We start from the raw sequence: 57,034 nt of genomic DNA, 5'->3' as shown, positions 1-57,034 counted from the left end.
GGTGCGCGAGAGGGTCGAGGCGAACATCGCTCTCAGCGACATCGTCAAAGCCTCCGACGAGGACGTGACCTGGCTGTACGACACCGAGGACGTCGAGGACGTGGTCGCCTCCTGGCGCGATCTGGGCCCGGGACTGACGGTCTTGACCCGCGGCGGCGAGAGCGCTGTCGGATTCACCGACGGCGGTCGCGTGCAGGTCTCCCCCGTCGTCACCGAGGCGGTCGACACCGTCGGCGCCGGGGACACCTTCGCCGCCGGCATCCTCGACGCGCTCGCCGACAAGTCACTGCTGGGCGCCGACCGCCGCGAAGGACTGGCGTGGCTGCCCTCCGACGACGTCGCCGCCGTGCTGCGGCGCGCCTCGAGACTCGCCGCGATCACCGTCTCGCGGCCCGGCGCGGACCCGCCGTGGAGCCACGAGCTGAGCTGAGCTCCACCGGCGCTCGGCCGCCCATCTCCAGGGGCCGCCCGGCTCCATCTGCCTCATCGGCCCCATAGCAACCGCACGACCCGATTCGATCGCCCGACCAGCTCGATCGTACGAACAGACTGAGGGAGGCCTCTCCATGTCCCAGACCACGCCGGCCAGCGACCAGGACGACTACCGCATCGAGCACGACACCATGGGTGAGGTCCGGGTGCCCGCCTCGGCCCTGTACCGCGCGCAGACCCAGCGCGCCGTCCAGAACTTCCCGATCTCCGGGCAGGGGCTGGAGACCGCGCACATCCACGCCCTCGCCCAGGTGAAGAAGGCGGCGGCGCGCGCGAACAAGGACCTGGGAGTCCTCGCGGCGGACATCGCCGACGCGATCGTGGCCGCCGCGGACGAGGTCATCGCCGGCGATCACGACGGCCAGTTCCCCGTGGACACCTACCAGACCGGCTCCGGCACCAGCTCGAACATGAACATGAACGAGGTGCTGGCGACACTGGCCAGCGACGGCGGGCCCGACGTCCACCCCAACGATCACGTCAATGCCTCGCAGTCCTCCAACGACGTGTTCCCCACGTCCGTGCACGTGGCGGTCACCGAAGGCGTCGCCAAGCAGCTGCTGCCTGCGCTGGACCACCTCGCCGAGTCGCTGGAGACCAAGGCCGAGGCATGGAAGGCGGTCGTGAAGTCCGGCCGCACCCACCTGATGGACGCCACCCCGGTCACCCTCGGCCAGGAGTTCGGAGGGTATGCCGCCGCGATCCGCTACGGCATCGAGCGCGTCGAGGCGGCGCTGCCCCGCACCGCCGAGGTCCCCCAGGGCGGCACCGCCGTGGGCACCGGGATCAACACCCCCGCGGGCTTCCCCCAGAAGGTCATCGCCAACCTCGCCGAGCAGACCGGGCTGCCGCTGACCGAGGCCCGCAACCACTTCGAGGCGCAGTCGGCCCGCGACGGCCTGGTGGAGATGTCCGGTGCGCTGCGCACCATCGCCGTGTCGCTGACCAAGATCTGCAATGACCTGCGCTGGATGGGTTCGGGCCCCAACACCGGGCTCGGCGAGATCGCGCTGCCCGACCTCCAGCCCGGCTCCTCGATCATGCCGGGGAAGGTCAACCCGGTGATCCCCGAGGCCGTGCTGATGGTCTGCGCCCGCATCGTCGGCAACGATGCGGCGATCGCCTGGGGCGGCGCTCAGGGCTCCTTCGAGCTGAACGTGCAGATCCCGCTGATGGGCACCAGCCTGCTGGAGTCGATCCGTCTGCTCTCCAACGCCTCGCGCGTGCTGGCGGACAAGACCGTCGACGGGCTCGTCGCCAACGAGGAGAAGGCCCGGTTCTACGCCGAGGCCTCCCCCTCCATCGTGACGCCGCTGAACAAGCTGATCGGCTACGAAAGCGCCGCGAAGATCGCCAAGCACGCCGTGGCGGAGCGGGTCTCCGTGCGCGAGGCGACGATCGCGCTGGGCTTCGTCGAGCGCGGCGAGCTCACCGAGGAGCAGCTCGACGCGGCCCTCGACGTGCTCTCGATGACGGCGCCGCAGGCCTGACGCGCGTGCTCGGGCGAGCGCTGGGCACGGGCTCAGTACCCGAGCCCAGCGCCCGACTCATCCTGCTCGCCGTTCGATGCGGTCGGCGACCGGGAGACGGTGGTCGCCGCGCCCCAGCACCGCACAGAGCATCACCTCCGTCGCCTTCCACTCGAGGAAGACCTGTTCCCATGTCAGCCTCGTGACGGTGTAGCCCTTCGCACGAAGGAACAGATCTCGATGACGGTCCGCCTGGTAGCTGGCGGGATCATCGTGAAAGCTCCGGCTGTCGCATTCGATCACCCAGCTGTGACCGACCAGCAGATCCATCCGCCGCTCGTCACCGGCGCCGTCGACGAAGCGCACCTGGGGCCGCACCTCGATGCGTCGCTCCTCCAGCCACCAGCGCACTGCTGTCTCCGTCCCGGACTCGGCGTCACCGCGGATGCGCGAGAGAGGGCGGCGCGGGCGGGTCGGCAATCTCGCCACGAGAGCCTGCGCTGCGGCAAGCGTGAGCTTCCTCTGATGCACAGCGGACTCGAACAGGATCGCCGCCTTCACGGTGGGCAGACATCGTGCGGCATGCTCCAGCACCAGCTCGATCGACGGCACAGGATCATCGTCCGGCCAGGCGGACATCCCTCGCCCGTGGAGGATCAGCGGCTCCGGCGCTCCCCGCCGGATCACCTGGCCCTCCTCTCGCCGGACCGGGGAGAGCCGGATCGGTTCGAGCAGCTCGGCACGTCGATCGGCCCGCGGTCGGTATACGTGCACGCCGGTGTGGAGCGGCGTCCAGAGGCCATGGAATGCTGCGGCATCGATGCAGGTGGGGCGCAGACCGTGCTCGAGGAGAACGACCAGGGACTCCGGGGCCTCTGGGGTGACGTACCACGGTTGGACGCTGCGCAGCGCTCCGCGACGACGCCACCGCGCGACATCCTCCGTGCCGACCCCGTCCTCGCCACGGAGCTGGTCTCGGTGCCGGACGCCCCTGATCTGCATGCCCCCAAGAAGACGTCACCCGTCGCACTCGGACAAGCACTGTCGCCCGATTGTGGATGACCGTCCCGACGAGCCTGCGAGCAGAACCGTGCGGGGTGGCCTCGGCTCTGCTCTGCGCGGGCCTGCACGGGATGGGCCGGGCGGCCGCGGACCGTCCCCGCTCTGCACGGGCCCGCACGGGAAGGGCCGGGTCAGATTGGAGCCAGCATGTGCACAGCTAGGCGCTATATGGGCCTAGCTGTGCACATGCTGGCTCCAATCGTGGCTCAGCCCAGCCGGACCCTGTAGCACGATCTCCCGCGCACCCCGGCCGCGGGCGAGCGCACTCCGGCTCGGCCAGGCGCACCCGGGCCCAGCCAGGTGCGCCCGGCCACCGTCAGAGCACCGGTTCGTCGAGGACGTGCGTGACCAGCTCGGCGACCTTCGAGCGCTCGGAGCGCTGGAGGGTGATGTGCCCGAACAGCTCCTTCTCCTTGAGCGCCTCGACGACCGAGGCGATCCCGTCGTACCGGCCGATGCGAAGGTTGTCGCGCTGGGCGATGTCGTGAGTGAGGACCACGCGGGAGTTCTGCCCGATGCGCGAGAGCATCGTCAGCAGCACGTTGCGCTCCAGCGACTGGGCCTCGTCCACGATCACGAAGGCATCGTGCAGGGAGCGGCCGCGGATGTGGGTCAGCGGCATGACCTCGAGCATGCCGCGGGAGAGCACCTCGTCGATGACGTTCTGGGAGACCATCGACCCGAGGGTGTCGAAGACGGCCTGTCCCCACGGCCCCATCTTCTCGGACTGGTCACCGGGCAGATAGCCGAGCTCCTGCCCGCCCACCGCGAACAGCGGACGGAACACCATGATCTTGCGCTGGGTGCGGCGCTCGAGCACCGCTTCCAGCCCTGCGCACAGCGCGAGGGCACTCTTGCCGGTGCCGGCACGGCCACCGAGCGAGACGATGCCGACGGACTCGTCCTGGAGCAGGTCGATCGCCACCCGCTGCTCGGCGGAGCGGCCACCGACGCCGAAGACCGTCTGGTCGCCCTGGACCAGTCGCGCCTTCTTGTCCCGGGTGATGCGGCCCAGGGCCGAGCCCCGCGGGCTGGTGATCGTGAGCCCGGTATGGACCGGCTGGTGAGCCACCTCGGGGATCTCCACGGTCTTGCCGGCATAGAGATCGCTCATGGTCTGCTCGTCGACGCCGGCCGAGACCATGCCGGTGTAGCCGCGGTCGCGGGCGAGCTCGGCCCGGTACTCCTCGGCGTGGATCCCGGAGGCCGAGGCCTTGATGCGCATCGGCAGGTCCTTGGAGACCAGCACGACGTGCTTGCCCTCCAGCTGCAGGTTCTTCGCCACCGCGAGGATGCGGGTGTCGTTGTCGCCCAGGCGGAATCCGTCGGGCAGCGACGCCGAGTTCATGTGGTTCAGCTCGACGTGCACATGGCCGCCGGCCTTGCCGATCGGCAGCGGCTGGGCGAGGTTGCCGTGCAGCTCGCGCAGGTCGTCGAGCAGGCGCAGCGCCTGCCGGGCGAAGTACCCGAGGTCGGGGTGGTGCCGCTTGGACTCCAGCTCCGTGACCACGACGATCGGCAGCACGATGTCGTGCTCGGCGAAGCGGTGCAGGGACAGCGGGTCGGACAGCAGCACCGAGGTGTCCAGCACGTAGGTGATCACGCCGGTCTCGATGTCGGCCAGGACCTGCTGAGCGACGCCGGGCTGCAGGGAGGGCACGACGGGCGAGCCGTCCCGGTTCGGGGACTCGATCACCTCCCGCCCGGAACTCGAGCCATCCGGTGCCAGGCCTCCGTCGGCCGGCGCCGTCTCACGGGCGATGGTGGTCTCATCCATAGGAGCCTCCCGAAATCTCGCGGATGCCAGGACACTAACCGCGCCGGCACCCGGCGCCGGGCGAGTCCCGCCGTCGGCGGGCTCGACGTTCACCCGATCGTCATCCGGAGTTCTGACGAGCTCCGGTACGGCCAGTCTGCCACCGCCACGGCGGCATCGACGGGATTGATCATCACGCGCCGTAGCGCCGCTCGCGTCGGCAGAAATCGCGCAGGGCGCGCAGCAGGTCCACGCGCCGGAACCCCGGCCAGTAGGTCTCGCAGAACCAGTACTCCGAGTGGACCGACTGCCACAGCAGGAAGCCCGACAGCCGCTGCTCGCCGGAGGTGCGGATGATCAGATCCGGGTCCGGCTGGCCTCGCGTGTAGAGGTGATCGGCGATCGAGCCGACGCTGACCTCCGCGGCGATCTGCTCGGGGGTCTTCCCCTGCCCGCCGAGGTCGAGGACCAGCTCGCGCACGGCATCGACGATCTCCTCGCGACCTCCGTAGCCGATGGCGACGTTCACCGTCAGCGGCGAATCCGGGGCTGCGCGCTCCTGGGTGCGGGCGATGCCGGCACGGACGTCCTCGGGCAGCGCCTCGGCGTTGCCGGTCAGCCTGACGCAGTAGCCGGCCTCCACGATCTCCTCGACCGTGGAGGCGATGATCTCGTAGAGGGCCACCAGTTCCTCGGGCGGCCGGCGCATGTTGTCCGTCGAGAGCATCCACACCGTGACCAGCGGGATGCGCAGATCCTCGCACCAGGAGAGGAACTCGACGATCTTGGCGGCCCCGACGCGATGACCGTGCTCGGTGGTCTCACCGGCCGCCTTCGCCCAGCGCCGGTTGCCGTCGACGATGACGCCGAGGTGCTGGGGCAGCTGGTAGGCCTCCAGCTCCTTGGTCAGCCGCCTCTCGTAGACGCGGTAGAGAAGGCCGTCGTCGTCCACAGCAGCCTCCCTTTCCGTCGATCCGCGCGAGGTCCCCCGCCAGAATGGCATGGCCGCACCGCATGGCGTACCCGATCGCGCGCCCGGAGGGGATCGACCGGGCTCGCGGCCCCCTGCCATTATCGGTGACATCCACACGCGGTCCCTGCAATCCACAGGGATCATCACCGGATCGACACAGGGTGCCGCAGCACTAAGTTACGCACCCGTAGGTTAGGCTCTCCGTCATGACCAACGGCCTTCGCCGCGAGCATTCCTCGCAGCCCTCGAACGATGTCCCGCCCGCCGGGCAGCCACCCCGGGCCGAGGCGCGCGCTCGGCGGCGCGAGGACCGCGCCGCGCAGGAAGCCGTCGAGGCGGTCTCCGAGACCGCCGGGGACCAGGGCCCGGGGGAGGACACCGGGGACGATGCCGACATCCCCACCGCCGCGGAGCACACCTTCGCGCCCCGGAGCCTGACCCGGTCCATGGCTGCGCGTGCCACGCGGCTCGGCGTGCAGCTGCCCAAGCCACGCCTGCGCGGGATGCTGCACCTGATCGCGTTCCCGGCTTCGCTGGTGGCCGGTCTGCTGCTGGTCGCTCTCGGCGAGACGACGGCGATCCGGCTCTCGTGCGCCGTGTTCGTGCTGACGGCCGGCATGCTGTTCGGGGTCAGCGCCACCTACCATCGCGGCAGCTGGTCCTCGGAGCGCGCCATCATGCTGCGGCGGTTTGACCACGCGAACATCTTCCTGATCATCGCCGGGACCTACACGCCGATCGCCGTGGCCCTGCTGCAGCCGCGCCAGGCGCTGACCCTGCTGGCCATCGCCTGGGGCGGCGCGGCGGTGGGCGTCTGCTTCCGCCTGTTCTGGACCGGTGCCCCGCGCTGGCTGTACGTGCCGGCGTACGTCGCGCTGGGCTGGATCGCGATCTTCTACATGCCGCAGCTCTACGCCGGTGGCGGCTGGGCCGTGGTGGTGCTGCTGGTCGCCGGGGGCCTGGCCTACACCTCGGGCGCAGTGGTCTACGGCCTGAAACGACCGAATCCCTCACCGGCCTGGTTCGGCTTCCACGAGATCTTCCACGCGGGCACCCTGGCGGGCTTCGGCTGCCACTTCGCCGCGGTCGCCGTCTCCATCGCCTGATCACGCGGCGGACCCCGCCGGTCAGGAGAGCCGCAGTCTCCCGGCGCTCGCCGACGGCACGCGGGCGGGCCTCGCGTCGCGTGCGGGCGGCGCGTCACGGGCCGGCCTCGCGTCGTGTCCAGCCCTCGCGTCAGGTGCCAGCTCCGCGCTGCCCGTGCGGGCGCCGGGCCGCTGCCGGCCGACGAGCCCGGGTCTCAGCGCTGGTCGCGCTGGTCGTCGCTTCCGCGCCTGGGATCCCCGTCGGCCGACGGGCCGGACTGCGGCGGGCCGCCCCTGTCCTCGGGGCCGCCCTGGCCCTCCGGACCGCCCTGATCCTCCCGGCCGGCGGCGTCTGAATCCTCGCGAGCGCGCTCGCCCTTCGCGGACTGTTCCGCCGCTTTGGCCTCCATCCGCTCCTGGACCCGTGCGCGGGCCTGGACACGGCGCGTGCGCCGCGACATGTCCAGCACCAGCAGCACGACCACGACGGCGAGCAGGAACACCACGAGGAACCCGGGCAGCCCCGGGGAGACCGTCACGGCGTTGAGATCCTCCCCGTCCGAGGGGGCGGGATCGGCGAGAAGGCGCCCCACCGTCCCGGAGACGCCGGCGCCGAGGGCGGGGATGAGCCCCGTGCCCGTCATGGCCGGGCCTCGAGGGAGTCGGGACGCAGTCCGGCGAAGAGGTCGTTCTCGGGCAGTTTCACGCCGATGCGGGAGATGTGCAGTTCGTAGTCCTCGGTCCCCCACACGGCGAGTTCGACCTCGTGCGGAATGCGGAAGAACGGGCCGTCGGGGTCGACCTGGGTGGCGTGGGCACGCAGTGCGTCATCGCGCACTCCCAGGTACTCGCGCACGTCGATCCGGGTCGTCAGGAGCCGGTCGGTGCTCTCGTCGAGCCGCTGCAGCATCTGTTCGAGCTCCTCGTTGGGAGTGCCCTCGGCGCGCAGATGACGGTTGATCGCCGAGAACCGCTGCCGGTGGAAGCCGTTGATGTAGTAGAGCTTCGCGACCTCCCAGGGCTCGCCGAGCTCGGGCGCGAAATCGGGATCCGCGGCGAGGTCGAAGGCCGCCAGGCTCACGCGATTGACCTGGATGTGGTCGGGGTGGGGGTAGCCGCCGTTCTCGTCGTAGGTGGTCATCACATGCGGGCGCAGTCGGCGCACGGCCTCGACCAGCGGTCTGGCCGCCTCCTCCGGGGAGAGCGTGGCGAAGCTGCCGGCGGGCAGCGGCGGCAGCGGGTCGCCCTCGGGCAGTCCGGAATCGATGAAGCCCAGCCACTCGTGATCCACGCCCAGGATCCGCTGCGCCTCAGCCATCTCGCGGCGGCGGACCGCCGGCAGGTCGCTCATCAGTGAGGCATCGTCGCGCAGCTTGGGATTCAGCACGTCACCGCGTTCGCCGCCCGTGCAGGTGATGACGGTGACCTGCGCACCCTCTCGCACGTAGCGAGCGGTCGTCGCGGCGCCCTTGGAGGACTCGTCGTCCGGGTGCGCGTGGACGGCCACCATCCGCAGGGTCTCATCAGGGGCGGGAAGCTGGACGGACACGGCACTCCTCGGAAGCGGCGGGATGGGAACGGCCCCGGACGGGCCCGGTGCGGGCACCGGATCGCGTGGGGCACCAGCGCCCGATCGTACGCCACCCCGACTGAAGGATCCCAGTGCCCGGCACGGTCGCACGGGAACGGGACGGGAGCTCTCCGGCGGCGCCGCGACCGTCGGCCGGGGCCCGCCCGAGGGGCCGCGCGAGAGCCTGCGGGCGCGACCGGGAGCAGGACCTGCGGGACCGTCTGAGAAACGGCCCCGCCGGGGTCTGGAAGACTGAGGGCATGAATGGTTCCACGCATCGTCCGGCGGATCGCTACGGCGGCCCGATCGTCACGAAGCGCACGGCACGAGTGCTCCTGGCCGCGGCCGCAGCCGTGTTCCTGGCCGTCGTCGTCTACGTCGGCATGCAGGTCGCCAGCAACCCGATCAAGTCCGAGGTGCTCGCCTACGAGCATCTCGACGACGACCTCATCGGGGTCGACTACGTGGTCACGATGCGTCCGGGAACCGAGGCCGTCTGCCAGATCCAGGCCCTGAACAAGGGGCGCGCGCAGGTCGGCTTCGTCGAGACCACCATCGCGGCGCAGTCCGAGAGGCGCAGCGCCCACCACGTGGAGATCGCCACCCAGGGCGAGGCGGTCTCCGCGGAAGTGGTGGGCTGCGAACCGGCCTGATCCGTGAGCCGTCGAGGGAGACCCCGGGTTCTCCGATCGCGAAACAGCGCACAGGGTCCCGGAACTCGGAATCTCGCGGTGTAAGGTATTCCGATACCGGCGACGCGCCGGTCATCATCATCCGCACACGGGGCGCATGAGGTCATGTGCCCCGTGATTCGCGTACGGGGGCCCTTTCCCGCGGTCCCGCATGCGCACACCGAAGACGACAGGAGTGAACCCATGAGCAGCCAGCCGAATGGCGCCTGGCTCACCCAGGACGCGTACGACCGCCTCGCCAAGGAGCTCGCTGAGCTGGAGGGGCCGGGCCGCACGGAGATCGCCGAGCGCATCGCCGCCGCCCGCGACGAGGGCGACCTCAAGGAGAACGGTGGGTACCACGCCGCCCGCGAGGAGCAGGGGAAGATGGAGGCTCGCATCGCCGACCTCCAGCGTCTGCTCAAGAACGCCGTGGTGGGCGAGTCCCCCAAGGACGACGGTGTGGTCGAGCCGGGCATGGTCGTCACGATCACGCTGGCCGGCAAGAACCGCACGTTCCTGCTGGGCAATCGCGAGATCGCCGAGGACTCCGACCTCGAGGTCTACTCCACCGAGTCGCCGCTGGGCAGCGCGATCCACAGCTCCAAGGTGGGCGACACGGTCGATTACACCGCACCGAACGGCAAGTCGTTCCCGGTCGACATCCTCGAGGCCAAGCCCTACCGTCCGTGACCCGCGGGCGCTCTCCGAGCGCCGCGCCACCGACACCTCCCCGCGAGGCCCGCAGACCGGTCCCCGACCGACGAGCCGTCTCGCACGAGCAAGGACCCCTCTCCGGCGATGGCCGGAGACGGGTCCTTGCTGTGTCTGCCGCGCTGTGCCCGCCTCTGAGAGGTGATCAGCGCTCCGGGTGGGGCTCGGCGCTCCGAGAAGGTCCGACGGCGATCCGCCGCCTGTCGCGGGCAGGGCCCCGGACGATCCGCCGCCCGCCGGCGGACGGCCCGGTCAGCTCGACGGCGCCGGCTCCTCCCCCGCCGATCCCGTGGCGCTGTCCGGGCGGGCTCCTCCGGAGGAGACCTCCGCGGTGGATCCCTCCCGGGACGACTTCGCCGGGGACCGCTTCTGGGCATCGTCCTGGGAGCGGGTGCTCCGCTGGGCGCCCTTGCCGCCGGCCAGCGCCGCGAAATGGTCCGCCGCCGCGTCGTCGTGGCCCAGCTCCGGGCTGGGATCGCGGCCGACGACGTACAGCAGGGTCGCATTGACGAAGGCGATCAGCGGGATCGCGAACAGAGCACCGGGGATCCCGGCGATCATGGCGCCGGCGGCCACGCCCAGGAACACCGCGAGCGGATGCAGCTCGACCGCCTTGCCCATGAGGAAGGGCTGGAGGACGTTGCCCTCGATCTGCTGGACGGCCACCACGATGCCCAGCATGATCAGCGCGAAGATCCAGTTCTGCAGCACCAGCACCAGCAGCACCGCGATGATCCCGGAGGCGATCGCACCGACCAGCGGGATGAAGGAGAACAGGAACACGAGCAGCCAGATCGGCACCGCGTAGGAGCCCAGTCCCAGGAAGACCATCCCGATCGCGATGCCGACCGCGTCGGCCGCCGCCACCAGGATCTGGGTGCGCACGTATGCCGACAGGGCCTTCCAGCCGCGGCGGAAGGCCTCGTGGGTGTCCTCACGGGCGGCCGGCGGCAGCAGCCCCACGACCCAGCGCCAGATCGTCGACCCGCTGGAGAGCAGGAAGAACAGCGTGAACAGGCAGATCACGATGCCGGTGGCGAGGTTGCCGATCACCGCAGCGGTGCTCAGCGCCGAGTTCAGCAGGGCATCCGCGTTCTCCTGCAGCTGCGTGAGGCCCTCGTTGATGGCGCTGTCGATCATGGGGGCGTCGATCTGGAACGTCGTCGTCGCCCAGTCCATGACGGACTGGAAGCCGGTGACGGCCTTGTCCTGGATGTCCGAGAACTGGGCGATCAGCTGACGCCCGGCGAGGGTGAACATGCCGGCGACCAGCAGCAGCAGACCGATCAGTGCGATGCCGCTGGCCGCGGCCCGGCCCAGGAACGTGTAGCGCGTCAGGACCCTCACGATCGGCATCAGCATCACGGCCAGCAGCACGGCGATGAGCACCGGGATCACGAGGGTGGTGATCTTCAGCAGAGCCCAGAGGATCAGGGCTGAGGCCGCGACGATCACGATCACCCGCCAGGACCAGGACGCCAGCCGGCGCACACCGATGGGGATCTCCTCGACCTCCGGTGCGAGACCGGGGGCACGAGGGGTCGGGCGCAGCTTCGACATGGGGCTCCTTCCGTCAGAGCCGGTTCGACTCCGGGTCACTCTAGCGGGCGGCTCGAGCCCGCGGTACCTGATCAGGGCCGACGAAGGTCGACGTGCCGGTGACCGAGGGACGGAGCACCGCCGACCGTTCGCTCGATACCGTGATCACATGCACTCCGTCCCGCCCTCCTCCCCGTCACCGAGCACCGGCCCCGCCGCTCCCGTGGCCGAGAGCGCCGCCGTCCCGCCGCAGTCGGCGCTGTCTATCCGTGGCCTGCGGAAGTCCTTCTCCGGCACCGAGGTCGTCCACGGGATCTCCCTGGACGTGCCCCGCGGCTCGTTCTACGGGATGGTCGGCCCCAACGGCGCCGGCAAGACCACCACGCTGTCGATGGCCACCGGCCTGCTGCGGCCCAGCGGCGGCACCGCCCATGTGCTCGGCACCGACATGTGGGCGGAGCCGGAGAAGGCCAAGGCCCGGCTCGGCGTGCTCGCCGACGGCCTGCGCACCTTCGACCGGCTCACGGGACGCGAGCTGCTCACCTACGTCGGCCTGATCCGCGGCATGGACCCCGAGGTCGTCGAGGAGCGCACCCAGTCCTTGCTGACGGCCCTCGATCTCGCGGGCGAGGACGGCAAGCTCGTGGTCGACTACTCCGCGGGCATGACCAAGAAGATCCTGCTGGCCGGTGCCCTCCTGCACGCCCCGCGGCTGCTGGTGCTGGATGAGCCGCTGGAGGCGGTGGACCCGGTCTCCGCGCAGGTGATCCGGAAGATCCTCACCGCCTATGTCGAGGGCGGAGGCACCGTGGTCCTCTCCAGCCACGTGATGGAGCTGGTCGAGGGGCTGTGCAGCCACGTCGCGATCATCGCGCACGGGGAGCTGATGGCCGACGGCACGCTGGACGAGGTCCGCCGCGGCGGCAGCCTCGTCCAGACGTTCATCGATCTCGTCGGCGGGGCCGACGTCGAGGAGGGGAGCCTGTCGTGGTTGGAGTCCTGAGCAGCGAGCACGCTGCGACCGCCTCCGCGGCCGGGATCCACCACGGCTCCGTCTCCCAGCGCTCCCTGCTGCGCCTGCTGCTGGGGCTGAAGTGGACCCTGTGGAAGCGGTCCTACCGCAAGAACGTCGGCAAGATCATCGGCACCTGCTTCGGCGTCCTGTACGCGCTCGGCGGCATGGCCGCCCTGGTGGCACTGTTCCTCAGTGCGACGCTGTGGGCGGGAGAGGGCTCCACCTTCCCCATGATCATCCGGGGTCTGGGCGCGCTCACGGTCCTGGTGTGGCTGGCGATCCCCGTGCTCGCCTTCGGGCTGGACGACACGCTGGATCCGCGCGCCTTCGCCCTGCTCCCCCGCAGCGCCAAGCAGCTCCAGCCCGGGCTCTTCGCCGCCGCCGCGCTCAGCCTGCCCAGCGCGTTCACGCTCCTGGCCGTCCTGATCGCGACGGCGTTCGAGATCCTGTGGCTCATCCTGTTCGGTCAGGGGGCGCTGTGGATCGCCGCGGCCATGGTCGCTCTGATCCCGGCGAACCTCGCCGCGGTCGCCCTGTGCCTGCTGCTGCCGCGCGCCTGGTTCGCGCACTCTGCGAGCAGGGCCTCCTCGCGCAGCGGCCGCGAGGTCGGCGGGATCATCGGCATGGTCATCATGTTCGCCGCCATCTACGGCGGCTCCCTGCTGCTGCAGAGGGTCGAGGATCTCGACGCGGAGAGGCTGAGGCAGCTGCTGCCCACCGTCGTCGAGGTCGCTGCCTGGACCCCGTTCGGGGCGCTGTTCGCGGTGCCGATGGATCTCGCCGAGGGCCGGGTGCTGCCGGCGTTGGCCCGGGCGCTGATCGGCGCCGTCGCGATCGCGGCGACATGGCTGTGGTGGCGACGTTCGATCGATGCGTCCCTCACCTCCGCCCTCAGCGGTGATGCCTCCTCCGGTGCCACCAAGGTCTCTCCCCTGGTGCCCCGCTTCGTCCGGCCCGGCGCGTTCGGCGCGGTGATGGGCAAGTCGCTGCGCTATTGGCGGCGCGACACCCGGTATCTCGCCGCGATCGGGATGTACCCGCTGATGCTCCTGTTCTTCGCCGCGATGGGGCTCGCCGTTCCCGACTCACGACCGATGATGCTGGCCATCCTGATCATGATGTGCGGGCTGACGGGTATCACCCTGTCCAACGAGATCGGGTTCGACGGTCCCTCCGGCTGGGTCAACATCACCGCCGGGCTCCCGGCCCGCGCGAACCAGCTGGGCCGCGTGGCCGCCATGGCGGTGCTGATGGTGCCCGTGATCGTCGTGGTCACCGTCGCCGTGCCGCTGCTGTTCGGGATGGGGCACCTGGTCCCGCTGACGGTGCTGGGCTCCCTGGGCACCGCGATCACCGGCTGGGGCGTATCCCTCGCGGTCGGGGTGATCATGCCCTACCCGGCCTCTCCTCCCGGCACGAACCCGATGAAGGACAAGTCCGCCTCGAGCACCAATGCGATGCTGTCGATGACGATCTCGATGATCGCGGTGGCGGTCCCCCAGATCCCGGCGGTCGGGGTCGCTGTCTGGGGACTCATCGTGGGGAGCCCCGCGATCCAGCTCGTCGCGGGTGTGCTGTCGCTCCTGCTGGGCGTGGTCGCGTTCCTGGTGGGACTGCGGATCGGCACCGTCCGGCTGGAGAGCCGCTACCCCGACGTGTTCCAGAAGGTGCGCGACTTCCTGTAGGGCCTCGCGTGAGGGCGGGTCAGAGATCCCGTTCCATCACCAGCGCATCGATCTGCCGGCCGCGGATGCGGTAGTACCCCCGGCGGCGGTCGATGGTCCGGTATCCGGCCGTGGTGTAGAACGTCCGGGCGCGTGAGTTGTCCTCGCGGACCTCGAGCAGCATCCGCGTCGCCCCCGCCCGTCGCGCCTGGTCCTCGCACCAGGCCAGCAGGGCGCGGCCGATGCCGACGCCCTCGATCCGGGTGCCGATGGTGTGCAGGTCGGCGACGTCCCCGGCGAGCATGATCCCGGCGTAACCGAGCAGGTCACCGGTCGCGTCGGGGCCCCGCGCGGCGATGACGTAACGGCGGTCGCGGTGCTCGATCTCCGCGGCGAGCTGGAACACGGTCCAGGCCTCGTCGGGGAAGAGCTCGAGCTCGGCGAAGGCGATCTCCTCGACGTCGTGAAGGCCAGCGGGACGCAGTGCCCAGCGGAACGTATCCCCCTGCTCCGGCTGGCCCAGCTGGTCGCGCTGGTCCGGACGGCCCGTCGGCTCCGGCTGGTCCGACGGGTCCTCCCGCGGCAGGTCGGCCGTCATCTCACAGCCCGAGAGCGCTCTTGCGCGCGGTGGGCTTGGCGGCGTCGGGCTCGCGCAGGTACATGGGATCGGTATCGGCGAGGTCCTCTCCCTGTCCGATCAGGCGGGAGGCGGCGCGGATCAGGTACCCGGCGTCGGCGTCGACCAGCGGCGAGGTGGCCGGCAGCAGTTCCGGGTACAGCGCGGCCCCGGAGCCGACGAGCAGGTCGCAGGCGGAGAGGTCCGCGGCAACTGCGGCCGGGGCGTCGACCGCGGGATCCGCGGTGCGGGTCAGGGCTCCGTCGGCGTCCTGCCGGTAGCGGGCGTGGTAGACCTCGCGGCGGCGGGCGTCCAGGGCGACGGCGACGGTCAGCGAAGCAGAGGCCGCGGGGGCGTACTCGGCGAGCGCCTGTTCGGCGAGGGCGTCAAGGGAGCTGAGCCCGTACAGCGGGATGCCGAGGATGTCGGCGATGCTGCGGGCGGCGACCAGGCCGACGCGCAGGCCCGTGAACGGGCCGGGGCCGCGGCCGACGACGATCCCGGTCAGCTCGGCTCGGGTGGCGCCCGCTTCGCGCATCGTCTCGTCGATGAGGGCCAGGAGCACCTCGTCGTGATGACGGGCCCGCTGGTCGGAGCGCACAGCGAGGACCTCGGGCGCGGGGGTGCCGTCGAAGGGCGATGCCTCCGCTCCCGCGCCGGTCGCGTCCCGGCCGGCACCGAAGGAGGCGCGGGCCACGGCGACGCTGACGGCCCCGGACGTATCGATTCCCAGTAGCATCAGCGGTCCTCCCCCGGTGTCGGTGCGGTGCGGTCTGCAGCCTCCAGGCCCAGAACGGCCCTGAGCTGCTCGGTCGCGGCGCGGTCCCAGCGCGGCCCTCGCGGGGTCAGGCGCAGGGTGCGCGGCTCGTCGGGATCATCGGGGTCCTCGACGTGGTCGGGCCGCTCGAGCTCGATCAGGAGCGTCGAGTCGACCAGGTGCTCGACGCGGTCGCGGCCCCATTCGACGACCGTGACGGACTGGTCGAGGTCGGCCTCCAGGTCGAGGTCGTCGATGTCGCCTCCCCCGCCGAGCCGGTAGGCGTCCACATGCACCAGCGCCGGCCCACCGGTGAGGCTGGGGTGGACGCGCTCGATGACGAACGTCGGCGAGGCGACGGGACCGCGCACCCCGAGGCCCTGTCCCAGTCCCTGGGTGAAGGTGGTCTTGCCGGCGCCCAGCGGACCGTCCAGGATCAGCAGGTCGCCGGCCCGCAGCGCCCCGGCGAGGGCGGCGGCGGCGGCGCGTGTGCCGTCGGCGTCGGTGGTGCGGATCGTCAGGGGGCTCATGCGCGGGTCTCCCGCATCACGCGGCCGGAGACGGAGGTGAGGATCTCGTAGGGGATGGTGCCGGCGGCCAGTGCCCAGTCATCGGCGGTGCTCGCGGTCGGCGCGGTGGCCTCACCGCCGGCGTCCCCGAACAGGAAGACCTCGTCCCCGGCGACGGCGTCGCTGTCGGGGCCCAGGTCGATGATGATCTGGTCCATGCTGATGCGGCCGACCTGCGGGGCGATGTGGTCCCCGGAGCCGGTGCGCACGAGCACGTCGCAGCGGTCGCTGCCGGCGCGGTGCAGGCCGTCGGCGTACCCGATCGGGACCAGGCCCAGCCGGGTGCGACGGCTGGTGCTGCGGATCCTCCCGTACCCCAGGCTGTGCCCCTCGGGGACCTCCTTGACGATGGCCAGTCGGCTGGTCAGGGTCATCGCGGGCCGCAGCGGGACGTCGGTGGGCACCGGCGGGTAGCCGTACAGGGCGATGCCGGGACGGACCAGGTCGCGGTGGAGGTCCGGGCGGGACAGCAGCGCCGCCGAGTTGGCGATGTGCTGCAGGGGGATCGGGCCGATCTCGTCGGCCAGGGCCTCGCACGCGGAGTCGAACAGGTCGACCTGCTGGTCCGTGGCCGGATCCGCGGGGTCGTCCGCGCTGGTGAGGTGGGTCCAGGCGGCGACGACCTGGACGAAGTCGTCCTGCTGCATGGCGGCGCCGATCTCGCGCACCTGCCAGGGCAGGATGCCGTTGCGCCCCATGCCGGTGTCGATCTTCAGGTGCACGCGGGCGCGGCGCTCGGCCTGGCGGGCGGCAGCGGCGACCAGCTCGAGCATCTCCGGGGATCCGACGGACACGTCGATGCCGGCGGTGAGGACGTCGGGCAGCACCTCGGCGGCGGTGTGCGGTTCGTACAGCCAGGTGAGGATGTGCACGTCGAGGCCGGCGCGGGAGAGGGCCAGTGCACTGGCGGGATGGGCGACGCCCAGCCAGGTCGCCCCGCCCTCGAGCGCCGCGCGCGCCGCCGTCAGCATGCCGTGACCGTAGCCGTCGGCCTTCACCACGGCCATCAGGGCTGTGTGCTCCTCGAGCTGGCCGGTCAGGGCGCGGGTGTTCTCGGTGATGGCCGCGGGGTCGATCACGACACGGTTGGGCACGTGCCGAGGGTCCTCGGCGGGCATCGGGATGGTCATCGAACTCCTTCGATCACGGCAGGGCGCCCGCCAGGATAGCCCCGAGTGCAGCGGGGAGGTGGTCGGCGACGTCGAGGGCGACCAGGGGCTGGAGGCCGTCCCGGGACGCGAGGCGCCCCGCGCGACCATGGAGCATCGCGCCGAGGGCTGCGGCATCCGGTCCGGGCAGACCGGCGGCCAGCAGAGTTCCGATCACGCCGGCCAGGACGTCTCCGGTGCCGGCGGTGGCGAGCTGGGAGGTGGCGTCGTCCTGGGCGCGCAAGGGGCCGCCGTCCCCCGGGGCGACCAGGGTCACGGCGCCCTTGAGCAGCACGGTCGCGCCGGTCGCGCCGGCGAGCGCGGCCGCGAGCTCGGGGCCGGGGAGGTCGGTGCCGATCCCGAGACGATCGGCGAGCCGTTCGGCCTCGCCGCGGTGCGGGGTGAGGACCACGTCGGACCCGAAGCGGTGCTCGGCGGTCATGGCGGCGAGGCCGCCCGCGTCGATCACGCCGCGTTCCAGCCCGCCTGCTCCCCCGTCGCCGTCCCGGTCCTTCCCGTGCTCGCCGGCGTGGTCGATGTCACGGGAGAGCACGTCGAGGCCGGCGCGGGCCCGGGGGTCCTCGCCCCCGATCCCGGAACCGACGACGAGGGCGTCGGTGCGGCCGATCTCCTCGAGGTCCACGGTGTCGGTGGGCTGGCCGACGACCTCCGGCCGGATCTGGAGGACGAGGTCCAGGACGCTCTGCGGCGCCACGCAGCGCACCATTCCCGCCCCGGCGCGGGCGGCGCCGGAACAGGTCAGCACGGCGGCACCGGGGAACCGGGGGCTGCCGGCGACGACGGCGACCACGCCGCGGGAGTACTTGGTGGCGTCCCGCTCCGGGCGGGGCCACAACGCGCGCAGGTCGCTGTCCTCGAGGCGTGCGGCGGCGGGCCGGGCGGGCAGATGCTCGCCGAGGCCGAGGTCGACGCTGTGGAGGGTCCCTGTCAGGTGCGCGGCGCCGGGCAGCAGCAGACCGGCCTTGACGGCGCCGAAGGTGACGGTCTCGCTCGCTGCGAGGGCGCCGGGCGCCGCCTGGCCGCTGGTGGCGTCGACGAAGCTGGGCACGTCCACGGCGATCACCGGGACCTGCTCGGCGCGCACGGCCTCCAGCAGGGGTTCGAGAGCGGCGGGGATCTCGGGGCGCCCGCCGATCCCGAGGATCGCGTCCAGGACGAGACCGGCGCCCGCGATCACCTGGCGGAGATCGCCGGCGGAGCTCTCGGGCAGGGAGTGGATGGTGCCGCCGGCGTCCCGGAGCGCTGCGGCGCCCTCGGCGTGGACGCCGTCGGAGGTGGCGATCGCATCGGCCGCGATGCCGTCGCGGCGCAGCATCGCGGCGGCGTGCAGTCCGTCCCCGCCGTTGGACCCGCGACCGGCGAGCACGAGGACGCGGGGGCCGACGGGGGTCTCGCGGTAGGGCTCGGGGCCGTCCGGTTCCCCGTCGGCCCCGGCGGCGAGCCGTTCCCGGACCCGGTCGGCGAGGGCGCGGGCGGCGCGCAGCATCAGCGGCTGGCCGGCGGACAGCAGCGGCTGTTCCGCCTCGCGGACCTCCTGGGCGGTGTATCCACAGATCATGCGGTGCCTCCTTCCCCGGGCCCCCGGTCTCCCGAGGGCCGCTCACGTTCGGCGACGACGATCGCGGTCGCGATGTCCCCGTCGTGGGACAGCGACAGGTGCAGGTGCACGATGCCCTGTGCCTCGGCGGCCCGCAAGGTGGCACCGCGCAGGCGCAGGTAGGGGCGGCGGGCGGCGGTGCGGTCGACGGTGACGTCCTGCCAGGAGAAGTCGCCCGGGGAGCCGAGGGCCTTGCCGACGGCCTCCTTCGCAGCCACTCGGGCGGCGCGGGACGCGGCCGACAGTCCGCGCTCCCCGGGGGTGAACAGCCGCTCCAGCAGAGCGGGGGTGCGCGCGGTCATCTCGGCGAGGCGGGAGATGTCCACGACGTCGATGCCGACGCCGGCCACGGTGCCGTCCTCACGCGGAGCGAACGCCCGGCCCCCGAAGCTGTCCTCGGGGCCGGGCGTCGGCTGGTCGAAGGGGAAGCTCATCACCCCGGCAGTATCACACCCTCAGCAGGGAGGGGCTCGCCCGGCAGGGAAGGTGCTTCGCGGCGCCCCTCCCCTGCCGGGCCGGTCACTCGACGGTGACGGACTTGGCGAGGTTGCGCGGCTGGTCGACGTCCAGGCCCTTCGCGGTGGCCAGCTCGCAGGCGAAGATCTGCAGCGGGATGACCGTCAGCAGCGCGGCGAACAGGGTGCGGGTGGCGGGCACCCGGATCACCTCGTCGGCGTAGGGCACCACGTCGTCGTCGCCCTCCTCCGCGATCACCAGGGTGCGGGCGCCGCGGGCGCGGACCTCCTGGATGTTGGAGACGACCTTGGAGTGCAGCGAGTGGCGGCCGTTCGGGGAGGGCACGATGACGAACACCGGCTGGCCCTCCTCGACCAGGGCGATCGGGCCGTGCTTGAGCTCGCCGGCGGCGAAGCCCTCGGCGTGGATGTAGGCCAGCTCCTTGAGCTTGAGGGCGCCCTCCATCGCGGTGGGGTAGCCGACGTGGCGACCCAGGAACAGCACGCTCCTGGCGTCCTTCATGTCCTCGGCGAGCCGCTCGATCTGGCCGGCGTCGTCCAGCACCGTCTGGATGTGCTCGGGGAGCTTCTCGAGATCGGCCATGAGGGCGCTGATCTCGTCGGGGTAGAAGTTGCCGCGCACCTGGGCGAGGAACAGACCCAGCAGGTAGCAGGCGGCGATCTGACCCAGGTACGCCTTGGTCGAGGCCACCGCGATCTCGGGCCCGACGTGGAGGTACAGGGCGGCGTCGGATTCGCGCGGGATCGTGGAGCCGCGGGTGTTGCAGATGGCGACGACCTTCGCGCCCTGCTCGCGGGCGTGGCGCACCGCCATCAGCGTGTCCATGGTCTCGCCGGACTGCGAGATCGCCACCACCAGGGTCTTCTCGGTGACGACGGGATCGCGGTAGCGGAACTCGTGGGCAAGCTCGACCTCGGTGGGGATGCGGCACCAGTGCTCGATGGCGTACTTGGCGACCTCGCCGGCGTTGGCGGCGGTGCCGCACGCGATCACGACGATCTTGTCGACGCTGCGCAGCACGGACGGGTCGATGTCCATCTCGTCCAGGTGCAGTGAGCCGTTCTCCATGCGGCCCAGCAGGGTGTCGGCCACGGCGGCGGCCTGCTCGTGGATCTCCTTGGCCATGAAGGAGGGGTAGCCGCCCTTCTGCGCGGCGGCGGCGTCCCATTCGATGGTGTAGCGCTTGGCGTCGGTGACCTCGTGGCCGTCGAAGTCGATGATGGAGACGGCGTCGGCGGTGACGGTGACGACCTGATCCTGGCCGACCTCGAGGGCCTCCTTGGTGGAGTCGACGAAGGCTGCGACGTCCGAGCCGAGGAAGTTCTCCCCGTCGCCGAGGCCGACGACCAGCGGGGAGTTGCGGCGGGCGGCGACGACGGTGTCCGGGGCGTCGCGGTGGACGGCCAGCAGGGTGAAGGCGCCCTCGAGCGAGGCGGCCGTGCGGCGCATCGCCTCGGTGAGGTCACCGGTGGTCTCCATCTCGCGGGCCACCAGGTGCGCGGCGGCCTCCGTGTCGGTCTCGGAGGTGAAGGTGTATCCCTGTCCCTCGAGCTCGGAGCGCAGCGCGGCGAAGTTCTCGATGATGCCGTTGTGGACCAGGGCGAGCTCGCCGTCGCGGCCGCCGACGTGGGGGTGAGCGTTGCCGTCGGTGGGGCCACCGTGGGTTGCCCAGCGGGTATGGGCGATGGCGACGCGCCCGGAGGTCTCGGTGCCCTCACCGAGCGCCTCACGGAGGTTGGCGAGCTTGCCGGCGCGCTTGGTGACGTCGACGGCGCCGTCATCGATCACGGCGATGCCGGCGGAGTCGTAGCCGCGGTACTCGAGGCGGGCGAGGCCCTGGAGGGCGACGTCCACGGGACGGGAGGAGGGTGCTGAGGCCTTAGGGCCTGCGTATCCGACGATTCCACACATGCCGCTCACGCTAGCGACCCGCACGGCGCTCAGCTGCCACAGCGCGGTTTCCCGGCGAGTCGTTCCTCACCTCGCGGGGTCCGCGTGCACGGCACTGGCCGAACCTGCGCAGGAGTGATCACGTTCGCGCACCTGCCCTCTGGGGCCTCACAGGTCTCACCCGGGGCGGCGGTGCACGGATTGCTCCTGGAGTGCGGAACAATCATCCCTATGAAGGCCGCTTCAGCGACGAGCACCGTCACCCCGTTCGAGGAGATCCCGCGGGACGACTGGGCGCGTCTGTCGCAGCAGACACCCCTGCCCCTGTCCGAGGACGACGTCATCCGTCTGCGCGGTCTGGGTGACCGGATCGACCTGCAGGAGGTCGATGCCGTGTACCGGCCGATCTCCCGGCTGCTGAACCTCCAGGTCTCCGCGGCCGAGACGCTGCGCCGTGCCCGGGAGGATTTCCTCGCGCAGCGCCAGCACCGCACGCCGTACGTGATCGGGATCGCCGGCTCGGTGGCGGTGGGCAAGTCCACCACGGCCCGCGTGCTGCGCGAGCTGATGGCGCGCTGGCCGGAGACGCCGCGGGTGCAGCTGGTCACCACCGACGGGTTCCTGCTGCCCAACGCCGAGCTCGAGGCCCGCGGGATCATGCATCGCAAGGGGTTCCCCGAGAGCTACGACCGGCGCAGCCTGCTGCGGTTCGTCTCGGACGTGAAGTCCGGCCAGGATCGGGTCGAGGCCCCCGTCTACTCCCACCTGACCTACGACATCATCGAGGACGAGCGGGCGGTGGTCGAGCACCCCGACGTGCTGATCCTCGAGGGCCTGAACGTGCTGCAGCCCGCGCGGCCGCGCCCCGACGGGCGGCTGGGGATGGCCGTCTCGGACTTCTTCGACTTCTCCGTGTACGTCGACGCCCGACCCGAGGACGTCCAGCGCTGGTACGTGGAGCGGTTCCTGCAGCTGCGCCGGACGGCGTTCTCCGATCCGCGCTCCTACTTCCGCCGCTACGCGGATCTCTCCGACGACGAGGCCGAGCAGACCGCCCTGCGCATCTGGCGCACCATCAATGGGCCGAACCTCACCGAGAACGTGCTGCCCACCCGCGGCCGCGCCGACCTGGTGCTGCGCAAGGACGGGATGCACCGCGTGCACTCGGTGCTGCTGCGCAAGGTGTGAGCGCGGACGGCTGCCGCCGCTGACTGCCGGCCCCGCTGCGCACGTCCCCGGCGGCCCGCTGCGCGTGTCCCCGGCGGCCGCGCGGCACGGAGAAGCTGTCCGGGCTCGTGGAGCTACTGTCCCCGAACGGGACGTGTTTCGAGGGTGCCCCGCATATCGCAGGGCACCCTCGAATGAACTACCGCCGATGGTCACGACGGCGCGGTCGCAGCGCCCCAGGCCCCGCCGAGGCGCGATTCCCCGGCAGAGCCCGACGCGGTCGCAGCGCCCCAGGCCCGGTCACAGCCCGACGCCGCCTGCCCGCTCCCCGTCAGAGCCCGACGCGGTCGCGGACCAGGGCGGCCAGGCGCTCGGCGACGTCGGTGGCCTGCTCGTCGGTCGGTGCCTCGACCATGACGCGCACGACGGGCTCGGTGCCGGAGGGGCGCAGGAGCACGCGGCCCGTCTCACCCAGCTCGTTCTCCGCGGCGGCCACGGCGTCGAGCACGCCGCGGTCGATGGTGGCGCGGGCCTTGTCGACGTTCTTGACGTTGATCAGCGCCTGCGGGAGGCGCGTCATGACGTCGGCCAGTTCGCGGGCGGTGCGGCCGGTGCTGGCCATGCGCTGGATCAGGTGCAGGGCGGTCAGCTCGCCGTCGCCGGTGGTGGCGTGGTCGGCGAGGATGACGTGGCCGGACTGCTCACCGCCGATGGAGTAGCTGCCGAGGTTCATCTCCTCGAGCACGTACCGATCTCCCACCGCGGTCTGGCCCAGCATGATGCCGTGCTCGCGCATGGCGAGCTTGAGGCCGAGGTTGCTCATCACCGTGACCACGAGCGTGTCGTCGTGCAGCCGACCCTTCTCCTTCAGGTCGAGCGCGAGGATGCCCATGATCTGGTCGCCGTCGATGACCTCGCCGTCGGCGTCGACCGCCAGGCAGCGGTCGGCATCGCCGTCGAAGGCCACGCCGATGTCGGCGCCCATCTCCCGGACGGCCTCCTGCAGCCGACCGAGATGGGTGGAGCCGACGCCGTCGTTGATGAGACCGCCGTCGCTGCCGTCGCCGATCACGTGGACGGTGGCACCGGCGCGGCGCAGCATCGCCGGGCCGGAGTGGCAGGCAGCACCGTTCGCACAGTCGGCGACGACGGTGATGCCCTCCAGCGACTGATCGAGGGTCGAGACCAGGTGATCGACGTAGGCCTCGACCGCGCCCTGGTAGCGGGTGATCGTGCCGACCCCGGTGCCCTGGGGCCGCTCCCACTCCTCGCCGAGGCGGGCCTCGATGGCGTCCTCCACCTCGTCCGGCAGCTTGGTGCCGCCTCGGGCGAAGAACTTGATGCCGTTGTCCGGCGCGGGGTTGTGGGAGGCGGAGATCATCACGCCGAGGTCCGCCTCGGTGGACTGGACCAGGTGGGCCAGGCCCGGCGTGGGGAGCACCTCGGCGTCCAGCACGTCGACGCCGGCCGAGGCGAGCCCGGCGCACACGGCGGCCGAGAGGAAGTCCCCCGAGGGCCGCGTGTCGCGGGCGACGATGGCGCGCGGCTTGGTGCCGCCGAAGGCGCCGAGGGTGCCCAGGACATGGGCCGCCCCCACGGAGAGCTCGACCGCCAGTTCGGCGGTGATGTCCCCGTTCGCGCGTCCGCGCACTCCGTCGGTTCCGAACAGTCGTGCCATGTGCTGGCCCTTTCAGGGGTCGGGGGGCGCCGAAGATGAGCAACCACGGCTGAGGTCCGGGGAAACTGTAACGCTCCGGCGGTGGGCGGCCGCGGTGCACACGGCATCGGTGGCTCCCCGGGTGACGAATTGGAGGTGAACTATGCCCCGGCGACGGGACGAGGGGCCTGCGCTCTCGTTAACCTGAGAGGATGCCGGTCGTCGATCTCCCCCCACGGATCCTGCCCGCTGCGATCTCCCAGTTCGTCGGGGACCGCTCCGCGGGCCGTGGCCTCGCCTATGCGCGCGGCGGCCGCGTCCAGGAGCTGGGATGGGACGACGAGGCCCGTTCCATCCGGGCAGAGGTGCGCGGCGCGGCCAGCACCCCGTACCGCGTGACCGTGCAGCTGGAGGAGTACGACCAGGCCGCGGTCACCCGCCGGTTCCTGCCCGAGGAGCCGGGCGGCGTCTGGCGGCCGGTGCGCTCGAGCTGCACGTGCCCCGTCGGCTCCGACTGCAAGCATGCCGCGGCCGCGATGTATGAGCTGAACACCATGGCCGACCGGACCAAGTCCGAGCGGGAGGTCTCCGAGTGGCGCAGCGTGCTGAGGCCGCTGCTGCAGGAGGAGCAGCGCAGCGAGGGCCCGCAGCCGCTCGCGCTGCGGTTCGATCTGGAGGCTTCGCCGCTGGAGTCGGGCCGGCCCCGCTATGCGCACGAGCCCGCCACCGCCGAGCACGTCCATGCCGGATCCGAGCTGCGCCTGGGCATCCGCCCGTTGGTGCGCGGCAAGCAGGGGCGCTGGATCAAGGGCGGTGTCTCCTGGCGCACCTTCGAGTACCGCGTGCCCGGCCACGACTACGTCCCCGCGCACGCCGAGGCCCTGACCCGCATCTTCTCCGCGGCCACGGCCGAGCGCTCCTACACCTCGGGGGCGGTCGAGCACCTGTGGCTGAGCTCGATCGGTTCGCCGCTGCTGTGGCAGTCGCTCTCCTACGCCGCCGACGTCGGCGTGCAGTTCCTGACCAGCGGCATCCTCGAGAGCGTCGAGATCGCGCCGACGGCCGAGGTGGAGCTGGACCTCTCCGCGCCCGCAGCCGAGTCCGAACTCGCCGTGCGCCCCCGGATCCTCATCGGCGGCGACCCGGCCCCGTCTGCGCAGCTGCTGGGCACCGGTGGGGTGATCGATCTGGCCTCCACGATCCCGGCCGACGGGGACGGCGACGACGCCGGCCGGCGCGGCGAACGCTTCCACGCCCGCATCGCCCCTGTGGACAGCCCGGTCCCGATCGCCCTGCAACGACTGTTCCAACGCCCCGAGCCGCTGCGCATCCCCGCCGCCGAGCGCGAGGAATTCCTGGGCTCGGCCTACCCCCGGCTGCGGGAGATCACCACCGTCACCAGTACCGACGGCAGCGTGGAGATGCCCGCGATCGAGCCGGCGACGCTGCAGGTCACCGCCGCCTACGCCGACGGCGACAGCCTCACCCTGACCTGGTCCTGGCGGTACCACGATCCCGAACGCACCGTCCCCATGGACCCGGCGATCGGCCCGCGCCGCGATCACGAGCACGAGGAGGCGGTCCTCACCCGCGCTCAGCAGCTGTGGCCGACGGCCGGCTCCCGGACGCCGGAGCGGCTCAGCGGCGTCGACACCGCCGAGTTCTCCACCCACGTGCTCGACGCCCTCGACGGCCTCGAGCACGTCAGCGCGAAGGTCACCGGCACCCGGCACGCCTACCGGGAACTGGACGAGGCCCCGCACGTGCGCGTCACCCAGCACGAGTCCCGCGGGAAGAACGACTGGTTCGACCTCGGCTTCGAGATCACCATCGAGGGCAAGCAGATCGCCTTCGCCTCCCTGTTCACGGCCCTGGCCCAGGGGAAGTCGCGGCTGCTGATGCCCGATCGCACGTACTTCTCCCTGGAGAACCCGGCGTTCGATGCGCTGCGCGAGCTGATCGCCGAGGGCGAGGCCCTGGCCGAGTGGGATCCCGACCAGCAGTCGATCTCGAAGTACCAGGTCGACATCTGGAACGAGCTCGAGGAGATCGCCGACGAGGCCGAGGCCTCCGATGCCTGGCAGCGCAGCGTCGGCGCCCTGCAGGCGGGCGTCGATCTCACGCCGCCGCAGCCGCCGCGCGGGCTGACCGCCGATCTTCGCCCGTACCAGCGCGACGGCTTCGCCTGGCTCGCCTTCCTGTACGAGCATTCCCTGGGCGGAGTGCTGGCCGACGATATGGGCCTGGGCAAGACCGTCCAGACCCTCGCGCTGATCGCCCATGCGCACGAGCGTGCCGGGACCGGCTCGGACCCCGCCTCCTCCGCGCTGCCGCCGTTCCTGGTGGTCGCGCCGGCGTCCGTGGTGGGCGTGTGGCGCTCCGAGGCGGAGCGGTTCACCCCGGGCCTGGATCTGCGGGTCGTCGACCGCACCCGTCGGGCTCGCGGCACCGACCTCGCCGAGGTGGCCGCCGGCGCCGACGTGCTGGTCACCAGCTACACGGTGCTGCGGATCGATGCCGAGGAGTTCGCCGAGCAGGAGTTCGCGGGCATGGTGCTGGACGAGGCGCAGTTCGTGAAGAACCGCCGCGCCCGCACGCACCAGGCGGCGCGCGGCGTGCACGCCCCGTTCCGCCTGGCCATCACGGGTACGCCGATGGAGAACTCGCTCGATGACCTGTGGTCGATCATGTCGCTGGCCGCGCCGGGACTGTTCGGCGCCGCCACCGCGTTCCGTCAGCGCTATACGACGCCGATCGAGAGCGGTGAGCATCCGGAGCGGATGGAGGTGCTGCGTGCCCGGCTGCGACCGTTCATGCTGCGCCGCACCAAGGATCTGGTCGCCAAGGAGCTCCCGCCCAAGCAGGAGCAGGTGTGGAAGGTCGAGCTCGCCGAGGATCACCGGGCGCTGTACGACTCCCTGCTCCAGCGCGAGCGCAAGAAGGTGCTGGGGCTTATCGAGGACGATTTGGACCGCAACCGCTTCATCGTGTTCCGCTCGCTCACGCTGCTGCGGATGATGGCGCTGGACCCGGGCATCGTCGATGCGCAGGAGCATCGGGACGTGCACAGCTCGAAGCTCGCCGCGCTGTTCGACCAGCTCGAGGAGGTCCTCGGCGAGGGGCACAAGGTGCTGCTGTTCAGCCAGTTCACCTCGTACCTGCACCGAGTCGCCGAGCAGCTGGACCAGCGCGGGGTGGACTACGCCTACCTCGACGGCTCCACCCGCAATCGTGAGGCGGCGGTCCGCGGCTTCCGCGAGGGGAACGCTCCGGTGTTCCTGATCTCCCTGAAGGCCGGCGGCTTCGGACTCACCCTGACCGAGGCGGACTACGTCTTCCTGCTCGATCCGTGGTGGAACCCCGCCGCGGAGAACCAGGCCGTCGACCGCGCCCACCGCATCGGCCAGGAGCGCCACCTGATGGTCTATCGGATGGTCGCCGAGGACACCATCGAGGAGAAGGTGCTCGCGCTGCAGCAGAAGAAGGCGGACCTGTTCGATGCCCTGACCGACTCCGGGTCGGCGTTCCGCGAGGGCATCACGGCCGATGACATCCGCGAGCTGCTCTCGTAGATCGCGCCGAGTCGGGCAGACCGGATCAGGCCTCGGTGCTGACCCAGTCGTAGGGCAGGAACTTCCCATCGATCCTGAGCACCACACGATCACCGCCGGGGTGCTTCCCGCGCTCGAGATCGATGCTGCAGTTGATGGCGCTCATGATCCCGTCGCCGAATTCCTCATGGATGAGCGCCTTCAGCGCCGGCCCGTAGACCTGGATCAGCTCCTGGAAGCGGTAGATCGTGGGGTCGCTGAGGATCTCGGGGTCGACGGTCCGATACGGCTGGCGCGTCAGGGCTGCCACCAGGTCCGGCTCCAGTCCCAGCGCCTCGCCGAGGATCTCCGCCTCGGCGGCGGGGACGGGCTGCGCGCCGAGCACGGCCGAGGCCAGCCAGACGCGCGGCCGCCCGGTGCGCTCGGCGAGGTCCGTCCAGGTCACCCCGAGCTCACGTCGTTTCTCGTCGATCAGCGCGCCGGCCACGCGCTTGCTCACGAGTCCGCGCCCGCTCCCCTGCCCCGTTCCGCCGCCGGTCTCCGTCTGATCACTCATCACCGCAATGTCCTCTCGTCCTGAGGGAGCGTCTCCCGCTCCCGCCGCCCACGTCGCCGACTCCGTCGCACCCGCACCTGGGCGGGACGCACAGGCGATCGACGATCCGCGCACGGACGCTCCGCGCACGAGTCCGATCCTGCGCGACCCGTCCGGCCACCGCTCCGGGAGACGGCCGCGGCGGACACCGGGGTCACGGTCCGGTAACCCGACGCCGTGGGAATGACTCGTCATCGCCGCCGCCTGCACAGTGGGCGGTGGACGTCAGGGGCGGGCTCAGGGCCGGGGAGGGCGCGCGCCGGGGCGCAGAGTGCACGGAGGGAGACCGACGGGCCCGAATATGTCCCGAGGGCCCGAAAGGCCTCACCCGCTCCGGTCGCTCCACTCCGCTCTCGCGGCACCGTACCGGCCGACGGGACGCTCGAGGGTGGCCCCGTCGATCCGCAGCGGCGGCGGGACGGCGTCGAGGACGCCCTCGGCCGACGGGACCCTCGCCCGCGGCACGTCGAGCGCGGCCGGCTCCCGGGGAGGCGGCGGGGTCGCGGCGAGCAGCGTGCGGGCGGCGCCGAGCAGGCTCACGCGCACCGTGTGGGCGCGTGCCCGGGCGAGCGCCTCGAGCACGTGGGCGGCCATGAGGTGCCCGCTGCTGTGGTCCAGGGCCTGGACAGGAAGCGCCCCGGGCCGGTCCGGCGAGCCGCAGGCGGCCGCGATCCCGGTGGCCGCCTGAACGATGGAGTCGAACCCGGCTCGCGAGCCCCAGGGACCGGCCTCGCCCCAGGCGGAGAGGGTGACGATGACGGCCTGCGGGGCGAGCTGCTCAAGGGCTTCGTCGCCGAGTCCGAATCGGTCGAGAGCGCCGGGGCGGTACCCGCTGAGGATCACGTCCGCCGACGAGGCCAGGGCGCGCACCCGATCCGCCTCGCGACGGAGATCGATCTCGACGGACCGCTTGCCCATCCCGGTGGAGAGGTACTGGTCGAGGATCTCCGGACGCTGCGGCGGGTCCACGCGGAGCACGTCGGCCCCGAGGCAGGCCAGGAGCTGCGAGCAGGTGGGGCCGGCGATCACGCGGGTCAGATCGAGGACCCGGACTCCGCCGAGCAGTTCCCGCGGGGCGGCGGTGCGGGACAGCACGGGCCGGTCCCCGCGGACGTGCCTCTCGGACCACGGCGCCGAGGCCGTGGCCAGACCGTGCGGATGCCGCGCCCAGTCCGCCCGGGACCGCACGGCCACCGCGATCCCCCCGGCCGCGCAGACAGCTTCCTCCAGTTCCTCCGCGCCGAGTCGGCGTGCCGTGCGGTCGAGCTGGGCGCGATCCGAGACGGAGAGCGCGGAGCGGATGGCAGCCGCGTGATGCGGGTAGTTCCCGTGCAGCCGCACCCAGCCGTCACGGGCGGCGACAAGTCCGGACAGCTCTGCCCAGGTCTCGGGTGCACGGCCGTCGACGCGCAGACTCTCGAAGGACGCGAACGACGCGGCGACCAGTGCGGGCGTGGTGTCGACCGTGACGTCCAGGCCGCGGGCGATGGCGACCTCCTGCGCCGCGTCCCGTACCCGGGCGACGGCCGTCCAGGCGAGATGCTCGACGTCGAAGGGGCCGCTCCACCATCGCCGTGGCACGAACTCCATGCCGTGAGGATAGTCCGTGGCCCCGACGCCTGTGGTCCGACGGCGCACTCTCGTCGGGGGCGAACGCAACGATGCCCCTCGACCACATGGGTCGAGGGGCATCGTGTGCGCGGATCCGGCGGCGAGGCCGCGAATCAGCAGCGCGGGATGATCAGCGCTTGGAGTACTGCGGCGCCTTGCGGGCCTTCTTCAGTCCGGCCTTCTTGCGCTCGATGATGCGAGCATCGCGCTTGAGGAAGCCGGCCTTCTTCAGGGTCGGGCGGTTGTGCTCGGCGTCGATCTCGTTCAGCGCACGGGCCACGCCGAGGCGCACGGCCCCGGCCTGACCGGAGGGGCCGCCGCCGGTGAGGCGGACGACGACGTCGAAGCGGCCCTGGAGGTCGAGGACCGTGAACGGGTCGTTGACCTCCTGCTGGTGCAGCTTGTTCGGGAAGTAGTTCTCCAGGCTGCGGCCGTTGATGGTCCACTGGCCGGAGCCGGGGATCAGACGGACGCGGGCGACGGCCTGCTTGCGGCGACCGGTGCCGTAGCCCGGGGCGGTGGCGGACTGGCCGCTGCCGACCGGGGCTTCGCCGGTGGATTCGGTGGTGAAGGACGACGGGACGTTCTCGTCCGTCTCCTCGGTCACGGCCTCGAGGGACTCGGGGGTGGTCTCAGTCACGGTTCTCCTTGGTTCTTCCGTGCGGCAGGGCGGAGTGGCGGGAGCCCCCGCTTACTGCGCCACCTGGTCGATGGTGAAGGGGACGGGCTGCTGAGCGCTGTGAGGATGCTCCGAACCCGAGTAGATCTTGAGCTTCTTGAGCTGCTGCTCGGCGAGCTTGTTCTTGGGGAGCATGCCGCGCACGGCCTTCTCCACCGCCCGCTCGGGGCGGTTCTCGAGCAGCTCGGAGTAGGGGATGCCGCGGAGACCGCCGGGGTAGCCGGAGTGGCGGTAGGCCAGCTTCGCCTCCCGCTTGTTGCCGGTCAGCGCGACCTTGTCAGCGTTGATGATGATCACGAAGTCGCCCGCATCCATGTGGGGTGCGAAGACCGGCTTGTGCTTTCCCCGGAGGAGCTGTGCAGCCTGGGAAGCGAGCCGGCCGAGGACGACATCCGTTGCGTCGATGACGTACCAGGAACGCTCGACATCGTCGGGCTTCGGGGTGAACGTACGCACTCGTGCCTTCTTCTCTCGTCATGGTGCCCAGGCGGCGGGACGCCGTCCAGGCACGGTTCGATGGACCGTGGGCACGCTTCCTTCGGGTAAAAGCATGGCCCTGTCGCTGCGCCCGTCCCGCTCCGCTCACGAGGCGACGGCGGTCCTGGATGTGTGTGAGATGCCCTTATCGCGCCGGGCGTGAGATATCGGCTGCGGAGTCGGGCACACATCGAGGCACAACGACCGCCAACAATACTGCGAACCAGCTGGCAGCGTCAACGCACAGAGGGCTGGTCCGGGGTGTGATCTCCGGCTCCGTCACGCATCTGGGCTGCGCCGGCGGAAGTGCCCCGGCGGGCGCGCGCGAGAGCCGCTCGAGCCGCCAGTTCCTCATCGGGCGGGTACGCGACGTGGTCGAGGGTCAGGCCCTGCGGCGGGCACATCGGCGCCGACCCGGCGCCGTCCCGACGCGCGGCCTCCCGGGTGCGCGCGGAGAGCACCCGCGAGGGCCACTCCGCATCCCGTCGCCCCTCCCCCACGCCGATCAGCGCACCGACCAGCGAGCGCACCATGTGGTGGCAGAAGGCGTCGGCGACGACGGTCGCCACGACCAGGCCCTCGTCGGCCCGGCCGATGTCGGGACGCTCCCAGTGGAACTCCCGCAGGGTGCGGATGGTGGTGGCGCCCTCCCGGGGACGGCAGAAGGAGAGGAAGTCGTGCTCGCCCAGCAGCGGCCGGCTCGCCTCGGTCATGGCGTCGATGTCGAGCCGGCGGCGGTGGCGCAGCACGTCGCGACGCAGCGGGTCGTGGACGGCGGGACCGTCGGAGATGCGGTAGCGATAGCGGCGCCACAGCGCGCCGAACCGGGCATCGAAGTCGGAGGGGACCTCGCGGGCGACGTGGACGACGACGTCGGGCGGCAGCACCCCGGCCAGCCGTGTCACGAGAGAGTCTGCGGGGCTGCGATCGGAGCGGCCGGGCATGGTCGCCAGGACCGTGTCGGGCACGTCGAGATGGCAGACCTGGCCGCGGGCGTGCACGCCGGCGTCGGTCCGGCCGGCGACGGTGACCCGCAGCTCGCGGCGAGCGATCTGGGCCAGAGCCGCCTCGAGCTCGCCCTGGACGGTGCGACGGCCGGGCTGGGCGGCCCAGCCGTGGAAATCGGTGCCGTCGTAGGAGAGGTCCAGCCGCAGCCGGGTGGTCGGTTCCTCCGGCGTCGCGGCGCGGGTCGGTTCCGGGATCGCGGCGGGCATGGAGCCGATCGTAACGGCGCGATGCCCGAGGGCGGGCACCGGAGCCCCGGGAGGGCGGCGGGTCTCACCCAGCCATGTCGCAGTGCGGGCACGGGCCCGGGCGCAGGCCCCGCTGGGTACCCTGACCCGCGTGAAGATCCTCGTCATCGGCTCCGGAGGCCGCGAGCACGCGATCATCCGTCGCCTCGCCGCCGACCGCCCCGCCCCCGAGCTGCACGCCGCCCCCGGCAACCCCGGGACCGGCCGGCTCGCCACCTGCCACGACGTCGCCGTCGGCGACCTCGAGGCCCAGGTGGAGCTGGCCCGCACCCTGGACCCGGACCTGGTGGTGATCGGCCCCGAGGCCCCGCTGGTCGCCGGTGCCGCCGATCAGCTGCGCGAGGCCGGCTTCACGGTCTTCGGCCCGTCGGCCGCGGCCGCCCGCCTGGAGGGCTCGAAGTCCTGGGCGAAGGAGATCATGGCCGCCGCGGGCGTGCCCACCGCCGCCTCCGTGACGGTCACCGCGATCGACCAGCTCGAGGCCGGCTTCGACCGGACCAACCCGCTCGGCGACCTGCCCTACGTGGTCAAGGCCGACGGGCTCGCCGCAGGCAAGGGCGTCGTGGTCACCCGTGAGCGCTCGGAGGCGACGGCACACGGCCGGAGCGTTCTCGACGCCGGCGGCACCGTGGTCCTCGAGGAGTACCTCGAGGGCCCCGAGGTCTCCCTGTTCTGCCTCAGCGACGGCACCGACGTGGTGGCGCTGGCTCCCGCCCAGGACTTCAAGCGGGCCCTGGACGGCGACGAGGGACCGAACACGGGCGGCATGGGCGCCTACTCCCCGCTCCCGTGGGCTCCCGAGGGACTTGCCAACGAGGTCGTGCGCACCGTCGCCCGCCCCACCATCGACGAGCTCGCCTCCCGCGGGATCCCGTTCGTCGGCGTGCTCTACTGCGGCCTCGCGCTCACCCCGCTGGGCGTGCGCGTGGTCGAGTTCAACGCCCGTTTCGGGGACCCCGAGACCCAGGTGGTCCTCGAACGTCTCGCCTCTCCCCTGGCCCCGCTGCTGCTGTCCGCCGCACGCGGCGAGCTGGCCGGCGCGGACCCGCTGCAGTGGCGCGAGGACGCAGCGGTCACCGTGGTGGTCGCCTCCGCCGGGTACCCCGCGGCGGCGCGCACCGGTGACGTGATCAGCGGGATCGAGGACGCCGAACGAGCGGGGGCCCACGTGATCCACGCCGGCACCGCCCTCGGCGAGGACGGCAGCCTGGTCAGCGCCGGCGGGCGCGTGCTGACCGTCGTCGGCACCGGCGCGGACCTCACCGCGGCCCGCGAGGTCGCGCTCGCGGGCGCCGAGGCGATCGAGCTCGAGGGCGCGTACCACCGCACCGACATCGCCCGCGACGCGGCCGAGGCGCAGGGACCCGCCGCGTGAGCGCCGCCGCGTCCGCCCCGCTGCTCGAGGCTCCGCCGCTGGAGGGCTGGGACCACGCCTTCAGCGGCAAGGTCCGCGAGCTGTACGTGCCCGCGGGCACCGATCCGGCGCGCGCCACCGAAGTGCTGGTGGTCGCCACCGACCGGATCAGTGCCTACGACCACTCGCTGCAGCCCGGCATCCCCGACAAGGGTCGCCTGCTCACCGGGATCAGCATGTTCTGGTTCGAGCAACTGGCCGACCTCGTCCCCCACCATGTGCTCTCCGCGGCGGAGGTCCCCGAGCCCGTGGCCGGGCGGGCGCTGCGGTGCCGCGGCCTGGACATGGTGCCGCTGGAGTGCGTGGCCCGTGGCTACCTCACCGGCTCCGGGCTGGCGGACTACCGGGCCGGCGGATCCGTCGGCGGGCACGTGCTGCCGGCCGGCCTGGTCGAGGCCTCGCGACTGGATCCGGCGATCTTCACCCCCTCGACGAAGGCCGAGGCCGGGGAGCACGACGAGAACATCACCGTCGCCCAGGCCCGCGACCTGCTGGGGGCCGAGCTCGTCGATCAGCTGGAGACGCTGACCCTGGTGATCTACGAGCGGGCCCGCGACATCGCCGGCGAGCGCGGCATCCTGCTGGCCGATACCAAGCTCGAGTTCGGCCGCTCCCGCCACGACGGCACCCTCATGCTCGGCGATGAGGTCCTCACTCCCGATTCCAGCCGCTTCTGGGCGGCCGCCGACTACGCCGAAGGCCGCCCGCAGCCGAGCCTGGACAAGCAGTTCGTGCGGGACTGGCTCACCTCGCCCGCCTCCAGCTGGCACCGCGGCACCAGCACGCCGCCCCCGGAGCTGCCCGCCCAGGTCGTCGAGCAGACCCGGGCACGCTACGTGGAGGCCTACGAGAGACTCACCGGCCGGACGTTCTGAGGGTCAGTCCTCGACCAGCGGGACGAACCGGAAGCCGCCGTGCTCGGTGTCCAGCACGTCCTCGCCGCGCTTCTCGAGGCGATGCATCGTCGTTCGCACCGGGATCACCATCACGCCGTGATCGGCCAGCTGCTCGAGCAGGGCCGGTGGGACCTCCTGTGCCTCGGCGGAGACCAGGATGCGATCGAACGGACCGTCCTCCGGTGCACCGAGCACGCCGGAGCGGGCCGGGCGGATCTCCGCCTCACCCCCCGGGGCCGCCTCGGCGAGGGCGCGCCGGGCCGGTTCGATGAGACCCTCCTGGCGCTCGACCCCGATCACGCGCCCCTCGCCGCCGACCAGGTGCGCGAGCAGCGCCGTGGTCCAGCCCGACCCGGCACCGAGGTCGAGCACGCGGTGACCGGGACGCACATCGAGCAGCCGGAGCATGGCCGCCACCGTGTAGGGCTGGGAGTTCGTCTGGCCGTGGCCGATCGGCAGCGGCGCGTCCTGACCGGCGAACCCGCGCAGCTCCTCGGGGAGGAAGGGGACGCGCGGCACGGCCTCGAACGCCTCGTCCACGCGGTCCCGTCGACCGCCGGTATCTGCTGGGTCCAGGTCCCCCATGCCGTCCATCGCCTCCGCGCCGTCCGTGCCGGTGTCGTCGTCGGGTGTCATGACGTTCCCTCCTGATGGATACGGATCACGCGAGCGCCCTCAGCTCGCGGGAACCTCGACCACACCGTCCTCGGGCCAGTCGCGCACCTCGGTGCCCTCGGGCGCGAGATTCGAGGACTGGCGCAGGTAGATGGGCCGGCCGACGTCGCTGGCCACGGCGTCGTGGACGGGCAGCGCGAGCCGGGGGCGCACGGCGCGCAGGAAATCGATGGTCTCGGCCATCTTCGACCACGGCGCGACGACCGCGAAGGCCAGCGCGTCGATGCCGTGGAACTCCTGGACGGGCTCCAGGGAGTCGCCGGTGATGCCCAGACGCGGCTCGCCGTCGGCGGCGAGCACGAGACCGGTGTTGCCCACCCGCGGGATGTCGGGGTGGATGATCGCGTGATCGCCGCCGACGGCCTGGACGCGCAGCGAGGCGTGGTCACCGACGGGCCCGAACTCGTGCGCGGTACCGGCGCTCAGCGCCAGCACCTTCTCCGCCTCGACCGCCGGGGCGTCCTCGGCGGGTTCGGCGAGCTGCTGCGCGGTCGCGGGCTCGGCGATCACGATCGCCTCGGAGGCGTGGGAGAGGACCTCCGCGAGCAGTCGGCGGTCGACATGGTCGGGGTGCTGGTGGGTGATGGCGACCGCGTCGATCCTCGACAGCAGGCCGGCCTCCAGCCCCCGGACGGCCTCACCGCTGAAGCCGCCCGGATCGACCAGCACCGTGCGTCCCGCGACGTCGATGAGCAGGCACGAGTGGACGAGGTGACGGATCTTCATCGCTGCCTCCCGGCATCAGGGTCCTCGGACCCCTCGAATCTAACGCCGCACGCGGGCCGTGCACAGGGGCCGGGCGAGATCGCGGCGCTCCCGTCGGGCCGACGGCGGACCCGTTCGACCGGGCCCGGGGCATCGGCCGCGCGCTCCCTCAGCCGCGCGCTCCCTCCTCGGAGCGGTCCAGGAGGCCCTCGTCCTCCCGGATGGCGGCGAGGGCGATGTCGCGGTAGCCGACCTCCTCGAAGAACACGGTCAGACGGTCCGGTTCCGCGGCCATCACCGTGCCCCTGCCGAACTCCCGATGGACCACGGCGGTCTCGGCCGGGAAATCGTCCGGCCGCTGCGCCTGTTCCTCCTGAAGCTCCTCGGCACCCGTGCTCTCGCAGACGTCGCACGCGCCGCAGTACGCCTCGGCGTCCTCCCCGAAGTAGGTCAGCAGCGCGCGGCGCCGGCAGGAGGTGGTCTCGGCGTAGGCGCGGATGCGTTCGATCCGGGAGTCGTCGATCGCCTCGCGGGTCTCCGCCTGGTCCGAGGCGGCCCGCTCGGCCTCATCCGCGCTGATCCCGCTGCGGGCGCGGAGCCCGTCCCGGCGCACGGTGATGCTGCCGCTGTGCTCGAGCAGGTTCGTGACGCGCTTCTGGGCGCGTGCGGACAGGCGGGTGTGCTCGCGCAGCGCGGCGGGCCGGGTCGGACCGTGCTCCGCGATGGCGGAGAAGACGGTGCGCACGTCCTCGGAGGCGGGGGCGCCGCCGGCGAAGTAGCGCTGCATCCCGAGGTCCTCGGGGCGGTAGTGCAGGTGGATGGTGGCGGGCTCGCCGTCGCGCCCGGCACGACCGATCTCCTGGTAGTAGCTGTCCAGCGAGCCGGGGACCTGGGCATGGATCATGTATCGCACGTCGGGCTTGTCGATGCCCATCCCGAAGGCGGACGTCGCCACCACCACGTCGAGCTCTCCGGCGAGAAACTGCTCGTGGATCGCGTCACGGTCCCGGGCGCGGCGGCCGGCGTGATACGCCGCGGTGGTCAGACCACGCTCGGCGAGCTCGGCGGCGCAGGTCTCGGTGTCCCGGCGGGTGCCGGTGTACACCAGGCCGGTCCCCGGCAGCGAGGCGACCTGCTCGAGCACCGCCCGGTGCTGCTCGTCGGGGTCGCTGTGATGGGTCGCGGCGAGGTGCAGGTTGGGGCGGTCGAAGCTCTGGACCACCTCGACCGGATCGTCCATGCCGAGCCGGTCGATGATGTCGGCCCGCGTACCCGGGGACGCGGTCGCAGTCAGCGCGACCACAGGCGGATGGCCCAGGCGGCGGATCGTCTCCCCGAGGGCGAGGTAGTCGGGCCGGAAGTCATGGCCCCACGCCGAGACGCAGTGCGCCTCGTCCACGGCGATCAGGGAGACCTCGGCGCCGGCCAGGCGCTCGATCGTATCCTCCCGGGCGAGCTGCTCCGGGGCGAGGAAGAGGAAGGTGGCCGTGCCGTCGGCCAGCGCGTCCCACGCTGCTCGGACCCTCGAGACCGGCAGCGAGGAGTTCACGGCGACCGCTCGGCCCGGACCGAGCTCGGCCTCGAGGCCCTCGACCTGGTCGGCCTGCAGGGCGACCAGCGGCGAGATGACCAGGGCAGTGCCCTGCCGCATCACGGCCGGCACCTGGTAGATCGCCGACTTCCCGTGCCCGCTCGGCATCACGGCCAGCACGTCCCGGCCCTCGGCCACGGCCGTCATCGCCTCGTCCTGGCCCTCGCGCAGCTCCTCCAGGCCGAACACGTCCTGGGCCGTGCTCCGCACCGACGTCTCGGACTCCTGCATCGTCTCCCCCGTCGTCGTTGTGGCCATCTCGCCCTCTCCGCTCCGCGCCACCGCGGCCATTGTTCACCTCTCCGCGCATCGGGCACCGGACGCTCGGTAGGTCCCACCCGGCTACGATGGAGACGATGGGGCCGGGTGTCGGCTGCCTGCCGGCATCGCCGCCCCGTCCCGGTGCATGCACTGCGGACGGGAAGGCCCCGGTCCCCCGCTCCGCCCGCCGTCCGGCGGCCGCCGTCCCCAGGAGAATGCCGATGCCACGCGTCGTGGTCCATGTCATGCCGAAGCCGGAGATCCTCGACCCGCAGGGCAAGGCCGTCGCCGCCGCCCTGCCGCGGCTGGGCTTCACGTCCATCAGCTCGGTGCGCCAGGGCAAGCGGTTCGAGCTCGAGGTCGACGGCGAGGTCACCGATGAGGTGCTCGCCTCCCTCCGCGAGGCGGCCACCACCTTGCTGTCCAATCCCGTGATCGAGGACGTCGTCGCCCTCGAGGTCGAGGACGACCGGACCGCCGCGGAGGCTCAGGCCTGATGCGCGTCGGTGTGGTGACCTTCCCGGGCACGCTGGATGATCGCGATGCCCTGCGGGCCGTGCGCCTGGCCGGCGGCGAGCCCGTCGCGCTCTGGCACGGCGAGGACTCCCTGCACGAGGTCGACGCCGTCGTGCTGCCCGGGGGCTTCTCCTACGGCGACTATCTGCGCGCCGGGGCGATCAGCCGGTTCTCCCCCGTCATGGAACGTGTCGTGGACGCGGCGCGCGGCGGCATGCCCGTCCTGGGCATCTGCAACGGCTTCCAGGTCCTGTGCGAGGCCCACCTGCTGCCCGGTGCCATGATCAAGAACGCCCACCGCACCTTCCTGTGCCGTGACCAGCCGCTCCGCGTCGAGAACACGCGCACCGCCTGGACCGGCGCCTTCGAGCAGGGCGAGGTGATCCGGATCCCGCTGAAGAACCAGGACGGCCAGTACGTCGCCGACGAGCGCACCCTGGACGAGCTCGAGGCGGAGGGGCGCGTCGTCTTCCGCTACACCGCCGGCGCCACCCACGGCCCGGCCGGTTTCGAGGCCAACCCCAACGGCTCCCGCCACGACATCGCCGGCATCACCAATGCCGCGGGCAACGTCGTGGGCCTGATGCCGCACCCCGAGCACGCCGTCGAGGCCGGCTTCGGGCCCGACGAGCCCGGAGCGGGCACCCGCACCGGCACCGACGGGCTGGGCCTGTTCACCTCGGTGCTGGGCAGCCTCGTCGCCTGAGACCGGGGATGCTCAGGCGCGCGTCGCCGAGAGCACGGTGAAGCGCCGGTCGCGGGCCTGCTGACGCACCGGCCCGACGCGCTGCTCGACCTCCGGCCGATAGCGCAGGTAGGAGTTGTGGACGAACCACAGCTGTCCGCCCGGCCGCAGCACTCGTGCCGCCGCATCCAGCAGCCCGTGCACCAGGGTGGCGTCGATGGCGGTGCCGGCGTGGAACGGCGGGTTCAGCACGACCAGGTCCGCGGTGCCGTCGGCCACCCGGGACAGGGATGCATCCCAGGTCACCGCGATGCTCTCCCGAGTGAGGCCGTTCGCGGCCAGGGTCGCCCGCGTGGAGGCGACGGCGTCGGCATCGTCGTCGCTGGCCAGCACCCGCGCCTCGGGCAGCGCCGCCGCAAGATAGGCGGTCAGCAGCCCGTTGCCGCTGCCCAGATCGATCGCGCTGATCGTGGCGGCGGCATCGAGGGTGGTGGTGTCGCGAACCGTCCGCCCGTCGGCACCGTCGACTTCGTCGGATTCCCCGGCTGGGCCCGTCGCTCCCGGCAAGCTGCGGTCCAGGGCCTCGAGCAGCAGCAGGCTGCCGGCATCGGCCGAGGCCCCGCCGAACACTCCCCCGATGCCGCGCACCGCGAGGTCGCGCTCCTGGCCGCGCACCCGGACCCGCGCGATGCCGGTCGCCGTCGCGGCCGGTTCGATGTGCTCGCGGGGAGAGGACGCGACCAGAGCCCGGGACTTCCCCAGGCCCCGCGAGGCGTGGACCTCGGCGAAGTCGCGGGCGAGCACCTCGTTCTGGCTGCGGGTCATGTGCTTGACGCGGCCCCCGGCGACCAGCGTGACCTCGCCGGCCCCGGCGAGGTCCCGGCAGCGATGCTCGAGGTCGGCCAGAGCCTTCGGCAGTCGCATCAGGGCCAGGCGGGGCCGAGCCGAGACCGCCACGTCGGCGACCGGGATCGGGCGGTCGCCGCCGGGGACCTGGAGACGGCCCGCGGCGATCTCGTCGCGGAACCGGCAGCGGAGGGCGTCGGTCGTCGCGTACGAGCCGGCCCAGGAGATCACCGGCGCCGAGCCGTCGGCAGCCGCCTCGGCGTGCTCGGCGAGCGCCGCCGCGGTGAGCTCTCCCGTGGCGTCGTCGAGGACGAGCACGGGGCCGGGACCGGAGAGCCCCTGCTCGTCGGCCGCCGTCCGCAGGATCACCCGGTCGGTCTGGTCGGGGGGGGGGGGGGGGGGGGGGGGGGGGGGGGGGGCGCGGGGGGGGGGGGGGGGGGGTTGGGGATGAGGGGGGGGTGGTTGTGGGGGGGGCGGCGGGGGGCCCCCGGGGCGGGCCGATCAGCCGGGGCGGGCCGATCAGCGGGAGCAGGCGTGCTCACGTCGGCACGGGATCCGCCGTGGTCGGGGTCGGGATGTGTCATGGGGTGCTCCGTCATGCGGTGGGGCGGCCGGCTCGCCCGCGGGAACGCAGGCGACCGTTCGGCAGCTGTGGGGCCGGGATGGCCGGTGGGGTGTGCGGGGCGAAGGGGCCGAACTGCTCGTCCTCGGCGCCGAGGCCGCCGCGCTCACGGGCGATGCCGGCGATCGGGGCGTCCTCCAGACCGAGCTCGACGCCGATCTCGGCCTGGTAGCGGGCGCGGAACTGCTCGATCTCCTCATGGGTGCGGCCCACGAAGTTCCACCACATGATGATGTCCTCCCCCAGCGGCTCACCGCCGAGCAGCATCACGCGGAGGTCCTCCCCGTCGTCGGCGCGGAGCTCCAGGTGATCGGCGCCGTCGGGCAGCACCGCGAGCTCGCCGCGGCCCGCGTCGAGGGAGCGCGCCCCGGTGCGCAGCAGCGCCCGGCCGCGGTCGACGAGCACGCCGTGCTCGTGGCCGGGCTCGAGGTCGAGGCGCAGGGACGCGCCGGCGCCCAGATCGATCTGCGCCATCGACAGCTCGGTGTCGGTCCTCAGCGGGCTGTGGTCCTCGAGCACGTCGCCGGCCTCGTCCACCGCTCGCAGGCGCCCCATGCCCACCCGTATCCGAGCCGTGTCGGTGGCGCGCGGGGCGGGGGTGTGCATCGCGAACTCGCGGGTGGTGAAGCGGGTGCGTTCGGGCAGGGCGTACCAGAGCTGGACGCCGTGCAGGACGGTGGTGTCGTTGGTGGAGAACTCCGAGTGGGTGATGCCCGCTCCGGCGGCCATCATGTCGACGTCGCCGGGGCGCACCAAGGCGTGGCTGCCGATCGAGTCCCGATGCGTGATCGCGCCCTCGAACAGCCACGACACGGTCGCCAGCCCCGTATGCGGATGCCGCGCCACCTGCATGCCGCCGCCGGTGGAGACGTCGTCGGGCCCGAAGTGGTCGGCGAAGCACCATGCGCCGATCAGCGAGGTCTCCTTCGCGGGCAGGGTGCGGTGCACGCTCATCCCCCGCGGCCCGCCCAGGGGGACCTCCCGTGGGCTGAGCAGGAGGAAGTCGGTCAGCGGGCTCATGGGTCGAGTCTAGGCGGGCGGAGCCCGAACAGAGCCCGGCCCGATCCGGTCCCCTGACGGTGCTCCCCGTGCCGGGGTCCGTACGCTGAGGCCATGACTCTCCCCGTCCTCGTCGACTGCGACACCGGGATCGACGACGCGATCGCCCTGACCTACCTCGCCGGCCATCCCGACGTCCGGATCGCGGGGGTCGTCTCGAGCGCCGGCAACGTCGAGGTCGCGGCCGTCCACCGCAACAACCTGGTCCTGGCCGAGCTGCTCGGCATCGACGCCCCGGTCTCCCGTGGGGCGGCCGCCCCGCTGACCGCCGACCTGATGACGGCCGACGACACCCACGGCCCCCAGGGACTCGGCCATGCGCATCTGCCGGAGCCGACGACCAGCGGCGACCCGCGCGAGGGCGCGCAGCTGTGGGTCGAGACGGCGCGGGCGCATCCGGGCGAGCTCGTCGGCCTGGTGCTCGGCCCGCACACGAACCTCGCCCTCGCCCTGGAACTGGACCCGGAGCTGCCCCGTCTGCTGCGGAGGCTGCACATCATGGGCGGGGCCATCAATCATCGCGGCAATACCGGCCCGACCAGCGAGTGGAACATCGCCGTGGATCCCGAGGCCGCACAGCAGGTGCTCGCGGCGTTCACCGGCGCCCCGCAACGGCCGGTGCTGGGCTCCCTCGAGGCCACGGAGACGGTCCGTTTCACCTCCGCGACCCTCAGCCGGCTCCAGGGGACCGCCGACCGCACCGGTCACCCGGTGGCCACGATCCTGGTCGACGCGCTGCGCTGGTACTTCGAGTTCCATCAGGCCGACGGGTTCGGCTGGATAGCGCACGTCCACGACCCGCTGGTGGCCGCTCATGCGGTCACCGGTGACTTCGCGCGCACGAGACCGCTGGCGGTGGATGTGGAGCTGACCGGCATGCTGACCAGGGGACAGACCGTCGGCGACGAGCTGGGCCGGTGGGGACGCACACCGAACGTGGACGTGCTGACGGACGTGCGTCCCGAGGAGTTCATCGACCACCTGCTCCACGTGCTGCAGGAGGCTCTGAGCGGCGGGAGCCGGTCGCTCTGAGCGGCGGGGACGGGACGCTCAGCCCAGCGTCGTGACCTCCACTTCGAAGCAGCGGCGCGGCCCCTTCCCCGAGGACGCCGCGCGCCAGCCCACGCAGCGGACCGAGCCGCTCTCGTCGTGATCCTCGTAGGCCACCAGCACGGTGCCCGGCAGCGTGACGGGCGCGTCGAAGGAGACGTCCCAGCGCAGCGGACGGGAGAGGTCCACGCGTGACTCGGTGAAGGCACGCGAGGCGGTGTACATCCCGTGCGCGATCGCCCGCGGGAAGCCGAACGCCCGGGCGCTGAGGGCCGAGAGATGGATCGGGTTGACGTCACCGGAGACCGCGGCGTAGCGGCGACCGGTGTCCGCCGGCAGCCGCCAGCGCCCGGTCGGCGGCGGCGGCTCGAAGTCCCGGCGCGCGGTGGGTTCGCCGGAGCTCCCGCCGCCCTGGTCGCGGTCGCCGTCCGCCGCGCCGTCGCCCTTGGCCAGGTAGGTCGAGACGTCGGTGGCGATGATCTCGCTGTCCTGGCCGAGGATGGTGGAGACGGCCTCGAACGTGCGGCCCTTGCGGTGGGGCCGCAGGTCCCTGACCCGGCACTCGACGTCCACCAGCTCCCCGACCTGCACCGGACGGTGCTGGAGGACCTGGTTGCGCAGATGGACCAGGCCCAGCAGCGCGAAGGGGAAGTCGCGCCGGGCCATCAGGGCGAGAGAGAGCGGGAAGGCGAGGACGTGCAGCACGCCGGGGTGGACGAGATCCGTGGCCGGCCCGCCCAGAAGATGGTCGAAGTCGCGGGCGCGCTCGGCGTCCAGTCGCACGCCGCGCACCCGGTAGGCGACCTCGGGGAGAGCCGCAGGGGCGGCCGCGCCCGCCGCGCTCCTCGAACCCCGGGGACTCCGCGGGCCTCGCGCGCGGCCGCGGTTCGAGCGAGGATCCAGCGCGGCGGCGTACACGGCGGGGAACGAGGGGACGTCGGCGAGGTCCTTGACCCGCTCGCGGGAGGGCTCGGACGAGGCGGAGGTCATAGCGCTCACCTCCCCACCAGGTTCTGTCCGCACACCCGCAGCGTCTCGCCGCGGAGGCCCCCGGCCTCGGCGGAGGACAGGAACGAGATCGCCTCGGCCACGTCCACCGGCAGGCCGCCCTGCTGCAGGGAGTTCAGACGCCGGGCGACCTCCCGGGAGACCGCCGGCATCCGCGCGGTCATCTCCGTCTCGATGAACCCGGGGGCGACGGCGTTCGCGGTGCCGCCGACGGGCTCCAGGCGGGCGGCGAGCGCCTCGACGAAGGCGATCACGCCGGCCTTGGAGGCCGCATAGTTCGTCTGACCCCGGTTGCCGGCGATTCCGCTGGTCGAGGCCAGCGAGACCACGCGAGGCTGATCGCCGAGCACATCACCGGCCTCGATCAGTGCCTCGGTGAGGGTGATCTGGCTGGCGATGTTCACCGCGAGCACGGGGTCCCACTTCTGCGGGGTCATGTTGGCAAAGAGCTTGTCGCGGGTGATGCCGGCATTCAGCACCACCGCGTCCAGCACCAGGGAGCGCTCGCGCAGGAACGAGATCAGCCGGTCCCCGGCACCGTCGGAGGTGACGTCGAGCTGGATCGGTACGGCGCGGAGCTCATTGGCCAGACGGGAGAGCTCGGTGCCGGCGGCGGGCACGTCCAGGACCACGAGCCGGGCGCCGTCGGCCGCAAGGGTGCGGGCGATGGCCGCGCCGATGCCGCGGGCGGCGCCGGTGACCAGGGCGGTGCGTCCGGCCAGCGGCGCGGCGGCGTCCCCGGTGGCCGAGCCGGCCTCGCTCGAGACGGTGAGGAACTGGCCGGCGACGAAGGCGCTGCGGGCCGAGAGCAGGAACCTCAGGGCGCCCGTCACGCCCGGCGCGTCCAGGCCGACCCCGTCCGCGACCAGGATGCCGTTGGCGGTGGCCCCGCCGCGCATCTCGTGGGCGAGTGAGCGCAGGAACCCTTCGACCCCGCCACGGGCGGCGTCACGGGCCGGGTCCTCACCGCGCGCGGGCCGGGAGATCGTCACCACGCGGGCGCCGGGCGCGAGCGAGCGCATCGCGCCGGCCAGCGGCAGCAGGATCCGGCCGAGGTCCGAGGGGGTGGAGACCTCGTCGAGCACGGCGACCACGGAGCCGACGGTGCGCAGCTCCTCGAAGCGGCGCCGGACATCGGCTCCCCAGGACAGCAGCAGGTGCGCCACGGCGTCGGCGCCCTCCGATTCCCCGAGCACGACGACCGGCCCCAGCACGGGTTCGGGCCGGTCGCCGCGGCGCGGCAGCGGCGCGGGCCGGGGCAGGCCGGCGCGGGAGGCGATGAACCTGCCCGGGCCGGAGCGGACGAAGCGGGTGTAGGCGTCGGTCATGAGTCCTCCAGGAGGCGTGGGGCGCGCTCGGCGGCGCCGGGGCGGGGTCGGTGCGCGGCCGGGCCGGCGCATGACCGGGCCGGCGCGCGGGCGGATCAGGGCGCGACGGACTCCAGCAGCGCGACGGTGCCCTGGCCGGCGGCGGCGCACACCGAGACCAGGCCGCGCTGGACGCGGCCGGTCTCCCGGGCACGCTCGTCGAGAAGCTTCGCCAGGGTCGCCACGATGCGCCCGCCGGTGGCGGCGAAGGGGTGCCCGGCCGCGAGCGAGGAGCCGGCGACGTTGAGCTTGCTGCGGTCGATGGCGCCCAGCGCGCCGCCCCGGTCGAGCCGCTCGCGGCAGAACTCGTCGGACTCCCAGGCCTTCAGGGTCGCCAGCACGGTGGCGGCGAAGGCCTCGTGGATCTCGTAGAAGTCCAGATCCTGCAGGGTCAGGCCGTGGTCGTCGAGCAGCTCCGGCACCGCGTAGACGGGTGCCATCAGCAGCCCTTCCTGACCGTGGACGAAGTCGACCGCCGCGGTGCGGGCATCGACCACGCGGGCCAGCGGCCGCAGGCCGCGCTCGTCGGCCCATTCCCGGCTGCCCATCAGCACGGAGGAGGCGCCGTCGGTCAGGGGCGTCGAGTTCCCGGCCGTCATGGTCGGTTCGGCGACCTGCGGGGACTTCGTCCCGAAGACGGGCTTGAGCGAGGCGAGCTTCTCGAGCGACGAGTCCGGGCGGAGGTTCTGGTCGCGAGCGAGACCGCGGTACCCGGTGACCAGGTCGTCGAAGAAGCCGGCGTCGTAGGCCGCGGCAAGATGCTGATGGGAGGCGAGCGCGAGCTCGTCCTGGGCCTGGCGGTCGATGCCCCACTGAGCAGCGGTCAGAGCCATGTGCTCACCCATCGAGAGCCCGGTACGGGGCTCTCCGTTGCGCGGCGGGACCGGGGCGAGGTCCGCCGGGCGGATCGCACCGAGTGCCTTGAGGCGCTGCACGGCGGTCTTGGCGGAGAACGCGCGGTGCAGGATCCGGCGCAGGCGCGGGGTGACCTCGATCGGGGAATCCGAGGCGGAGTCGACGCCGCAGGCGATGCCGGAGTCGATCTGTCCCAACTGGATCCGGTTGGAGATGTGGACGACCGTCTCCAGGCTGGTCGCGCACGCCTTGGACAGGTCGATCGCCGGGGTGCGGGGATCCAGCGGCGTGCCCAGCGCGCTCTCGCGGGTGAGGTTCAGGTCGCCGGCCAGCTTGAGGACCGCGCCCCCGGCGACCTCGCCGAGCTTCGCGCCCTGCAGGCCGAAGCGCGCCACCAGGCCCTCGAGGGTCGCGGTGAGCAGATCCTGGTTGGAGATGCCAGCGTAGGCGCCGCCGGCGCGGGCGAACGGGATGCGGTTGCCACCGAGGATCAGAGCCTCGCGCGGGAAATCATTCACTGCTGTGCACCTCTTCGTGGGACTCTTCGTCAGAGAACGTCTCGTCGGGTCGTCGGGAGACGCGGAACCAGATTCTGCGGAGAACTTTACCTAGGACCGCCGGTACTTGATACCGTAGGTTCCGTGAACGCGACGACGCAAGCCCCCGTGGACGGACGGTCGGCCCGCTGGGCCCAGCACCGGGAACAGCGCCGCGCCGAGCTGCTCGACGTGGCCCGGCACCTGATCCACGAGCAGGGCCCGGACGTGACCATGGAGGACATCGCCGCGGCCTCCGGCACCTCGAAGTCGATCGTCTACCGCTACTTCGAGGACAAGGCGCACCTGCAACGTGCCCTGGGCCGCAGCATCCTGTCCACCATGCATCGCAAGCTGGTCGCGGAGCTGCGGGCGCTCGAGTCCGACGCCGGGCGCAAACCGGACGCCGACGAGCGCATCCGCGCGATGATCCGCGCCTATGTCGAGACCACGCAGCGCTCCCCCGGCGTCTACCGCTTCGTCACCCGCCCCAGCGACGGGCTGAACCACTTCCTGCACGCCGTGGCGCGCCTGGTGACCACGTTCCTGCCCGAGGAGGTCCCCTCCCCGCAGCTGTGGGCCCACGGAGCGGTCGGCTTCGTCGAGGGCGCGGTCGACACCTGGATGACCGAGCTCGAGGAGTACGACAAGCACGGGAACCACGAGCACCACGACAGGCGCGAGAAGCACAGCACGCAGCGGGAGCGCGGCGAGGCCGCCGACGGCGACGCCGCTGTCCCCGCACCCATCACCTCCGACCAGCTCGTCACCTACCTCGTCACCTGGCTCATGAAGGGAATGCACGCATGACCATTCGCACCGAGCACACCGGTCCCGCCCAGCGCACTCCGCACTCCCGCGCGAGCGCTGGCACCACCGCCTCCAGCAGCAGCGATACCGCCACCGGGCCGACGACCGTCCCCACGGGCGCCACCACCGCCGCACCCACCGGCCCCATCCCGGTGCCGCCGGAGGGCTCCGCCCGCCTGGACGTCGAGGCGGTCTCCGAGGCGCTCCTGGGCCGCTGGGCCGAGACCCGCCGCACCGCCCGCGAGCGCGCCGCCCGCCCCGAGCTGCACCGGCCGCTGGACCACACCGTCGCCGAGCATCGCGAGCGGGTCTTCACCCAGCTGCAGAGCCTCGCCGCGGAGAACGTCTCCTGGCCGATGCTCCCCGAGCACCTCGGCGGTCCCAACGACAACGGTGCCAACGTCGCGGCCTTCGAGGAGCTCGTGGTCGCCGACCCCTCCCTGCAGATCAAGGCCGGGGTGCAGTGGGGACTGTTCACCGCCGCGATCGTCCAGCTGGGTGACGAGGAGCAGCAGCGGCGGTGGGTGCCGGATGCGATGGACCTGACCACCCCCGGTGCCTTCGCGATGACGGAGATCGGCCACGGCTCGGACGTGCAGTCCCTGGCCACCACCGCCACCTACGACCCCGCCACCGAGGAATGGGTCATCAACACCCCGTTCCGCGCCGCCTGGAAGGACTTCCTGGGCAACGCCGCGATCCACGCGCGCGCCGCCACCGTGTTCGCACGACTGATCACCCGCGGCGTCGACCACGGCGTCCACTGCTTCTACGTGCCGGTGCGGGACGAGCACGGCCGGCTGCTGCCCGGGGTCTCGAGCGAGGACGACGGCCCCAAGGGCGGTCTGAACGGGATCGACAACGGGCGCCTGGCCTTCGAGGACGTGCGCGTGCCCCGCACCAACCTGCTGAACCGCTACGGGGACGTCGCCCCCGACGGGTCCTACAGCTCGCCCATCGAGTCCCCCGGGCGCCGCTTCTTCACCATGCTCGGCACCCTCGTCCAGGGGCGCGTGTCGCTGGACGGGTCCGCGGTGCGCGCCGGCCAGCTCGCCCTGCACATCGCCATCACCTACGCGAGCCAGCGCCGCCAGTTCACCGCGGCCGACCCCACCCAGGACACCGTGCTGCTGGACTACCAGGCGCATCTGCAGCGCCTGCTGCCCAAGCTGGCCTCGACCTACGCGGGCGCCTTCGCCCATGAGCAGCTGCTGCAGGCCTTCGACGACGTCTTCTCCGGACGCACCGAGGAGCCCGAGGCCCGTGAGGACCTCGAGACCCTGGCCGCGGCGCTGAAGCCCACCTCGACGCGTCTCGCCCTGGACACCATCCAGGAGTGCCGCGAGGCCTGCGGCGGTGCCGGCTTCATGGCCGAGAACCAGCTGGTGGGCCTGCACCAGGACCTCGATGTGTACGCCACCTTCGAGGGTGACAACACCGTCCTGCTGCAGCTGGTCGCCAAGCGCCTGCTCAGCGACTACACCTCCGAGCTGCGCAGCGTGGACCGCGCCGGCATCGGCCGCTTCATCGCCAAGCGCGCCGAGGTGCTGGCCAAGCGGCACACTCCCTGGGCACGGCTCGCCCAGGACCTCAGCGACCGCGGCAGCACCCGTCGTGCGTTCGACTCGATGCGATCGCGCGATTTCCAGGAGGAGATGCTCACCGCCCGCGCGCGGGTGAAGGTCGAGGAGGTCGCCCTCGCGCTGCGCCCCGCGGCGAAGATGGATCCCGCCGACGCGGCCGCCGAGGTCAACAAGCACCAGGTGGAGATGCTGGAGGCGGCACGCGCCCACGCCGATCTGGTGCGCTGGCGCGCCTTCACCGCGGGCATCGAAGATCTCGAGGATGAGGGCTCCCGCGCCGTTCTGACGGACGTGCGCGACCTCTACGGCCTCAGCACCATCGAGGACGACCTGGCCTGGTTCCTGCTCAGCGGGATGATCTCCTCCCAGCGCGGACGTCAGATCGGCTCCGATGTGCGGCGGCTGCTGTGGCGGCTGCGCCCGCACGCGCTGGACCTGGTCGCGGCCTTCGACATCCGTCCCGGTCATGTCCGCGCTCCGATCGCCCTCGGCGGGGAGCAGGAGCGCCAGGACGAGGCCGCCGCCTACTACCGCGCCCAGCGGGCCGCCCACGACGCGCCGGTCAGCGAGAAGGCGCTGCGCGATAAGGAGAAGAAGGCCCGGCGCGAGGCGCGCGGCCGCGGCTCGGCTGCGCGCGAACGCTCGTAGACTGGGCGGGCCGCGACGGCTCCCGTGAGGTCGCGCCGGCTCTCCTTGTCCCCGTGATGAACGGATCCGATCCCGCGATGACCGCTGACCACGCCCACGCCTCTGCGACCGTCCCCTCGGGAAGCCGACCCGGGGACGGCGACGTCGACACCGTCGACGTCGCCGCCTCGACCCCCGAGCAGGCGCAGCCCTTCGCGGCGCTGGGCCTCAAGGACGAGGAGTACGCCAGCATTCGCGAGATCCTCGGACGGCGACCGACGAACGCGGAGCTGGCCATGTACTCGGTGATGTGGTCGGAGCACTGCTCGTACAAGTCCTCCAAGAAGCATCTGCGCACCTTCGGCGAGCGCACCACCGCCGCGATGCGGGAGAAGCTGCTGGTGGGCATGGGCGAGAACGCCGGCGTCGTCGACATCGGCGACGGCTGGGCGGTCACCTTCAAGGTCGAGTCCCACAACCACCCCTCCTACGTCGAGCCGTACCAGGGCGCGGCCACCGGCGTCGGCGGCATCGTGCGTGACATCATCTCCATGGGCGCGCGACCCGTCGCCGTCATGGACCAGCTGCGCTTCGGTGCCATCGACCATCCCGACACCGCCCGCGTGGTCCACGGCGTGGTCTCCGGCGTCGGCGGCTACGGGAACTCCCTGGGCCTGCCCAACATCGGCGGGGAGACCGTGTTCGACCCCGCCTACCAGACCAATCCCCTGGTCAACGCCCTGTGCCTGGGCGTGCTGCGGCACGAGGACATCCATCTGGCCTCGGCCACCGGACCCGGCAACAAGGTCGTGCTGTTCGGAGCCCGCACCGGCGGTGACGGCATCGGCGGCGCCTCGATCCTGGCCTCGGAGACCTTCGACGAGGGCGGGCCCGTCAAGCGACCCAGCGTCCAGGTGGGCGACCCCTTCATGGAGAAGGTGCTCATCGAGTGCTGCCTGGAGCTGTTCTCCGCCCACACCGTCGAGGGCATCCAGGACCTCGGCGCCGCCGGCATCTCGTGCGCCACCAGCGAGCTCGCGGCCAACGGGAACTCCGGCATGCACATCGATCTGGAGAACGTGCTGCTGCGTGATCCCACCCTGAACGCCGGCGAGATCCTCATGAGCGAGTCGCAGGAGCGCATGATGGCCGTGGTGCGCCCCGAGAAGCTGGCCGAGTTCGAGGCGATCACCGCCAAGTGGGACGTCGAGGCCGCCGTGATCGGCGAGGTCACCGGCGAAGGACGGCTGACGATCGATCACCACGGTCGCCGCATCGTCGACGTCGACCCCTCGACGGTCGCGGTCGACGGCCCCGTCTACGACCGCCCGTACTCCCGCCCCGACTGGCAGGACGCCCTGCAGGCCGATCGTGCCGAGGCCCTCCCCCGGCCGCAGGGCGCCTCGGAGATCGCCCAGGCTCTGCGCGACCTGATCTCCTCCCCCAATCTGGCCGCGACGGGCTGGGTCACCGACCAGTACGACCGCTACGTCGGCGGGAACACGGCGCTGGCGATGCCCGACGACGCCGGCGTGATCCGCGTCGACGAGACCACCGGCCGCGGCGTCGCCCTGGCGACCGACGCCAACGGCCGCTACACCAAGCTCGACCCCCGCACCGGCGCGCAGCTGGCCCTCGCAGAGGCCTATCGCAACGTCGCCGCTGCAGGCGCGACGCCGCTGGCGGTCACCGACTGCCTGAACTTCGGCTCCCCCGAGGACCCGGGCCCCATGTGGCAGCTGGTCGAGGCCATCGGCGGCCTCGCGGAGGCCTGCGAGATCCTCAGCGTCCCGGTCACCGGCGGCAACGTCTCGCTGTACAACTCCACGGGTGAGCCCGGCCGCATCGACTCCGCCATCCACCCCACTCCGGTCGTCGGCGTGCTGGGCGTGCTGGAGGACGTCGCCCGGCGCGTGCCCGCGGGCTGGCAGGAGGACGGACTCTCGGTGCTGCTGCTCGGCACCACTGGCGAGGAGCTGTCCGGCTCGGCCTGGGCCGACGTCATCCACGGCCACCTCGGCGGGCTGCCCCCGCAGGTCGACCTGGAGGCGGAGCGGGCCCTCGCCCAGGTCCTGGTGGCCGCCTCCCAGGAAGGCCTCGCCGCCGCGACCCACGACCTCTCCGACGGCGGGCTCGCGCAGGCCCTGGTCGAGGCCGCGACGCGCTTCGGCACGGGCGCGACCGTCGATCTGGAGGCGCTGCGGGCACGGGACGGAGTCGATCTGCCCACGGCACTGTTCTCCGAGTCCCAGGCTCGGGCCCTGGTCGCGGTCCCGGCAGAGCGTGAGGAGCGCCTGGCGGCGCTGTGCGCCGAGCACGGGGTGCCGCAGCTGCGCCTCGGCTCCACCGGCGGCGACACGCTCGACATCCAGGGCGTCGCCGCCTTCCCGCTGCGCGAGCTGGAGGAGCTGCGCGGGGCGACTCTGCCGCGTCACTTCGGCTGAGCTGCGCCTCAGCACCCATCGCACTCACCTCACATCGCTCGCCGGCCTCGCTCAGCCCGCCCGATCCCGACTCACCGGCCTCGCTCGGCCCGCACCATCCCGACTCACCGGCCTCGCTCGGCCCGCACCATCCCGACTCACCGGCCTCGCTCGGCCCGCACCATCCCGACTCGCCGGCCTCGCTCGGCCCGCACCATCCCGACTCGCCGATCCGTTCCACCGAAACGTGCCGAGCTCGGCACAGATCAGTGGAACTGCGCGGCGTGGCGCGATGGATTGACGGGGCACGAACGGCGTGGGCAGACCAGACAGGGCTATGGCCCGAGAGCCTGCTCCCTCAGCCGGGCGGACGTCGCCCGAGAGCGCGCCGGCCATCACCGAGGGCACGTCGAGCGTCGTCGAGGGCACGTCGGCCCAGGCGTCCGGCCGCCCGTACGGCCCGGCCACCCGTCCCGGTCAGCTCGGCGCCGGCCCGTTCCTCACGGAGCTCGGCAAGCTCCGCCCGGGTGGCGCCGAGCTCCTCGCGCACGGCGCGCAGTTCCTCGAGGACGCGTTCCTCGCTGTGGCCCAGGAGGGTCTCGGTGTTCTTCGAGAGGAACATCGGCAGCCCGATCCCGTGCTCGCGGGTCCACTCGCGGAAGTACCGCTCGCGCAGCTCCGCGTCGAAGTGGCGGTGGCCGTGGCTGAGGCTGAACATCGAGTTGCTGCTGGGCCCGGTGGCGGTGGGCCGGTGCCGCCACTGCGCGAGGGGACGGTCGAGGAATCCGACGTCGAAGCGCTGCAGCAGCTCGAGATGGAACGCGTAGTCACCCACCACGGGCAGGGATTCGTCGAACTCGCCGACGCTCTCGTGGACGCGGCGGCGGTGCAGGATCGCGATCGGCGCGTGGCGGTTGACCGCGATGTAGTCCAGCAGCCGCGCGCCCTCCAGCTCCGGCCACGAGCGGAACGCCTCGTCCTCCACGAAGCCGCTGGGCGTCTCGTGCTCGTAGACCACCAGGGTGCGCACCACGACGGCCTCCTGCTCCGGATGCGCCGCGAGATGGGCGAGAGTCTCCTGGAGGAACGTCGCGTGCCAGGTGTCGTCGTCGTCATGGACGGAGACCACGGGCGCGGTGGACTCGCGCAGGCCGTGGTTGCTCGCCGCTTCCATCCCGGTGGAGCGCTCGCGGTGCAGCACCCGGATGCGTCCGCCGCTCTCCGCCTCATAGCGTGCGACGGCCTCGTCGACGCCGCGGCGATCCCCGGCGTCGTTGACGATCACCAGCTCCCAGTCCTGCCGCGTCTGGGCCAGGACGTCCTGCAGGGCCCGATCCAGCATCCGGGCCCGGTCGCGGGTGCGCATGATGATGGAGACCGACGGCTCCGGGGCCGGCGTCCCGGTCGTGGTCATCCACGGTGCGAGCTCTTCTCGCAGTTCGTGGGGCCAGCGCTGGTGCGGCTCGATCCCGGCCCCGACAGGGTCGGCGACAGCCGGCATGCTGGAGGCCTCGACCGCGGTGGCGCTGCCCCGCCCGGCTGACCCGTCCTGTGCGCGCAGCACCGAGGCCACGGTGTCCCACCAGTCCGCGGCGGCCTGGAGCAGCGCAGGGCGCACCGCCTCGAGATGGGCGCGCTCGCTCTCCCGGGCCGCGACGAGGGCGTCGACCACGGAACCGACCAGATCGGACGGGCCGGCGCCGACGGGGTCCCAGAGGGCGGCCAGCGGGACCACTCCGCCGGCGAGGCCCAGGTTCCGCAGGGCGCCGTCCATGCGGGAGGCGCCGTAGCGGTTCAGTGGCATCGCCAGCACCGAGGCCCCGGCGGCGGCTCCGAAGACGACCGGGTGGAAACGCGTGGTGACCACCCAGGCGGCGCGGGCGGTGCGTGCGGCGGCCGCGGTGTCGGGCTCTATCGGGCACACGGTGGCCGGCACCGTCAGCAGGTCGGCGACCTCGCGGTGGACCTGCAGATCGCCCCCGCCGGTATCGGGGTCCGCCATGTGGGGAACCAGCTCGACGCGGGCACCGGTGCGCCGGGCGAGCTCCTCGATCACCGCGGCGGCCACCGCGACGTAGTCGGCCCGCGGGAACGGATCACCGTCCCCGCCCAGCGTGACGCTGATCAGATCGGGGTCCAGCGGAGCCTCCGGCTCGAGGCCGATGGCGTCATCGAGCGTGTGCACGAGCGCCGGGTGGTCCGGGCACAGCCGGCGGGCGATCCCCACGCTGTGGTGGTCCCGCAGGCCGACGACCGAGCACAGCTCGAGCAGCCGGCGCACGCTGTCGCGGTCGGTGTCGGTCAGTTCCGGCCCCAGGCTCTGGCCGCTGAGGATCACCGGCTTGCCGAGCGAGTGCGCCACCTCGGCGGTGGCCACGCGCTCGTCGAGCAGCCAGCCGTAGCGGGAGGTGAGGCTCCCGCCGCCGCCGATCACCAGCGCATCCACGGCACGGAGGCGCTCGATGATGCCGAACAGCTTGTCCTCGGCCGGAAGGGCATCGAGCTCTCCCGCGAGCACTGCCCGGATCTCCTCGAGGTACCTCGCCCGATCCTCGAGCGGCCACGGGAAGGTGAGCGCCGGGATGGCCGACGCCGGGGCCGTGCCGTCGGGCCCGTACTTCTCGTGCCGGGAGATGCGCACGACGTCGAACCCTCGAGCGGCCAGCCGCCGGGAGGTCATCGTCGCGATGGCCTCGTCCCCCACGTGGTAGACGGTCTGATCGACATCGCACAGCACGGCGACCTTCACCGGCATCTCCTTCCCGGCGGGCAGCCAGTTCGTCGCCTCAGAGCCCGCGCTCTTCCATCCAGCGGATCATGAAGGCGGCCATCGCGTCCCGGGCGATCGGCTCCACCGGGCGGAAGGTGCCGTCCGACCAGCCGGTGCTAATGCCCGTGGAGGCCAGCCAGCTGATCTCCCTCGCGAACTGATGGTTCGAGGGGACGTCCCGGAACGGGTTCGAGGTCCCCGAGGACGGCCGCCCGGAGGCACGGTACAGGAATGCCGCGACCGCGCCGCGCTCGATCGAGGCGGTGGGACGGAACGTGCCGTCGGACCAGCCCTCGACGATGCCCTCCGCATGCGCCCACGTGATCTCCTTGTAGTACATGCGGCTCGGTGGCATGTCCGAGAACGGTGATCGGCTGGGCGGGGTGAAGCGCGGGGATCCGAGAGCGCGGTAGACGAAGGCGACCATCGCATCACGCTGGATCGGGTCCAGCGGACGGTAGGTGCCGTCCGGCCAGCCGGTGGTGATACCGCGCTCGGCGAGCTCCTCGATCTCCTCGCGGTACATCATGCCCGGGGGGACGTCGACGAAGCGGGACTCCTGGAAGCTCACAGAGCTGCCCGACTTGACGGCCACGCCGTTCTCGAAGGACTGGTAGCTCTTGCCGCCCCGGTGGGAGACGGAGCTCGTCGGGCGCCCCCAGGAGGGCTGCCACTCCTGGGCCACCTCGCTGACGTAGCCGACGGCCTTCTCCGCACCCCTGTGCATCACGAGCCCCTTGGTGAGCACCGTGACCCAGTAGGTTCCCGTGCTGTAGGCGCTGCGGACCACGGTGCCGAGCTTCGCCGCTCCCCCTGCGGCCTTGAACGCCGTCAGGTGATGCTTCCACCCGCGGTCCATGTAGTACTGCGCATCGCCACGGATCCGGTCGAACTCCTGGTACAGCTGGTACCCGGGGCACTCGGTGTGGTTCACATCGCGGTGGCCCATCACCTTCGCGAGGGTCTGCGTGGAACCGGCGTCGAAGCGGGTGCCGCTGGCGATCGAACTCCAGGTGGACGTGCTCCACACGCGCTCTTCGAACGTGCTCAGGAGCTTCCACGCCAGGATCCGGGAGACCGCGTCCCGCGCCGCGGCGGAAGGTTCGGTGGAGCTGTAGTGGCCCAGCACGGAGATGCCGAAGGAGCCGCGGTTGAATCCCGTGGCGTGGGCACCCTGGATGTTGCGGTGGAGGCCGCCGCTGCGGCCCTCGAAGATCCGACCGTACTTGTCGACCAGGATGTTGTACCCGATGTCCGCCCACCCCAGGGTGCGCGTGTGGTACGTGTGAATGCCCCGGACGATCTGCGCGGACTCACTGCTGCTGTAGCTGTTGGTGCCCGCGGTGTGGTGGATGATCACGGCTTTGAGCTCGTCGCGCCCGTACGTGGCTCCTGTCCTGCCCTCATCGGCACCCCAGGTCGCACGCGCGACGAAGGACGGTGTCGAGCCGGGAAGCAGTGGAGTGGCAGGGTTCGCCGCGGCGCGGGTCGACATCATCCGCGGTTGTGCCTGCAGGTCCTGTGACTGCGACTGGGAGGTGTACGGCCCGCTGAAGTCTCCGACCATCTCATCGCCCTCGGTCGGCGACGTGGTGACGATGTGCGCCGTGGCCTCGGAGGTCACGTCCCCGCCGTCCAGGTCGGCGCGGATCTGCAGCGCCGAGACCACGCCCAGCCACGCCAGCTCCGTGCCGGGGGCCTCCTCGCCGCTGTCCGGGTCCTCGGCGATCTCGAGTTCGCACCACGGGGTCCAGTTCCCGTCCTGCCCGAGACCGCGCGCGTGCACGGCCGGGGCCTCTGAATCCGCCGGCCAGGTGAGGCCGACCATCGTCGCCGGCTGCTCGGGAAGATCGCGTGCCTGCCCGCCGTCGACGTCGATCAGCGCGTAGTCCGCGAGCGGTACGTCCAGGATGCGGGTCTCCCCGTCCGTGACCGAGGGGTCGGCGACGGCCGGCGACATGGACAGCGCAGCTGACGCCGTTGGGACGCCGACGGCCGTGGCGGCGAACAGCGTGCGGCGGGTCATGCCCGAGCGAGGGCGGGAATCGGCGGTGGAGTCGGTGGCGGGGGGAAGATTCCGCTGAGACATGAGGGGCTCCGGATCGTAGGGGAAGGCGCGGAAGCGGGGGCGCGGAAGTGCCGGACAGCGCTGCAGGACCCGGTCCGCGACCTCCCCGTGAGGTCGCCGGCCCCCACCGGCGGCTTCCGCGCCCAACCATATACCGGCCGGCGTCGGACATCCCGGAGGCGCGGCGCCGCACCGCGTGGCCTCCGCCCCCGATCTCACCGGCGCCGGAACGACCAGCCTCCCCGGGAGGGGTCTCACACGGGCTGCCCCAGAGTTCATCGGGCGTTGCCCCGCCGTTCATCCCCGACCAGGGGCACGGGGAAAACGGCGTACGTCGTCGACGGAGGATCCAAGGCGCCGGGGGAACGAGAAGGGGGGGGGGGGGGGGGGGGGGGGGGGGGGGGGGGGGGCGCGGGGGGGGGGGGGGGGGGGGGGGGGGGGGGGGGGGGGTGGGGGGGGTGGGGGGGGGCGGGGGGTGGGGGCTATGGGCTGGGGGCGGTACCGGCCCGCGGGCGGCCGGGAATCGGCGGTGGAGTCGGTGGCGGGGGGAAGATTCCGCTGAGACATGAGGGGCTCCGGATCGTAGGGGAAG

General features: G+C 72.2%; 46 protein-coding genes and 1 pseudogene (1 of these 47 cut by a window edge). 17 read left to right on the top strand and 30 right to left on the bottom strand.

The window, feature by feature from the left end; all coding sequences use genetic code 11:
• Both AC5020_RS11685 and AC5020_RS11680 read left to right on the top strand, forming a co-directional pair.
• Positions 1–430 carry the 3' portion of a carbohydrate kinase family protein gene (locus tag AC5020_RS11685; protein WP_464988408.1) on the top strand. Its footprint begins 482 nt before the window's first position, so 430 of the gene's 912 nt are visible here — the last part of the coding sequence; the start codon falls outside the window, past its left edge; its stop codon occupies positions 428–430.
• A gap of 136 nt (positions 431–566) precedes the next feature.
• On the top strand, positions 567–1,982 hold the full coding sequence (locus tag AC5020_RS11680) for a class II fumarate hydratase (RefSeq protein WP_464988407.1): 1,416 nt from the start codon (positions 567–569) through the stop codon (positions 1,980–1,982).
• Positions 1,983–2,039: 57 nt separating this feature from the next.
• Here the strand turns inward: AC5020_RS11680 and AC5020_RS11675 are convergent, their stop codons facing one another.
• From AC5020_RS11675 to uppS, 3 genes are all read right to left on the bottom strand, one after another.
• Positions 2,040–2,963, bottom strand: coding sequence for a putative endonuclease domain-containing protein (locus tag AC5020_RS11675; protein ID WP_464988406.1), 924 nt, complete (start codon positions 2,961–2,963; stop codon positions 2,040–2,042).
• A 376-nt stretch (positions 2,964–3,339) separates the two neighbouring features.
• Entirely contained in the window at positions 3,340–4,800 is a 1,461-nt protein-coding gene (gene phoH2, locus AC5020_RS11670; protein ID WP_377019909.1) for an RNA 5'-3' helicase PhoH2, read from the bottom strand.
• A 172-nt stretch (positions 4,801–4,972) separates the two neighbouring features.
• On the bottom strand, positions 4,973–5,731 hold the full coding sequence (gene uppS / locus AC5020_RS11665) for a polyprenyl diphosphate synthase (protein ID WP_377793119.1): 759 nt from the start codon (positions 5,729–5,731) through the stop codon (positions 4,973–4,975).
• Between the two features lie 227 nt (positions 5,732–5,958).
• Here uppS and trhA point away from each other — a divergent pair, with 227 nt between their 5' ends.
• Positions 5,959–6,858, top strand: a complete 900-nt coding sequence (trhA, locus tag AC5020_RS11660; RefSeq protein ID WP_464988405.1) for a PAQR family membrane homeostasis protein TrhA — start codon at positions 5,959–5,961, stop codon at positions 6,856–6,858.
• A gap of 194 nt (positions 6,859–7,052) precedes the next feature.
• Here trhA and AC5020_RS11655 read toward each other — a convergent pair whose 3' ends face one another.
• Together AC5020_RS11655 and mca are read right to left on the bottom strand one after the other, a co-directional pair.
• Positions 7,053–7,481: a hypothetical protein gene (locus AC5020_RS11655; RefSeq protein ID WP_464988404.1), complete on the bottom strand. Its 429-nt coding sequence runs from the start codon at positions 7,479–7,481 to the stop codon at positions 7,053–7,055.
• Positions 7,478–8,386 carry a mycothiol conjugate amidase Mca gene (gene mca / locus AC5020_RS11650; RefSeq protein WP_464988403.1) on the bottom strand — a complete coding sequence of 303 codons (909 nt, stop codon included), beginning with the start codon at positions 8,384–8,386 and terminating at the stop codon, positions 7,478–7,480. Before mca ends, AC5020_RS11655 begins: the two co-directional genes overlap by 4 nt.
• A gap of 281 nt (positions 8,387–8,667) precedes the next feature.
• Between mca and AC5020_RS11645 the strand changes: the two genes are divergently transcribed.
• A complete protein-coding gene (locus tag AC5020_RS11645) occupies positions 8,668–9,060 on the top strand; it encodes a DUF4307 domain-containing protein (RefSeq protein ID WP_464988402.1) in 393 nt (130 codons plus the stop codon).
• 222 nt (positions 9,061–9,282) lie between these two features.
• Positions 9,283–9,771, top strand: a complete 489-nt coding sequence (gene greA, locus AC5020_RS11640) for a transcription elongation factor GreA (RefSeq protein ID WP_377019916.1) — start codon at positions 9,283–9,285, stop codon at positions 9,769–9,771.
• 273 nt (positions 9,772–10,044) lie between these two features.
• Here greA and AC5020_RS11635 read toward each other — a convergent pair whose 3' ends face one another.
• The gene (locus AC5020_RS11635; protein ID WP_464988401.1) at positions 10,045–11,352 is read right to left on the bottom strand and encodes an AI-2E family transporter; all 1,308 of its coding nucleotides are present in this window, start codon (positions 11,350–11,352) and stop codon (positions 10,045–10,047) included.
• Between the two features lie 148 nt (positions 11,353–11,500).
• Between AC5020_RS11635 and AC5020_RS11630 the strand changes: the two genes are divergently transcribed.
• Positions 11,501–12,334 (top strand): ABC transporter ATP-binding protein, encoded by an 834-nt coding sequence (locus AC5020_RS11630; protein ID WP_377019918.1) that lies wholly within the window; start codon positions 11,501–11,503, stop codon positions 12,332–12,334.
• On the top strand, positions 12,319–14,031 hold the full coding sequence (locus AC5020_RS11625) for a hypothetical protein (protein WP_464988400.1): 1,713 nt from the start codon (positions 12,319–12,321) through the stop codon (positions 14,029–14,031). The genes AC5020_RS11630 and AC5020_RS11625 overlap by 16 nt, the downstream gene beginning before the upstream one ends.
• A gap of 19 nt (positions 14,032–14,050) precedes the next feature.
• Here AC5020_RS11625 and AC5020_RS11620 read toward each other — a convergent pair whose 3' ends face one another.
• The 7 genes from AC5020_RS11620 to glmS all read right to left on the bottom strand — a co-directional run bounded on the left by AC5020_RS11620 (position 14,051) and on the right by glmS (position 21,106).
• The gene (locus AC5020_RS11620; RefSeq protein ID WP_377019921.1) at positions 14,051–14,608 is read right to left on the bottom strand and encodes a GNAT family N-acetyltransferase; all 558 of its coding nucleotides are present in this window, start codon (positions 14,606–14,608) and stop codon (positions 14,051–14,053) included.
• 1 nt (position 14,609) lies between these two features.
• On the bottom strand, positions 14,610–15,365 hold the full coding sequence (tsaB, locus tag AC5020_RS11615; protein WP_464988399.1) for a tRNA (adenosine(37)-N6)-threonylcarbamoyltransferase complex dimerization subunit type 1 TsaB: 756 nt from the start codon (positions 15,363–15,365) through the stop codon (positions 14,610–14,612).
• Positions 15,365–15,913, bottom strand: a complete 549-nt coding sequence (tsaE, locus tag AC5020_RS11610; protein ID WP_377019924.1) for a tRNA (adenosine(37)-N6)-threonylcarbamoyltransferase complex ATPase subunit type 1 TsaE — start codon at positions 15,911–15,913, stop codon at positions 15,365–15,367. The genes tsaB and tsaE overlap by 1 nt, the downstream gene beginning before the upstream one ends.
• Positions 15,910–17,082 (bottom strand): alanine racemase, encoded by a 1,173-nt coding sequence (gene alr, locus AC5020_RS11605; RefSeq protein WP_377019925.1) that lies wholly within the window; start codon positions 17,080–17,082, stop codon positions 15,910–15,912. The genes tsaE and alr overlap by 4 nt, the downstream gene beginning before the upstream one ends.
• A gap of 13 nt (positions 17,083–17,095) precedes the next feature.
• Positions 17,096–18,679: an NAD(P)H-hydrate dehydratase gene (locus tag AC5020_RS11600; RefSeq protein WP_464988398.1), complete on the bottom strand. Its 1,584-nt coding sequence runs from the start codon at positions 18,677–18,679 to the stop codon at positions 17,096–17,098.
• A complete protein-coding gene (locus tag AC5020_RS11595; RefSeq protein WP_377019928.1) occupies positions 18,676–19,152 on the bottom strand; it encodes a holo-ACP synthase in 477 nt (158 codons plus the stop codon). Before AC5020_RS11595 ends, AC5020_RS11600 begins: the two co-directional genes overlap by 4 nt.
• Before the next feature lie 85 nt (positions 19,153–19,237).
• Positions 19,238–21,106, bottom strand: coding sequence for a glutamine--fructose-6-phosphate transaminase (isomerizing) (gene glmS, locus AC5020_RS11590; RefSeq protein WP_464988397.1), 1,869 nt, complete (start codon positions 21,104–21,106; stop codon positions 19,238–19,240).
• A gap of 210 nt (positions 21,107–21,316) precedes the next feature.
• Here glmS and coaA point away from each other — a divergent pair, with 210 nt between their 5' ends.
• Positions 21,317–22,273, top strand: coding sequence for a type I pantothenate kinase (gene coaA / locus AC5020_RS11585; protein WP_377019930.1), 957 nt, complete (start codon positions 21,317–21,319; stop codon positions 22,271–22,273).
• A 310-nt stretch (positions 22,274–22,583) separates the two neighbouring features.
• Here the strand turns inward: coaA and glmM are convergent, their stop codons facing one another.
• Positions 22,584–23,930, bottom strand: a complete 1,347-nt coding sequence (glmM, locus tag AC5020_RS11580) for a phosphoglucosamine mutase (RefSeq protein ID WP_464988396.1) — start codon at positions 23,928–23,930, stop codon at positions 22,584–22,586.
• A 191-nt stretch (positions 23,931–24,121) separates the two neighbouring features.
• On the opposite strand from glmM, the gene AC5020_RS11575 reads away from it, so the two are divergent.
• Positions 24,122–27,481: a DEAD/DEAH box helicase gene (locus AC5020_RS11575; protein WP_464988395.1), complete on the top strand. Its 3,360-nt coding sequence runs from the start codon at positions 24,122–24,124 to the stop codon at positions 27,479–27,481.
• A gap of 25 nt (positions 27,482–27,506) precedes the next feature.
• On the opposite strand, the gene cynS is transcribed toward AC5020_RS11575, so the two are convergent.
• The 5 genes from cynS to truA all read right to left on the bottom strand — a co-directional run bounded on the left by cynS (position 27,507) and on the right by truA (position 32,036).
• A complete protein-coding gene (gene cynS / locus AC5020_RS11570) occupies positions 27,507–28,016 on the bottom strand; it encodes a cyanase (protein ID WP_464988394.1) in 510 nt (169 codons plus the stop codon).
• A gap of 363 nt (positions 28,017–28,379) precedes the next feature.
• A complete protein-coding gene (locus tag AC5020_RS11565; RefSeq protein ID WP_464988393.1) occupies positions 28,380–29,645 on the bottom strand; it encodes a CoA transferase in 1,266 nt (421 codons plus the stop codon).
• Positions 29,646–29,796: 151 nt separating this feature from the next.
• Positions 29,797–30,306, bottom strand: coding sequence for a 30S ribosomal protein S9 (rpsI, locus tag AC5020_RS11560; protein ID WP_377019936.1), 510 nt, complete (start codon positions 30,304–30,306; stop codon positions 29,797–29,799).
• A 51-nt stretch (positions 30,307–30,357) separates the two neighbouring features.
• The gene (gene rplM, locus AC5020_RS11555) at positions 30,358–30,801 is read right to left on the bottom strand and encodes a 50S ribosomal protein L13 (protein WP_377019937.1); all 444 of its coding nucleotides are present in this window, start codon (positions 30,799–30,801) and stop codon (positions 30,358–30,360) included.
• Positions 30,802–31,058: 257 nt separating this feature from the next.
• Positions 31,059–32,036 carry a tRNA pseudouridine(38-40) synthase TruA gene (gene truA, locus AC5020_RS11550; protein WP_464988392.1) on the bottom strand — a complete coding sequence of 326 codons (978 nt, stop codon included), beginning with the start codon at positions 32,034–32,036 and terminating at the stop codon, positions 31,059–31,061.
• Positions 32,037–32,166: 130 nt separating this feature from the next.
• Here truA and purD point away from each other — a divergent pair, with 130 nt between their 5' ends.
• Both purD and AC5020_RS11540 read left to right on the top strand, forming a co-directional pair.
• On the top strand, positions 32,167–33,450 hold the full coding sequence (gene purD / locus AC5020_RS11545; protein ID WP_464988391.1) for a phosphoribosylamine--glycine ligase: 1,284 nt from the start codon (positions 32,167–32,169) through the stop codon (positions 33,448–33,450).
• Positions 33,447–34,364, top strand: a complete 918-nt coding sequence (locus AC5020_RS11540; protein WP_464988390.1) for a phosphoribosylaminoimidazolesuccinocarboxamide synthase — start codon at positions 33,447–33,449, stop codon at positions 34,362–34,364. Before purD ends, AC5020_RS11540 begins: the two co-directional genes overlap by 4 nt.
• Positions 34,365–34,367: 3 nt before the next feature.
• On the opposite strand, the gene AC5020_RS11535 is transcribed toward AC5020_RS11540, so the two are convergent.
• The 3 genes from AC5020_RS11535 to AC5020_RS11525 all read right to left on the bottom strand — a co-directional run bounded on the left by AC5020_RS11535 (position 34,368) and on the right by AC5020_RS11525 (position 37,614).
• Positions 34,368–35,021 (bottom strand): protein-L-isoaspartate O-methyltransferase family protein, encoded by a 654-nt coding sequence (locus AC5020_RS11535; protein ID WP_464988389.1) that lies wholly within the window; start codon positions 35,019–35,021, stop codon positions 34,368–34,370.
• Positions 35,022–35,060: 39 nt separating this feature from the next.
• Positions 35,061–35,786: an MBL fold metallo-hydrolase gene (locus tag AC5020_RS11530; RefSeq protein WP_464988388.1), complete on the bottom strand. Its 726-nt coding sequence runs from the start codon at positions 35,784–35,786 to the stop codon at positions 35,061–35,063.
• 148 nt (positions 35,787–35,934) lie between these two features.
• A complete protein-coding gene (locus AC5020_RS11525) occupies positions 35,935–37,614 on the bottom strand; it encodes a RecQ family ATP-dependent DNA helicase (protein ID WP_464988387.1) in 1,680 nt (559 codons plus the stop codon).
• A gap of 224 nt (positions 37,615–37,838) precedes the next feature.
• Between AC5020_RS11525 and purS the strand changes: the two genes are divergently transcribed.
• Positions 37,839–38,114 carry a phosphoribosylformylglycinamidine synthase subunit PurS gene (gene purS, locus AC5020_RS11520; RefSeq protein WP_377019946.1) on the top strand — a complete coding sequence of 92 codons (276 nt, stop codon included), beginning with the start codon at positions 37,839–37,841 and terminating at the stop codon, positions 38,112–38,114.
• The gene (gene purQ / locus AC5020_RS11515; protein WP_377019947.1) at positions 38,114–38,839 is read left to right on the top strand and encodes a phosphoribosylformylglycinamidine synthase subunit PurQ; all 726 of its coding nucleotides are present in this window, start codon (positions 38,114–38,116) and stop codon (positions 38,837–38,839) included. Before purS ends, purQ begins: the two co-directional genes overlap by 1 nt.
• 12 nt (positions 38,840–38,851) lie before the next feature.
• Here purQ and AC5020_RS11510 read toward each other — a convergent pair whose 3' ends face one another.
• The 3 genes and pseudogenes from AC5020_RS11510 to AC5020_RS11500 all read right to left on the bottom strand — a co-directional run bounded on the left by AC5020_RS11510 (position 38,852) and on the right by AC5020_RS11500 (position 41,306).
• Entirely contained in the window at positions 38,852–39,448 is a 597-nt protein-coding gene (locus AC5020_RS11510; RefSeq protein WP_464988421.1) for a class I SAM-dependent methyltransferase, read from the bottom strand.
• Positions 39,449–39,565: 117 nt separating this feature from the next.
• Positions 39,566–40,036: pseudogene (locus tag AC5020_RS11505) on the bottom strand (class I SAM-dependent methyltransferase); the annotation flags it as partial.
• A 223-nt stretch (positions 40,037–40,259) separates the two neighbouring features.
• Complete coding sequence (locus tag AC5020_RS11500) at positions 40,260–41,306, bottom strand: pirin family protein (RefSeq protein WP_377019949.1); 1,047 nt, start codon at positions 41,304–41,306, stop codon at positions 40,260–40,262.
• A 93-nt stretch (positions 41,307–41,399) separates the two neighbouring features.
• Between AC5020_RS11500 and AC5020_RS11495 the strand changes: the two genes are divergently transcribed.
• A complete protein-coding gene (locus AC5020_RS11495; RefSeq protein WP_464988386.1) occupies positions 41,400–42,377 on the top strand; it encodes a nucleoside hydrolase in 978 nt (325 codons plus the stop codon).
• A gap of 18 nt (positions 42,378–42,395) precedes the next feature.
• Here the strand turns inward: AC5020_RS11495 and AC5020_RS11490 are convergent, their stop codons facing one another.
• From AC5020_RS11490 to AC5020_RS11480, 3 genes are all read right to left on the bottom strand, one after another.
• Positions 42,396–43,385, bottom strand: coding sequence for a MaoC/PaaZ C-terminal domain-containing protein (locus tag AC5020_RS11490; protein WP_464988385.1), 990 nt, complete (start codon positions 43,383–43,385; stop codon positions 42,396–42,398).
• Positions 43,386–43,390: 5 nt separating this feature from the next.
• Positions 43,391–44,731 carry a 3-oxoacyl-ACP reductase gene (locus tag AC5020_RS11485; RefSeq protein ID WP_377793097.1) on the bottom strand — a complete coding sequence of 447 codons (1,341 nt, stop codon included), beginning with the start codon at positions 44,729–44,731 and terminating at the stop codon, positions 43,391–43,393.
• 95 nt (positions 44,732–44,826) lie between these two features.
• Positions 44,827–46,143: an acetyl-CoA C-acetyltransferase gene (locus AC5020_RS11480; protein ID WP_377019954.1), complete on the bottom strand. Its 1,317-nt coding sequence runs from the start codon at positions 46,141–46,143 to the stop codon at positions 44,827–44,829.
• A gap of 123 nt (positions 46,144–46,266) precedes the next feature.
• On the opposite strand from AC5020_RS11480, the gene AC5020_RS11475 reads away from it, so the two are divergent.
• From AC5020_RS11475 to purL, 3 genes are all read left to right on the top strand, one after another.
• Complete coding sequence (locus tag AC5020_RS11475) at positions 46,267–46,971, top strand: TetR/AcrR family transcriptional regulator (RefSeq protein ID WP_377793094.1); 705 nt, start codon at positions 46,267–46,269, stop codon at positions 46,969–46,971.
• Entirely contained in the window at positions 46,968–49,202 is a 2,235-nt protein-coding gene (locus AC5020_RS11470; protein ID WP_464988384.1) for an acyl-CoA dehydrogenase family protein, read from the top strand. The genes AC5020_RS11475 and AC5020_RS11470 overlap by 4 nt, the downstream gene beginning before the upstream one ends.
• A 77-nt stretch (positions 49,203–49,279) precedes the next feature.
• Entirely contained in the window at positions 49,280–51,625 is a 2,346-nt protein-coding gene (gene purL, locus AC5020_RS11465) for a phosphoribosylformylglycinamidine synthase subunit PurL (protein WP_464988383.1), read from the top strand.
• 337 nt (positions 51,626–51,962) lie between these two features.
• On the opposite strand, the gene AC5020_RS11460 is transcribed toward purL, so the two are convergent.
• Complete coding sequence (locus AC5020_RS11460; RefSeq protein WP_464988382.1) at positions 51,963–54,353, bottom strand: polysaccharide pyruvyl transferase family protein; 2,391 nt, start codon at positions 54,351–54,353, stop codon at positions 51,963–51,965.
• Between the two features lie 37 nt (positions 54,354–54,390).
• Positions 54,391–56,463, bottom strand: coding sequence for an S-layer homology domain-containing protein (locus AC5020_RS11455; RefSeq protein WP_464988381.1), 2,073 nt, complete (start codon positions 56,461–56,463; stop codon positions 54,391–54,393).
• Positions 56,464–57,034 lie beyond the last annotated feature (571 nt).

Source organism: Brachybacterium sp. SYSU DS0246 (genome assembly GCF_059391765.1).
Note: the sequence above shows the minus strand (reverse complement) of the source record. Positions and strands in the feature narration are given on the sequence as shown.

Bases quoted from the DNA above. Each gene is read 5' to 3' on its own strand.
- AC5020_RS11535 (WP_464988389.1), bottom strand. From the start codon at position 35,021: ATGACACCCGACGACGACACCGGCACGGACGGCGCGGAGGCGATGGAC.
- purL (WP_464988383.1), top strand. From the start codon at position 49,280: ATGACCGCTGACCACGCCCACGCCTCTGCGACCGTCCCCTCGGGAAGC.
- trhA (WP_464988405.1), top strand. From the start codon at position 5,959: ATGACCAACGGCCTTCGCCGCGAGCATTCCTCGCAGCCCTCGAACGAT.
- AC5020_RS11530 (WP_464988388.1), bottom strand. From the start codon at position 35,786: ATGAAGATCCGTCACCTCGTCCACTCGTGCCTGCTCATCGACGTCGCG.
- AC5020_RS11485 (WP_377793097.1), bottom strand. From the start codon at position 44,731: ATGACCGACGCCTACACCCGCTTCGTCCGCTCCGGCCCGGGCAGGTTC.
- AC5020_RS11635 (WP_464988401.1), bottom strand. From the start codon at position 11,352: ATGTCGAAGCTGCGCCCGACCCCTCGTGCCCCCGGTCTCGCACCGGAG.
- AC5020_RS11525 (WP_464988387.1), bottom strand. From the start codon at position 37,614: ATGGCCACAACGACGACGGGGGAGACGATGCAGGAGTCCGAGACGTCG.
- truA (WP_464988392.1), bottom strand. From the start codon at position 32,036: ATGCCCGCCGCGATCCCGGAACCGACCCGCGCCGCGACGCCGGAGGAA.
- AC5020_RS11675 (WP_464988406.1), bottom strand. From the start codon at position 2,963: ATGCAGATCAGGGGCGTCCGGCACCGAGACCAGCTCCGTGGCGAGGAC.
- cynS (WP_464988394.1), bottom strand. From the start codon at position 28,016: ATGAGTGATCAGACGGAGACCGGCGGCGGAACGGGGCAGGGGAGCGGG.
- phoH2 (WP_377019909.1), bottom strand. From the start codon at position 4,800: ATGGATGAGACCACCATCGCCCGTGAGACGGCGCCGGCCGACGGAGGC.
- purS (WP_377019946.1), top strand. From the start codon at position 37,839: ATGCCACGCGTCGTGGTCCATGTCATGCCGAAGCCGGAGATCCTCGAC.
- AC5020_RS11680 (WP_464988407.1), top strand. From the start codon at position 567: ATGTCCCAGACCACGCCGGCCAGCGACCAGGACGACTACCGCATCGAG.
- AC5020_RS11575 (WP_464988395.1), top strand. From the start codon at position 24,122: ATGCCGGTCGTCGATCTCCCCCCACGGATCCTGCCCGCTGCGATCTCC.
- glmS (WP_464988397.1), bottom strand. From the start codon at position 21,106: ATGTGTGGAATCGTCGGATACGCAGGCCCTAAGGCCTCAGCACCCTCC.
- tsaB (WP_464988399.1), bottom strand. From the start codon at position 15,365: ATGCTACTGGGAATCGATACGTCCGGGGCCGTCAGCGTCGCCGTGGCC.
- AC5020_RS11600 (WP_464988398.1), bottom strand. From the start codon at position 18,679: ATGATCTGTGGATACACCGCCCAGGAGGTCCGCGAGGCGGAACAGCCG.
- coaA (WP_377019930.1), top strand. From the start codon at position 21,317: ATGAAGGCCGCTTCAGCGACGAGCACCGTCACCCCGTTCGAGGAGATC.
- AC5020_RS11655 (WP_464988404.1), bottom strand. From the start codon at position 7,481: ATGACGGGCACGGGGCTCATCCCCGCCCTCGGCGCCGGCGTCTCCGGG.
- AC5020_RS11645 (WP_464988402.1), top strand. From the start codon at position 8,668: ATGAATGGTTCCACGCATCGTCCGGCGGATCGCTACGGCGGCCCGATC.
- alr (WP_377019925.1), bottom strand. From the start codon at position 17,082: ATGACCATCCCGATGCCCGCCGAGGACCCTCGGCACGTGCCCAACCGT.
- AC5020_RS11500 (WP_377019949.1), bottom strand. From the start codon at position 41,306: ATGAGCCCGCTGACCGACTTCCTCCTGCTCAGCCCACGGGAGGTCCCC.
- AC5020_RS11595 (WP_377019928.1), bottom strand. From the start codon at position 19,152: ATGAGCTTCCCCTTCGACCAGCCGACGCCCGGCCCCGAGGACAGCTTC.
- purQ (WP_377019947.1), top strand. From the start codon at position 38,114: ATGCGCGTCGGTGTGGTGACCTTCCCGGGCACGCTGGATGATCGCGAT.
- greA (WP_377019916.1), top strand. From the start codon at position 9,283: ATGAGCAGCCAGCCGAATGGCGCCTGGCTCACCCAGGACGCGTACGAC.
- glmM (WP_464988396.1), bottom strand. From the start codon at position 23,930: ATGGCACGACTGTTCGGAACCGACGGAGTGCGCGGACGCGCGAACGGG.
- AC5020_RS11565 (WP_464988393.1), bottom strand. From the start codon at position 29,645: ATGGAGTTCGTGCCACGGCGATGGTGGAGCGGCCCCTTCGACGTCGAG.
- AC5020_RS11495 (WP_464988386.1), top strand. From the start codon at position 41,400: ATGACTCTCCCCGTCCTCGTCGACTGCGACACCGGGATCGACGACGCG.
- tsaE (WP_377019924.1), bottom strand. From the start codon at position 15,913: ATGAGCCCCCTGACGATCCGCACCACCGACGCCGACGGCACACGCGCC.
- AC5020_RS11470 (WP_464988384.1), top strand. From the start codon at position 46,968: ATGACCATTCGCACCGAGCACACCGGTCCCGCCCAGCGCACTCCGCAC.
- AC5020_RS11630 (WP_377019918.1), top strand. From the start codon at position 11,501: ATGCACTCCGTCCCGCCCTCCTCCCCGTCACCGAGCACCGGCCCCGCC.
- AC5020_RS11455 (WP_464988381.1), bottom strand. From the start codon at position 56,463: ATGTCTCAGCGGAATCTTCCCCCCGCCACCGACTCCACCGCCGATTCC.
- AC5020_RS11490 (WP_464988385.1), bottom strand. From the start codon at position 43,385: ATGACCTCCGCCTCGTCCGAGCCCTCCCGCGAGCGGGTCAAGGACCTC.
- AC5020_RS11620 (WP_377019921.1), bottom strand. From the start codon at position 14,608: ATGACGGCCGACCTGCCGCGGGAGGACCCGTCGGACCAGCCGGAGCCG.